We start from the raw sequence: 57,671 nt of genomic DNA, 5'->3' as shown, positions 1-57,671 counted from the left end.
CTGCCACCTGGTCCTTGGCCAGGACGCCCCGGTAATCTACGCTGGAAAATTCCGGCATCTTCCGGAGCTGGGCCTCATAGTCCGCCGGAGAGATCGGGCCAGCCAGCGCAAGTGTACACTTTGCCGACGCCGCAGCCCGGATCGCACTGGTGATGCCCCGGGCCTCCGTCAAAGAACCTGTCAGGCAGATCTGATCCTGGTTCCGTACGGCTTCCGGATCATACCGCTCATAAAAATCCTCCAGCTTGACGCTGTTGTCTACCAGCGCTGTGTGGGGACACCTTCCCGCAAAGGGGTCCTCTCCGTTCACGGTGCAGGGAAAGATGGCCCCGTCCAGGCGCCGGAGGACGTAACGCTCATACCGCGCATATCCAAACGCAATGATCCGCGTGCACCAGCCCGGCAGATAGGGTTTTTGCCGCAGCTGCACGGCATAGAGCTCGTGACTGTCGAAAATCACCTTTTTCCCCCGGCGCTTGAGCTTGATTCCGTAGGGAAGCAGCTCCGGATCATGAAGGTGATAAAGGTCTGCGTCTACGGCCAGTGCCGCCTCATACACTTTGCGGGCAAAGGAGGTCATCCGGGTAAGCCGCCCGCCGGAGGGCTGTCCCACACCGATGATCCGGACACCGGAGTTCTCCCCGCTCTCTCCCCGCTGCACCAGAAAAACCTGGTAACCGGCCTTTGCCAGAGAGACGCACTCCTTTTGAAAAATACGCGTGTCTCCCGGCTGATGGGCACTGGTCATATGGCATACTTTGATCATTCCTGAAACTCCTTCATACGGACGCGTTCCCAAAAGAGAAGCTGCCGGCTTTACAGAACCTCGATGTTCTCCCGGTTTTGAATGTGCTTGGTCACATTCTTGCAGTCAAAGACCGGCACGCCGCACTCGGCCACCATCTGGTAGTCCACCTTGGTGTGGGCCGTGGTGATGATGACCAGATCATAGGCTTTGACGGTCTCCGGCGTCAGCGCCTCCAGGCCCTGATACCACTGGCCTTCATGACGGTACTTGGGGATAAAGGGATCATAGAAATCCGTCATGGCCCCCGTTTTATGGAACTCCTCGATGACCCGGATGGCGGGGCTCTCCCGGTAGTCGTCGATATCCTGCTTGTAGGCCACGCCCAGCACCAGGACCTTGGCGCCGTTGAGCGCCTTCTTGTGGCGGTTGAGGATCTTTCCGGCCCGCTCCACCGTGTACTCAGGCATCCGGTCGTTGACCATCATGGACGCTTCGATCATGGAGGTGTGGAAGCCGTACTCCCGGGCCTTCCAGCTCAAGTAGTAGGGATCCAGGGGGATGCAGTGCCCGCCCAGGCCCGGACCGGGATAGAACCCCTGGAAGCCGTAGGGCTTGGTCTTGGCGGCGTCGATGACCTCCCAGATGTCGATGTTCATTTTGTTGCACAAAATGGCCAGCTCATTTACCAAGCCGATGTTGATGTTGCGGTAGGTATTCTCCAGGATCTTCTCCATCTCCGCCACGGCGGGAGAGGATACGGTGGTCACATCTCCCTCCAGGATGGAGCGGTACACCATGGCGATGACCTCCACGGCGTCGGCGCCGATGGCACCCACAACCTTGGGGGTATTGCTGGTCTTGTAGATGAGATTGCCCGGATCGATGCGCTCGGGAGAGAAGCCCAGATAGAAGTCCGTCCCGCACTTGAGGCCGCTGCCCTCCTCCAGAAGGGGCTTGAGCAGCTCCTCAGTGGTGCCGGGATAAGTGGTGGACTCCAGCACCACGATGGAGCCCCGGGTCAGATGCTTGGCAATGGCAATCGTGGAATCCCGGACATAACTGATGTCAGGCTGCTGGTGCTTGTCCAGCGGAGTAGGCACGCAGATGGCAATGAAATCCACATCGCACACCCTGGAAAAATCTGTGGTGGCGCTGAGCATTCCGCTGGACACTAGTTCCTCCAGATCGGAGTTGACCACATCGCCGATATAATTCTTTCCGGCGTTGACCATGTCCACCTTTTCCTGCTGCACGTCAAAGCCAATGGTGTGGAAGCCGTGCTTGGCCTTATCCACAGCCAGCGGCAGTCCCACATAGCCCAGGCCACACACCCCCATGGTCAGGGTCCTGTTTTTGATTTTTTCGATCAGTTCTTCTTTCATCGTCATATTTTCTCGAGCTCCTCTACTGCGGATTTATCATTCATGTGATACTGTTTGCCGCAAGCGGTACAGCAAGCCTTGCCCTCCGCGAAATGCAGCTTTTCCCCACACTGGCACACATACCCCTGCACCTTGGCGGGAGATCCATAGACCATAGCGTAGTCCGGGACGTTTTTCGTCACCACCGATCCGGCCCCCACGAAGGCATACCGGCCGATGTCATGTCCGCAGACGATGGTTGCATTGGCGCCGATGCTGGCGCCTTTTTTCACCACCGTCCGACGGTATTCGCTCTTGCGCTCGATAAAAGCCCGGGGATTGATGACGTTGGTAAAAACACAGGAGGGGCCAAGGAACACGCCGTCCTCACACTCCACACCGGTATAGACGGAGACATTGTTCTGGATCTTGCAGCCGTCCCCCAGCCTGACGCCCGGAGAGATGACCACGTTTTGCCCGATGTTGCAGCGCTCTCCGATGGTACAGCCGCTCATGATGTGGGAAAAATGCCAGATCTTCGTTCCCGCGCCGATGTCGCAGCCTTCATCCACATAGCTGGAGGGATGGACAAAATACGCTTTCTCTGCCATCACAGCGCCTCCAATACCGCGTCGATGATCTGCCGCTGCTCCGCCTGCTCCAGATACGGGTGCATAGGCAGGGAGAAGGTCCGGGCACAGTAATCATCTGCATTGCGGAAGGTCTCCCCGTAATGGGGCTCATCCCGGAACACCGGCAGGGCATGCTGGGGTGTGGGATAATAGATCATATTGGGAATGCCGGCCTCTTTCAAATGGGCCACGATCTTGTCCCGCTGCGCGGTATCTGCCGCCAGCAGTGCATACTGGGCCCAGGCGCTGACGCAGCCCTCTGCCACGAAGGGCGTAGTGAGCTTTCCAGCAAAGGCCCGGCCATACCGCTCTACCACCTGCTGGCGGGCGTCGATCTCATAGTCCCCCAGGGCCTTGAGCTTGGGCAGCAGCACGGCGGCCTGCATAGCATCCAGCCGGGAGTTCATGCCTACCCGCACATTGTCGTACTTGCCGCCGGGGCCCTTGCCGTGGACGCACAAAGACCGGCACAGCTGATCCACCGCGTCGTCATCCGTAAAGATAGCGCCGCCGTCACCATAGCAGCCCAAAGGCTTTGCCGGGAAGAAGGACGTGGTGGCGATATGGCCGAAGGCGCAGGCCTTTTTCCCATGGTAGGAGGCGCCGAAACTCTGGGCCGCGTCCTCGATGAGGAACAGACCGTATTTCTCGCAGATGGCCCCGATGGCATCATAGTCACAGGGATTTCCCAAAATATCCACTGCCACCGCAGCCTTGGGGGTCAGCTTTCCCTCCGTCAGCACGGCCTGGATCTGCCGCTCCAGGCCCGCCGGGCTCAGGCAGTAGGTGTCCGGCGTGATGTCACAGAATACAGCAGTGGCCCCAAACATTTTGGCCGGCTCCGTGGAGGAGATGAAGGTCATGTCCGGGCAAAACACCGCGTCCCCGGCACCCACACCTGCCACCATATAGGCGATCTGTAGGGCATCCGTACCGTTGGCGCAGGTGATGCAGTGCTTCCGGTCGGTGAAGGCCGCCAGCTGCGCCTCCAGCTCCTTCACATAAGGGCCGCCGATAAACTGGGCAGAGTCCAGCACGCCCCGGATATTGGCATCAATCTCATCTTTTAGTGCACGATACTGTGCTTTTAGATCAATAAATTGCATATTCTTCACGCTTTCTTTTTGATAAAGGGCTTTGCAGGGTTTCCCACCACGGTCTGACCGGGGGCAACATCTTTCACAACAACGGCACCCAAGCCTACAAACGCATTCTCTCCGATGGTGCACTGATTGCGGATAATATCGCCGGCGAGATAGGCATTCTCTCCCACATGCACGCTGCCGCTGACACTGCACGGAACTGGCATTGCCGCATTTCTTCCAAACCAGCAATTATGCGCGATATGCCCCAGCGCATCGATCTTGACTCCGTCCTCCAGAACGGTGTCATCAATGGTTCCACGGCTGATACAGACGTTTTCACCGATCAGAACATCGTTGCCGATACTGACGCCGCCAAAATGCTTCACCATGACCTTGTGATGCCCGGCATCCTCGGTATAGGCATATCCATCGTGACCAATCACAGCACCGGAGTGAATATCACACCGGCTTCCCACCGTCACCCGGTTCAACAGCACCACACTATTCCAGATGACCGTATCATCCCCGATGGTGATGTCCCCATCCAGCGTGCAGTTGTGGCCGATCCGGACGTTTCTTCCCAGCTTGACCCGCGGACCGATATAGGTAAACTGCCCCACGGCGGGCCGCTCCTCTGGTTGGGCATAAAAATGCTCAATCGAAGAAAAAAATGCGTGCTTGCTTTCCGGTGTCCGGATCACATTGGGAGCGTTACCGCCATCGACATCCTCCGCAACGAATACCAGAGCCAGACCCGTCAGATCCATTCCCAGCGGGATGTTCTCCTGCTTTTTGATCCAGGTGAAGGACCCCTCCCGGTAGTGGGAGAGAGAAGAAAATCGGTCCACTTCCCTCTCCGGGTCACCTGTAAAAGAAAACGGGATCCGGGCCGTCTGCAGAAAATCCAGAATTTCCTTAATTTTCATAAACACCGATCCCTCATCACAATGCTCGCCAAGTCTGTGATATTTTCCTGCATCTGTCCATAGCGTTCCGCATTTGCGGAACGGATAAACGCACTCACGGTTTCTGTGATGGATTCGTCTGCTTTGTGGTACCAGAAGGCATGGGTCAGAATGTGCAGGCGGTCATATGTTCCGGAACGGATGATTTCCTCCACTGGTTCCCGCCATCTCCGGCGGCTGTCCGAGAGGTATTTGAAATCATGGAAAAACGTCTGCCCATAGGAATTGATCATGCCGGGAATCTGAAGGTCCGACTCCAGCGTGGCTTGGGAAGGCCGGTGCATAGAGACGGTAGTCACCGGCGTCTCCAGAATGGAAGCCAGGATATCACGCTCATGGAGGATGCGGGACACTGTCTCCTCCGGTGTCCCTTCCAGATAGGCCTTTTCGTCAAAGTGCAGCCCAACTTCGTGCCCCATGGATTGGATGGACCGGAGCTTTTCCACGCTCCCTTTGGAGGCCGGGTTATAGAAATCGCTTGTAAGCAGCACGAAATAAGTACTGCTCACACCCAGCTCCCGCTCCACCCGGGCTAGTGCCATCGCTTGGCCCAAGCTGCTGTCAATATCATGCCGCAGGATCACACAGCGAGCTGTATCCTGCCAGTTGTGATAGGAACAGACCCGATATCCGCCCGTCTGAAGCAGGTGTATCAGGTTTTTGTATGCCGAATAGGTAAATTCCACACGGCTCATCCCCTTTTTTCCAAAATCTCCATCAGTTCCTGTGTTAAAACTCGGAAATCAAACCGTGCGGCAGCTTTCCTGGCATTGCCGCAAAGGCTCTCATAGGCCTGGGGCGAAAGCACCTGAATCTGCCGGATGGCGGCAGGAATCTCCGATACACTCGAAAGACAAATCCCGGCTTGAAATTGCTCCACTGGATTATATTTTGCAGGGAGATCCATCAGGATGGGCCGCCCGGCCGCAAAGCAGTCGAACATCTTGTTGGGGCTAATACCAAACCGGAACAATTCCTTTCCCTGATCTCCGCCATGGATCAAGTTGATATCGGCCCGGCTGACGATGCTGGGGATATACTTCTTCTCCACCTTTCCCTTGAACACCACATTTGAGATCTCTTCCTCCCGGACCCGCTGCTCCAGCGCTGCCCGCTGATCTCCGTCTCCCCAGATCAAAAATTTTACCCTGGGGTCTGTAACCTCTTTGGCGGCGTCCAGCAGCAGACCCAGATGATTTACCTTCCGGATGGAGCCGGTGTAGACGACCTTGAACACGGAGGGATCCTCCAGGTCCGGGTCCTGCACCGTATAGCGCGCCCGGTTCTCATCAAAGACTGCCAGATCCACGCCGTTATTGATATAGTGGATCTTGGCACGGGGGATCCTCCCCTCCCAGCCCTGCTCGACGATATAGTCATATCCGCCCTCGCAGGTGAACACCACGTCATCCGCCTTTTCATAGATCCACTTCTCCAGCCGCCGAAGGGCCAGCACCGCGGGATTCCGGGGTCCGGCGATCCCATAGGCCACAATGGACTCCGGCCAGAGATCTGCGATCTCCGCCACGCCCCGGCAGCCGTATTTCCGGGCCAGATGAATCCCCATGGCACAGGACGTGGGGGGCATAGAGGTGGCCACAATGGCATCGGGTCTGGGGAACTTCCGGCACACACCGGGCAGCTTCCAGGCGAACTCGCAGATGTTGTAAATCCGCTTGAGCCCGTTGCCCTGGTAATCCATGCACCGGATGTAGACATAGTGCACGCCGTCCACTACCTCATCCCGCCAGGGAGCTCCGTCGGTAATGAGATTCATGTTGGAGTTGTGAACGGTACTGGCGGCGAAGATCGTCACCGTGTGGCCCATGGCCATCAGATACCTGGCAAAGCAGGTCTGCCGGGCCAGGGGATAATATTTCGGAGGCACCGCGTAGTGGTTGATGAGCCAAATATCCATGGAGCAACGATTGTCCTTTCTTTTGCTTATCCCCGGATCACAACCGCCAATGTTTCAAAAATCAGGGCGATATCCTGAACAACACCGGCCCGAGGGATGTACGAGAGATCCAGACGCAGCTTTTCCGGCAGGATCTCCTGAATATACGTACGGTTGGGATCGTCGCTGGCGGCAAGCAGGTCGTTTTCATTACGATAGCGGATGGATGCCACCCCCGTGATCCCCGGACGGACCAGAAACACCTGCCTCTGCTCCTCTGTGTACAAATCGGTATACTCCTGTACCTCCGGCCGGGGGCCTACAAAACTCATATCCCCCCGCAGCACGTTGAACAGCTGGGGCAACTCGTCCAGCTTGGTCTTGCGCAGGATTCGGCCCACCGGTGTGATCCGGTCATCCCCGGAAGCCGTGATCTTCAATCCGGAATTTTCCTTCCGCATGGTACGGAACTTATAGATGATAAACGGTTTGCCTCCCAGCCCGATCCGTTCCTGACAGAACAGGATACCGCCCGGAGACGTCAGTCCTACAGCCAACGCCGTGATCAGGAACAACGGACTGAGGACCACCAGCCCGCAGGCCGCACAGACGATATCAAAGAGCCGCTTGGCGGCCATTGCACCCCGTCCGGGCGGGGCAAGGCGCTGGAACGTTTGGGTATTTGCCATGATTCCTCCTACAGGATCTCCCGCAGTGCCCCGCAGATCCGCTCTGCCTGGGCCTGGGTCAGTGTGGAATACAGCGGCAGCGTCAGCTCCCGCTCATACAAGCCATAGGCGTTGGGATAATCCTCCATCCGGAATCCCAGATCCCGGTATGCCGTCAGCAGAGGCAGTGGTTTATAGTGGACATTAGAGGCGATTCCCTGCTGGGCCAGAGCATCAATGACGGCATTGCGCTGGGAAAGGGTCTTCCCCTCCAGCTCCGTCAGATACAGGTGGCAGCTGGAGCGGCCATCCTCCGTCAGGTGCCGGGCGGGGCGAATGGCCGTACTCGCCAGCAGCTCATGATACTGCTCCACCAGGGCATACCGCTTGGCCAGCAGTTCCTCATACCGGTGCAGCTGGGCCAGGCCAATGGCGGCCATGATGTCCGTCATGTTGCACTTGTAAAGAGGCGCCACAATGTCATATTCCCACGCGCCGGCCTTGGTCTTAGCCAGGGCATCCTTGTCCTGGCCGTGAAGGCTCAGCAGCATATAGCGACGATAGAGCGCCGCATCATCCAGACCCAGATCCCTGCGCCAGGTCACTGCGCCGCCCTCTGCGGTGGTGAGATTCTTCACCGCATGGAAAGAAAAGGTGGTGAAATCCGCCCATGCACCGCTGCGGATGCCGCCGCGGACCGCACCGAAGCTGTGCGCGCCATCCGCGATCACCGCGATCCGCCCCAGCTGCGCCTGCAGAGGAGATGCCGGTGAAAAGTCTCCCCGGCGATCTTCCACGATGGAAAAAATACGGGTGTAATCACACAGGATCCCCCCCACATCCACCGGGATGATGGCCTTGGTGCGCGGCGTAATGGCTTTTTCAAGCTGTGCATAATCCATCTCATAACAGTCCGGCTGGCTGTCCACCATCACCAGCGTGGCGCCTACATGACATACCGGGCTGGCTGTGGCTGTATACGTATAAGCCGGTACGATCACCTCGTCCCCGGGGCCGATCCCCAGTACACGCAGCGTCAGCTCCAGGCTGGCGGTAGCGGAGTTGAGACACACCGCGGTATCCGTTCCGCAATAGGCCGCGATCTCCCGCTCAAACTGTTTGCTCTTGGGACCGGTGGTGATCCAGCCGGACCGCAAGGTATCCACCACTTCATCGATCTCCGCCTGGGTAATATCCGGCGGGGAAAACGGGATCTTTTCCATATAAACAACACATCCTGCTTTTGATTTGACCGGCTGGGTCCGTATCGCACGCCAGTCCGGCGGTACTTCCCAGATTCTAGATGCTACCCACAGATAAACTTCTGAATGAGAAAACATCTTCTCGTCATTTTTCCTAGTTAATCAGCTTATATTTTAGCACATTTTTCGACGCAGCTCAAGTTTTTGGGTAACTTTTGATAAGTTTTCCGGCTTATTCTTTTTCCTTTTTGCCATAATTCTGTAAAAGCAGGATAGTTCCGATGGATTCAGGACCATTCTGTTTTCTTTTCCACTTATTCCTGCTGCCCGGCAAATACCGCAGAGAGCAGCGCATACGCGGCAGAGGCATCCAGGTCCTCCGTCTCCACGGTGGTCACACTATCCGCGAGAGCCTGATTGGCCTCATCCAGCGCCACCGGAACCAGCAAATACTCGTTGGCCTGCTCCATCTGTTCCATGGTTGCCAAGACGCCTGCCACAAACGCATCCATCTGCGACTCGTCCAGTTGCGCAAAGGCCTGTCCGTACAGATCAAAGGCACTGTTCCACGCATCGGCATTAGACCGCTCCTGAGCCAGTCCCTCCTGCATGATCTCAAAGAAGCCGGAGAGATCCTGCAGGGGCAGATAATAGTAAGCGGCGACTTTATAACAAGCGTCAAAGTCCCCGGTCTCCCGCAGTTCCCGGGCACAGCGGGACGCCACACCCAGATTGAGGCTGCCCCCCTCCTGCAGTGCATTGACCATCCGGTTGACCTTATAATCCTGATCGGTATAGGCGTCCATCCGATCCAGCTTTTCCATGCTGTCCAGGAATTCCGACCGGGTCATATCCGTCGTATCGAAGTCCCTGAATTGCGCCTGTGCCATCTGGCTGCCCAAAAGCATCGCAAAGGAAACGACCAGCCAGAGTGCGGCGGCCAGGGTCCCTACGACCCGGAGGATCCGCACGCCGCTTCTCCCCTCCGCGGGCTCCCCACAGGAGACAACACTCATAAGGACCAGGAAAAACGCGGCACACTGGAACATCCGCACGGAGAAGGAGATCTCCATCAACCCGTGGAGATTCATCATCACCCAGCAGGCAAGCAATACCGCAGCCATACCATCCTGCTGTGTCCGCAGCCGCCGCACCAGCAGCCATGCCGCACCCAGCATCAGCGCCAGGAACGCCGCAAGACCCAGCAGACCCGTCTCGTCCATCACCTGCAGGATATGGTTATGCAGATAGAGGGACTGGTAGAAGAAGGGCTGCACCGAGGTCAGCAGACCCTCCGTAGCGCCCAGGCCGTGCCCCGTCAACGGTGATTGCGTAAACAGGGTCCAGCCGTCCTTGAGATACTGCACCCGCAGCAGGAAGCTGCGGTCCTGAAACAGATTCTTCTGGAACCGGCTCACCAGGTTTTCCGGCAGCAGCGTATAGGATGTGGGGATCTTCGTACCGTCGGAGAGGGACAGAGAGCGGATCTGAGTCCCCTCCGGTCCCCGGAACTGGAAGAGTACCCGGGTAATCCCCTCCGGCACGGTAAAGGAGGCCTCGGACAGCGGTCCGCTGTAATAAGTCTCCGTCCGGTTTTCCATCTCCTGCGCCTGGGTGGAGCCATAGGCCATCAGAGTGATCTCATCGCCGTTGTCCCAGTCGCCGGTGATGGTATAGGTCTCCCCGGAGGTGACGTCCGCGCCCCGGTAAAGAACATTTTCCTCCGTGCAGACGAAGGGCTCCGTCAGCGTAAAAGCGGCCACCGTTCCCGCAGCGCAGAGCACCACCAGACCGGTAGCAATCCCCGCGATCAGGCGGGGGTGTCCATTGAGAACCTCTGCCGCCTTCTGGCCCAAACCTTCATACAGGCCCCAGAGCACAAGTCCGCATGGCAACGCGGCCAATGTCCCAAGAACAGAGCCGGAGGAGAGCAGCGTCATAGACAGCAGACCGAATGCGCCCATGGATAACGCCGTGAAAAACAGGAGCAGGAACAGCTGGCCCCGCTGCCCTTTTCCCACAAACAACAGATAGCAGAGGACTGTCGCGCCAAAGCAGAGAATGGCACCACGGCTCATCGCGGTAAAAAAGGCCACTGCGGACAGTCCGGTCAGAAAGCAGGCCGCAAATCGCTCCCACGGTTTCCGTCCTGTACGGATCAGGTAGAGTCCCACCAAGACCGCCAGCGCCATCAGGCTGCCGGTCAGGTTTGCGTCGTTATAGATGCCGTCAAACCGGGCGCCCGTATAGGTCGCTTGATCCAGGCTCTGATAAGCTGCATCCCCAAGCCCCTCCATAAAAGAGGCAAAGCCGCGAAAGAGCGGTCCCCGGCACCCGGCATCGATACATAGAAGCCCAATCACTCCGCACACGGCAGAGAAGCTGAACAGGAGTCCGCCGGCGTTCTGTTCCCGTCCGCGTGCCAACAGCAGCAGGCCCAGGGCTCCGGACGCCAGCAGCTTGGCATATTCTCCGTAAGCGTAGGCGCCGAAGCTCGTATACAGGCTGGCGGCCCCGCAGAGGATCAAAAAGGCCAGAAACCCCAGGACCGGGATTCCCAGGCGGCCGCGAAACCGTGCATAGCCCCCCCTGCCAAAGGACAGCGCCAATGCCACAGCCGCCAGAATCAGGCTCATGGGAACCGTCTGCACCGTCATGGCAAAAAACAGCAGCACCGCAAATCCCACAACAAACAGGCGGTCATACAGCGGATGGTCTTTCTCCGGCACAGGCGCCGCATCATTCACCGGTTTTGGAACCACCTCTGCCGGCACGGTTTTTTTTCGCTTCATGAAATTGCTCCTCTCGCGAGAATAGTCTTTTACCGCGCAAAATTATATCAGATTTCTTGTTCATTGTCTATTCCAATGGTTTCATTTATGTATCAAATTAGCAGATTATATTTGTCACTCATTTTTAATCATCCTTCGCTTTTCAGTCCGCAGTCCGGACAAAGGGAATCCACCTCTGCGAGGGGCGGAATGCCTGTGTATTTTTATTTTTCAACGATGTGACATCCGTTTCAAGAAAGCGCGGGCCCGCCTTTCAGACCAAATCATTCAGAGAAAGAGCGGTACCGGAAAGCGCATTGGATGTCATCACAATCCTCGGCTGATCTGATGCATCAAAAAATTTCCATAATTGGCTGCTACCAAATCTTTAATTTTGCTACCAGACTTTCCAGGGTTTCCAAGCTTTGCAGCCGTTTGGTAGCATGAAAACTCAAAATGCTACCGAAGTTGTTCGGAAAACCGCTGGCCCACAAGGGCCGCAAGCCGTTGTGCGAGGAGTGTATCTCTCCAAACGAAAACGGGAGCGGAAGGCGGAAATTTAAAGGAGGTAAACACCCAATGAAGAAGTTCCTTTCTCTGGTACTGGCTCTGGTGATGACCATGTCTCTGGTCACCGTCAGCGCCGGCGCCAAGGACTTCAGTGATGACGGCAGCATCACCTACAAGGAAGCTGTCGACGTCATCAGCGGCATCGGCGTTGTCGACGGTTATTCCGGCGGCGACTTCAAGCCCACTGAAGTCCTGACCCGCGGTGCCGCCGCCAAGATCATCTGCAACCTGATCCTGGGGCCCACCACCGCTTCCTACCTGAGCGCTGACACCGCTCCCTTCAAGGATGTGCCCGTGACCAACGTGTTCGCAGGCTACATCACCTACTGCTCTCAGCAGGGCATCATCAACGGCTACGCCGACGGCACCTTCCGTCCCACCGCCACCCTGAGCGGCAATGCGTTCATGAAGATGCTGCTGGGCGCTCTGGGCTATGACAGCGCCATTGAGGGCTACACCGGTGCCAACTGGACCGTGGCCGTCATCAAGCAGGCTGCCGGTATCGGCCTGGACGACGGCAACGACGAGTTCGTCGGCTCCAAGGCCGTGACCCGTGAGGAGGCTGCCCTGTACGCCTTCAACATGCTGCAGGCCACCATGGTCGAGTACGACGCCAAGACCTCTGTTGACATCAACGGCGCTACCGTGACCATCGCCGGCGACAAGGCCAAGGAAGTTGCGCAGGGCTCCTACGACAACAACATGCACAAGCCCAACCTGCAGTTTGCCGAGCGCTACTTCGACAAGCTGGACAAGACTGAGACCACCGACGACTTCGCCCGTCCCGCCACCAAGTGGACTTTCAAGGGCGACAAGATCGGCACCTATGCGGACGCCGCTGATGTGACTTACACCAGCAACGTGAAGCTGGGTGATATCTACAGCGATCTCGACATGAGCGAGAAGGACAAGAACGCCGAGGTCTATTACAACGGCGTCGAGGCCGATGATGTTGCCGTGTCCAAGGGCAACACCGTCAAGGTCTCCAGCTCCAGCGCCAACAACAAGCTGGTGGCTGACGGCAGCACCGTTGAGGTCTTCTACGATGAGGACAACAACGATGTCACCATCTGCATCATCGACACCTATGTGGGCACCATCTCCTCCAAGGAAGAGAAGGTCTCCGATCCCTATGTTGTCGTGAACTCCGAGAGCCTCGTGACCAAGAAGGACGCTTCTACCTCTGTGTCCATCTCCGGCAGCAAGGCCCGCTTTGAGACCAATACCGACAACTTCGAGGAAGACGATGTGGTCCTGTTCACCTACTCCCAGAGCGCGGACGAGATCAAGTCCGTTGTGAAGGCCGAGTCCGTGGAGGGCACCCTCGACAAGTACACCCTGGGCAAGAACCTGACTCTGGCCGATACCGAGTACAAGTACTCCAAGAACATTGCGTTCTCCTTCGGCTCTGAGACCAGCATGACCACCAAGAGCGACTATGTCATCTATCTGGATACCAACGGCATGGTCATCTATGTGGATGAGCAGGAGTTCGACGCCTCTCAGTACGCGTATGTGCTCTACACCCAGAGCAGCAACAGCCGCTTCGGCAAGGATCAGGTTCAGCTGGTCATGTCCGACGGCTCCGTGAAGACGGTGGATACTGACGACGATTACACCTCTCTGGAGGGCACCATCGTCTACTACCGCGCTGACGACAAGGGCGAGTACGCTCTGCGTCAGGCCGCCAATGTTCATAAGAACGGTTCTATCACCACCACTGCCGATGCCAGCATTGCTACAAATGGCGTTCTGTCCGGCGGCGCTACCGACTTCGACATGAAGAACACCCGCGCGGCTATCACCACCAAAACCGGCACTACGGTGTATGGCAACAGCGAGACCGTGTTCGTGGTGGCTGAGAGCAATGCCCGCGGCAAGACTGACTATTCCGTCTACAAGGGCATCAAGAACGCTCCCACCATCATGTCTGATGATCCGACCACCTCTCCCACTGTGGAGACCAAGGCTGTTGAGATGGTCTACACCACCAGCGGCTCCAGCGATGTGGTGACCTTCGCCTTCATCGACGCCACCGGCGCCTATGTCACCAACGGCAAGCGCGATGTGGTGTTCCTGGCTGCTGAGTCCGCCACCAAGATGATCACCGATGGCGACAACAACCAGTACTACCTGTACAACGCGGTTGTGGACGACGAGATCACCACCGTGAAGGTCAAGGCCGCTCAGGATGCTGGCTCTGTGGTCGTGGCTGGCAACGACACGGTCAACCAGGTTGTGACCAATGCTGACTACAACAACAAGGGTCTGCTGACCTCCGCTGATGCGATCTCCACATCTGATTACACCACCCTCACCGGCACCGGCGTGTGGAAGCTCTCCGGCTCCTACAGCATCGGCCTGGGCGGCACGACGGCTTCCGCCAGCGTCCGCTACACGGTTGCCTCTGACGCCAAGATGTACTACATCGATACCGATGGTGTTATCACCAAGATCGACGATGTGAAGAACATCAGCTCCGACTCCACTGCTACCTACATCGGCCTCCTCGATGTGACTGACGGCGACATCGCCTACCTGTTCATCCAGGAAGTTGACAACGGCAAGCAGGAGGGCGCCGGTAGCAGCGGCGTGGTCCTGAGCGGGATCAGCGCAAGCTACAGCAGCGGCACCGTCACTGTCACTCTGACCGGCACGAACGCCGGACAGGTCTACCCCGTGACCATCTCCCTGGTCAACGGCGGCACCCTGGTGAAGCTGACGACCGCCAACGTGACTGGCGCCGCGACAACGACGACCGCCACCATCTCTGCCGCTCTGTCTGCGGGCTCCACCTACATGGTGACCTGCGGCGACCAGAGCTTTGTGTTGGGTGTCTGATTACCCGCCAGAAGGGTGATTGTACCCGCGGTTGAAAATTCCCCCGGACTTCGGTCCGGGGGAATTTTTTGTTGCACGAAATTCTGCAATTTCTTCCGGTCAGGGGGGATTGGATAGCGGGAGTTTTCCCGCCACGATTTTCGGGAAAGGGTGAAGAATTTGCAGCAGACCAGTCAATTTCATCTCAACCAGTGGGAGCTGACGGACCGCATCCGGATGGAGGATTTCAACGGGGACAATCAGAAGCTGGAGACAGCTCTGGCCTCCCTGGCAGCCGCGGACGCGGCGGAGCAGCAGGCGAGAACGGCTCAGGATGCCGCCATCCGCCGGGAGGCAGCCGCAGCCGCCGAGGCCGTCCCACTGGTAAAACTTCTGGAAGTGCCTGTCACGCAGGAAGCGGCGCAGGTGGATGTGGATGTATCACAGATCGACTTCACGCAGTACACGGAGGTGTGGATCGTCCCCATCCTCTCCACAGCCTATCACTATATCTATCTGCGCTGCAACAATATTGCGACAGACAGCTATTTCCATCCGGGCACGCACCAAAACTATCTGTGCCGCCTGGAGGCGAACGGCCGTCTGGGTCAAAGCAAAGCAAAAATCCGTCTGGCGGCTTATCTCTCCCCCGTTGCCTGCATCTGCGAGAATATCTACGATACATCGAACCCGCCCTATTACAGCACCATCCCCTCCATCGCGCCGAAGGACCTGAAGACGCTGAATTTTGTGGCGGACGCCGGAACCATCAACGGGGAAGGGAAAATCATCCTCTGGGGCTGGAAACTGTAACCCAAAGGAACGCCCCCGGACAAAAGTCCGGGGGACCTTCGACTCTTCCGGTGCTGGCGGCGAAGGAACGGCTCATTCACCAGTTCGTTTCCTCTGCCAGCTGGGCCAAAGCCTGTGCAAATCCTCGCAAGCCGTGTGTCCGTGCAGGGAGAAGCTATCAGAGGGTGTGCCGACCGGCTTTGACTATGCCTGACACATAAAAAGGATTCCCGGACAGAAGTCCGGGAATCCTTTTTGTCTTAGTGCATCAGCACGTTAACACAGTTCCTTAGGCAGTGAACGTTGCGTTCTGACCGCCGCAGGAGACCATGTAGATACCGCCGCTGGCAGCGATGCTGGCCAGAGTGCCCACGGACAGGACAGCGGTGGTGCTGGTAGCGCCGGTGGCGCCGGTGACCGTGTAGGTGCCCAGCTCAGTGGTCACACCGGCAACGATCATCTTCAGGGTGACCTTGTAGTTCTGGCCGGCGTTGGTGCCGTTCAGAGTCAGGGTCAGGTCGGGAGCACGATAGCTCACGCCAGTGATGCTGGTCAGCTCCTGTCTGCCGCCGGAAGAGGACTGGTCGTTATCCTCGAAGTACTGCTGGACGAACAGATAGCTGATCTGGCCATCCTCCAGGACGTAGGTCACGACATCCTCGTCGGAGCGGCGGATGTTGCTCACCGCACCCTCGGTAATGGTGCCGTCATCGTCGATGAAGAAGATCTTCGCATCGTCGGCGACCACATAGGTGGACTCAGAGCCGTTGCCGTAGCCGAGCACGACGTTCTCATTGTTCACCTTGTTGATGCCGGTGACGGTGCCGGAGTTGCTCAGAGAATCCAGGCCGGTGATCACACCGTCGTCATAATCGGCGCCAGTGAAGACCACGTTGCTGCTGAAGGAGCCGTTGGAAGTTCTGTTGTTGATCTTCACGCTGGCATCGACCTTGACGCCCTCAACGATCTTGCCATCCACAACTGCGTTGTAGGTGTAGTACTCGTTGTCGGAGTCCTCGATCTTCTTGCTGCCGGACTCGAAGGCGAAGAAGATCACGTCGTTGTTGCCGCCGGTGACCTTGTAGTCAGCCTCGTCCACGCTCAGGTACACGATGGTGGCAACGCCGTTGTTGCGGCAGTAGTAGCTCATGCCGATGGCATTGGTAGCCGGGCTGCTGTCGTTGTCGTCCACGATGGTGGGAGCGTTGTTGATGCCGGTGTAGGCGCGATAGGTAGCATTCTTCCAATTCTCGCGAGCACCGCTGTCATAGGTGCCCACCACGAACACCGTCTTGCTGTCGGCATAGATGTAGTCGGTGCCCTGCTTGGCATCGGAGGCGTTGGTCACGCCCTTGTTAGTCAGGTTGATCCGGGCCACGCCGTTCCGCAGCTCGAAGGAGTCCTCGGCCTTAGCAATGCTGGGATTCTTGGTGTCGAGATCCTTCAGGCGATACTCGCCGTTGGAGGTCTCCTTCACCAGGACAATCTCAGAGTTGGCATTACCAATCTGCAGCTCAGAACCATAGCCAGCGAAGTCGTTGGTGTAGTCCTCCTTGGTGTCGACGGTCTTCATCTTGCCGTCATAGGTGATCAGAGCAGCCTTGTCAGAGGCGAAAGCAACGCTGGAACCCTGCAGAGCGCGCAGATAGGCGTAGTCAGCGATGTTGTACTCAGTCTCCTCGACGTAGATGGCATAGCCGTTGGCATCCAGGTACACGACATACTCGCTGTCGATGCCCAGGCTGCTCTCGCCGCCGTCCACAGAATACATCTTGGAGAAGTCATACTTGGTCTCACCCAGGTTGATGGACTTGCCGGAAACCTTTCTGGTCAGAGTGCCCTCAGCGGACTCAGCAGCCTTGACAGACTGGATCTCGTTGTTGGCATAGGTGAAGAGGACGATCTGGTCGTTCTCGAAACCAGTGGTCTCGAACTCGTCGTTGGCACGCAGGCCGGAGGTGGCGCCGTTCTCAGCAGCCAGCTCGGACAGGGTGATGTAAGCATCCTTGGAGTTGGTCTTGGCCACAACCTTGTTGACCTCAGCCACGTAGGTGTTGATAGCCACGATGGTGACATCGTTGGTATCCTCATCCAGATAGGCCTCGACCAGAGTGCCGTTGCCGACGTTGCACTTCGCAGCGGGAGAGTTGGTGAACTTCAGCTCGCTGACCTTCAGGTCGTTGCCCTTGGAGACCTTGGCGGACTCGCTGGCCTCAACGCCGTCCACGAAGACGGGAGCAGCCTCGTCCTTGTCGGACATGCCCAGGTCAGAGTAGATCTGGCCCAGCTTCACGTCGGCGGTGTAGGTGGCGTCAGCGGTCTTGGCGAAGGTGCCAACCTCAACGCCCTTGAAGCGCCAGGTGTTGGCGGGACGGCCGAAGTCATCGGTGGTGTCGGTGGTCAGGCGCAGGTCGGTGAAGTATCTCTCAGCGAACTGCATCTTGTTGTCGTCGTCGATGTAGCCGTCGGTACGAGAGGTGTTCTCGATCTCCTTGGCCTTGTCGCCGGCGATGGTCACGGTAGCGCCGTTGATGTCGACAGAAGTCTTGGCGTCGTACTCGACCATGGTGGCCTGCAGCATGTTGAAGGCGTACAGGGCAGCCTCCTCACGGGTCACGGCCTTGGAGCCGACGAACTCGTCGTTGCCGTCGTCCAGGCCGATACCGGCGGCCTGCTTGATGACGGCCACGGACCAGTTGGGACCAGTGTAGCTCTCGACAGCGCTGTCATAGCCCAGGGCGCCCAGCAGCATCTTCATGAACGCGTTGCCGGTCAGGGTGCCGGTGGGACGGAAGGTGCCGTCGGGATAGCCGTTGATGATCTTCTCCTGGGCGCAGTAGGTGATGTAGCCTGCGAAGGTGTTGCTCACGGGCACATCCTTAAAGGGAGCGCTGCTGGCGCTCAGAGCGGAAGCGGTGGTGGGCCCCAGGATCAGGTTGCAGATGATCTTGGCGGCGGCACCGCGGGTCAGGACATCAGTGGGCTTGAAGTCGCCGCCGGTGTAACCGTCGACAACACCAATCTCGGAGATGACGTCAACAGCTTCCTGATAGGTGATGCTGTCGTCATCACTGAAGTCCTTAGCACCGGCGCTGACGGTGACCAGAGACATGGTCATCACCAGAGCCAGTACCAGAGAAAGGAACTTCTTCATTGGGTGTTTACCTCCTTTAAATTTCCGCCGTTCCCTCATTTTGGCAAATTGGAGAGATACACTCCGCAAACGCGGCCCCCCCCAAACTACCTCGGTGAGCGTTCGGCTTTAGAAGTTCAGAACGCCTGAGTGAAGCCTCTTTTTTACACGGTACACATACCGTGGCTAGCCATTCCTGTATCTGTACCGGGCAGCCAAGAGCGATTCCTCATTTGTTCTAGACGCATCATATCAGATCAATTTTCTGTTTGCAATAGATTTGCAGCTCTTGTAATATAACCGTAACATTCCGACAGATCGTCTGCGATCCATGCACTTTGATACGCTCTGTCCCAATATATATAATGTATGGCTTGCCAGATGTTCCTCCCGACCCCCCTCCCGGTTTGGGCCGTTCTTCTTTTAGGGTAAGGCTGTACCGTCTGCCCTCTATTGCTTACCGCCCACATACATGTTTCGATTTCGTACAGATAAAAATAAACATTGCTGCATCTGGCGCTCTATGGTAGAATGCAATCGTTACATTTGTTATACAAAAGGTGTAGTCTATGGATTTGTTTGATACTTTTTTCGGTGAGCTCCTCATGACATTCCTCATTGCCATGGTGCCTGTGCTGGAGCTGCGCGGTGCAATTCCGGCCGGTATAGCCGCCGGCCTGCCGCCAGCCGCAGCGGCGGCTGCCGCCATCCTCGGCAATCTCGTTCCAATCCCCTTTCTCATTCTTTTGCTCCGCCGTATTTTTGACTGGCTGCGCAAATCCAGCTGGGTTGGACCGAAAATCGACTGGCTGGAGCGCCGGGCACACCTCAAGGGCCGAATCGTGAAAAAGTATCGCACCATCGGCCTGATCATCCTCGTGGCAATCCCGCTGCCGGGGACCGGGGCCTGGACCGGCGCCCTGGTGGCCGATGTGCTGGACCTCCGGCTCCGGACAGCCCTCCCCGCCATCGCGCTTGGCGTCCTCATCGCCGGAATCATTACCACCACCGTGACCTGCGGTGTCATTCGAGTCTTTTGGTGAGTTTCGCTGTACGTGTGTAATCAGCCGCCTGCGGCGGCTGATACTCCTTTCTATACAGGAACTTCCCCATGTTCGATGGGGCAGTGACCGGAATGACCCTGCGCCGCATTCGCCCGGAAATGTACAACTGGTGGAAATGGCTTCCGGCAGGTATTCATGCAGCAGGAAAATAAGGTCCTGCCGTTTTTCAGGAGATGCGCAGAACTATCCTCTATTTGAAAAGCAGTCGTAACTTCAAGCAGCCTGCCAGCGTCGGTTTTCTGCCGCTTTAAGAGGAAGGTCCCGGCAGATCAAACATTTTTTAAAAGAGTGGGCCGGAGCTGGCCTGTACTCCATGGCTGATGCGTTGCTGCGAAGGATGTCCGGTGCGAGGGAGCGACAGTCCGGCCGCCGCATCCGTTTCATATTTTGCGCTTTCATTTTGCTCCGTTTGTATTTAGCAGGCAACATAGGACTCCTATTCAGAAAAGTCCAAAGCCATTGCGCAGAAATGGCTTTGGACACAAAACGCCCCTGCCGATCAGAACAACGACAACTCTCTGTTCTAATCAGGCAGGGGCATTCAGACGGACCGGATGAAGCTGAAGCTGTAAGTACCCTGTCCCGCTCCCTTGCACCCACGCCGTTGACAGTGACTCCCCAAATTTTCTGATTTGTTCCGGCTAAGGGAAGGCGCCGCCTGTTTTCATCAATTCGGATCGGCTTTAACAGTCCCAATGGCCGGAACTGTTTACAGTTTTTTTACAAAGGCTACGTTCTTGATTTCCCCGCCGGATATGATAGGATTATGCTCTGAGAAAGGAAGGTCCAGATGAACTTTTATCAGGCGATGCAATTAGATGTCTCTGTATGTAAGGGGAAAATCAGAAACGCAGCGAATCCGTCTGAACGGCACAAATTGATTGCGGCCTTGATTGTGAAGGATATCCTCTGTGTTCTCTTTGCAGTCGTTTTTATTTCTATTCTAAACTTTCTGTTTGGAGATGAAAACAGCTCTGCCGCCGTGGTAATCTTCTGCATTCTGCTGACGGTCCGGTTTGTCGACTTCGGCTACTGCCTCAAAAGCTCCCTGATAAACTTCTTTATTGTCTTTGTGCTGCTGACCTTCAGCCCTTGCATTGCGCAGTCCGTAAATCCGGCGTGGGGGTTTCTGATCAACTTCTTGAGCATCGGCTTTATCGTGATCTCCGCCTGCCACGAGCCGTTATACGGAGGGGCGGGCCTGTACCTGTTTGCCTATATGTTCCTATACGGGAATCCGGTTGGCGGACATCTGCTCGTGCTCCGGGTATTCGAAATGCTGCTGGGATGCCTGCTGTGCGGAATCATTTTCTACATCAATCACAGGAAGAAAGATTACGGCAAAACGTTCTCGCAGATCGTGAAAGACTTTTCCCTCTTTGATCCCCTCGGAAAATGGCAGTTTCAGGTGACGCTTGGATTATCGCTTGGAATCCTTGTCGGAGAACTACTTCAGGTAGACCGGATCATGTGGGTGGGCTGTGCCTGCCTGACGGTCCTATCGCAATATGGCGAGCGCCCAAACAAACGGGCATTTCAACGCCTGGGCGGCGTCGTGGCTGGGAGTGTTTTATTTGGGATCGTATACCAACTGCTTCCGGCTTCCGCCCACTCGTATCTGGGAATCTATTCAGGATTGCTGCTCGGCCTCTGCGCCGCCTATCATTGGAAAACCCTTCTGAACTGTTTTGGCGCGCTTCTTATGGCTACAAATATCTTTGGGGTAAAATCAGCAATTATCCTCCGTATTATAAACAACATCATCGGGTGTTGTTTCGGCGTCCTTTTCTATTATGTATATAACTTTATAGTCGACCGGTTTGCCAATGCCAGAACGGGACGGAGTTGACAATCATAACGAACAGCCGCTGTGGGAACCTCCACAGCGGCTGTCTTGAATTGTTGACCAGAGGATGAAAATATATAGAAACCTGCCCTGTCCCATACTTAGTTACTCATTTTGGTCTAGGATTTTTTCCACCTCTCTTTTGATCAAGTCACGTCGGCGCTAACAGCGCAGGCACCTCAGCCGTATTCTATCTTCCAGATATGGAACGCTTGGCCTCATTTGACGGAGTCCACTCCAGGGTCATGTCCTCAAACTGCTTTTCGTGGAAAATCATCCGCTATTCCACATTCTCCGCCGAAGCGAAGCAAGGAACAGGCCATCCGAAGTTTTCCCTGCTCCTCTCCAACAAAAGCGGATGCCGGGCCATCCGCACCGCCGATAAACCCGATCCCTGCTACATACGAAGTAGTCTTCGGCTGATCCGGGGCGCAGGGCGCCTGTCTGGGGCGATCCCCGTCGCCGCGGTCCGCAAGGGTCATAGCGCCGTCCGGCAGTTCCAGCGTAACGGTATAACTCATGGCGGCACAGTGCTCCGGGTACTCCGTCCCTGCCTATGATCCCGGCTTTTCTGGGTGTGCAGAAATAGGCACGGTCATCCGCCCATTTCTCGATCCCCAGCAGCGCAAGGTCAATTTCCTTTTTGAAAAAGCTTGGTATGCAATATGCCGCAACCGTACAACCTCCTGCCGGTGGATTTTCGAGGCATTGTATCCTGGCACAATACCGAAAATCAGCCTGCGGACAGTCACTCCAGTCCGTCAACTCCCTGCGCCTGCCGGTGTGTATAACGGCGCAGGATCACCACAAACCAGGTGAACACGACGATGCCTTTTGCAATGCTGGAGATGCTGATGCTCCACCAGACCCCATCCAGCCCCAGTACCGTGGCGCTGAGGAATACAGCCAGAGGGATGCGGGCGGCGTTCCCGATGATACCGGCCAGCGTGGGCGGCATTGGGCGGCCCAGTCCCTGGAACGCGCCGGAGGAGGTGATCTCCAGGCACATCAAGATCTGGGAGTAACCCATGATCCGCAGATAGCTCACGCCGGTCTGCAGCACGTGGTCATCCGGAATGAATATCCGGAACAGCGGAACAGGAAAGACCACCAGCATAAGTGTGGTGAAGCCGCTCCAGACAACGATCATACCGATGGCTGTCCAATACCCCTTACGGATGCGCTCCATCCGGCCCGCGCCGAAGTTTTGTGCGATAAATGCGTTGACCGCCGTGGCAAATCCCTCCGCCGTGGTATAGGAGATGGACTCGATCTGCGAACCGACCTTCTGAGCCGCGATAGCGGCGTCCCCCCAGCCCGCGACGAGCCTGGCGAGGATCATGGAGAGGCCGGAGAAAAACATGCTCTGGATGGAGACAGGCAAACCGATTTTCAAAATCTCCGCCCAGGCCCTCCACTGACTGGCCTGGAATATATGGATTTGCGGAAAAACGGTCATCTCGCGGCGGGCTGCCAGAAGGAACATGGCTGTTACGATGGCCTGGGCCAGAACGGTGGCTGTGGCGGCTCCGGCCACGCCCATCTGCGGGAATGGGCCGATCCCAAAGATCATAAGCGGGTCCAGAATGATGTTCCCCACCAGCCCGATGGCCGTGGAGCGCAGAACCACCACGCTTCCCCCCATAGCGGTGAACATCCCCGTAAAAATCTGATTGAAGAATGAGAAGAAAAATCCGGCCGCCACAATTACCAGATAGGTGCGTGCGTCCGCGATCACAGAGGGCGTGTTCAGCCTGAAAAATGCGATCAGCGGCCCGTTGAGTGTGATACAAAGCGTTGTAAACAGAACCACCAGCAAGGCCCCGAGATGGAATGCCGCCTGCCCATAAGAGGCCGCACGTTCTATATTTTGCGCGCCCAGCTCATGCGCCACTTTGACCTGCCCGCCCAGGCGCGGGATCATGGCAAGGCCGTTGGCGAGCCACAGATACATTCCCGCGGCGCCCACCGCCGCCACCGCATTGGCTGATACGCGGCCGATCCATATCATATCCGTCATATTGTAGGCCATCTGGATCAAAGACGTGGCCATGATGGGCAGGGCTAAACTGGTCAGGCTCCGAACAATGGAGCCCTCCAGCAAATCAACTTTCTGCATAGCGGGGGATCACCTGCCTTTGTGGAAGTAGTCTGAAAAAATGATATTCCGGCCCTTAGAAATAGTCGGATATATAGGGCGGCTGCTGCTCAATCGCGTCCTCCAGCATGTCAATCGTCTCCCCGCCGGCGTGGACTCTCCCGATTTTGGCGAGGTAGTCCGGGCGCTTATAGCCCATCAGCATGGTCGTCATGGTCTGGATGCTGATGCTGTCGGCGCACGGCTCGGAGATCTTCACAGCCGTCCCCCTGCCGTCCTTTGATATCTTCAGCAGGAACGAGCCCTGGTTGCACTCCATGATTGGGTCCGTCATGGAGAAGCGCCACTCCCGCTCCGTACCGTCCGCCTTGAAGGGATAGTCCGCGACGAACGCGGGGAAATCCACAATCCTCGCCATATAGTAGGGAGAGATGGACTCCTTGATGCTGGCGTCCTCCAGCAGGAAGGCCAGCGGCTCGTCCGTATAGGTGCTGCCCTCCACCCGGTCGATCATGGAGAAGTGGGCGGAAACAAAGTTCCACAGCCCCGTGCGGGCCTCCTCATGATTGAAAATCATGTCCTTGATATAGAACACTTCATTTTCGATCCAGTAGATGATATACCCGTCCGGCTCCTCATTCTCGTTATAGTAGATTGCCGCCATGATATCGTCCCGGTCCCAGAGCCAGTATTCGTTCCAGGCCAGCTCATCCCGGAGGATGGCTCCGTGGGTATGCTCGGCAAAGCGGGCGTAGGTCTCCTTCAGTTCCTCGCCGTCCGCCTTCACCCGGCGCACGCTGCCGGCGACCTGGTGGTTTTTCGGAAGCTGATAGTCCTTGATCTCATACGAGATCTTGTCCGAGATCAGTTCCCAGCCCTTTCGCCGGTAATAGGGGATCGAATAGGGGTAGAGATAGCAGATATACTGCTTTTTCTCCCTCATGTTTTTCAGGGCCTGCTCCAGCAGCTTGTGCATCAGGCCCATATTGGAGTATTCCGGGTAGGTCCCCACTCCCGTCAGGCCGCCCATGGAATAGGTCTTCCCAAAAACCTTGACGCGCATCGGATAGACCGCCACCTGGGAAACCAGGGTGTCGCCGTCAAACCAGCCGATCACGTCCGCTTTCTGCATGGTTGGAAATTTCGCCCGGATGATCTCCTTCTCCTGCCAGCCCACGGAACTGAGCTCCTGATCCGTCACCTGGAATACATAGCGCAGCAGGGCGTTATATTGTTCCAGATACTCATTGCCTACCGGCCGCATTTTCAAATCTTTTTTATTCATCAAGAATCACCAAATTCTCCGTTTCATACAAAATATATCCATCGTTATAGTATAGGGGAAGTTCAAATAAAAGGCAAGCCGCCCCGCGGCCCAACACAATCCCAGTTGTCTCAAAGCAGGATTACGCCCCAACAAGACAGCGCCGCCAGAAATCCGGAAGCGGCCGCCTTGTTGGGGCTGTCCACAGTCGCTATTCTCATTGAGCCAAAGAGGCCGGAACCTCTGCCGCAATCAGCAGGCCGCATCATTGCCTTTCCGCCGGGACAGGCGCTTCAGGATGGCCGCTTCGATCTGATCCCCATATTTCATCCCCAGAAGAAACAGGACTAACCCCGCTACACCGATCAAAACCATCGCCCACGGAGAGACATGAAAGGCGGCGCCGCCCAGGGCGCTGGCAAAGAGCAGTCCCCAGGGGCGGGCAAGCAGGACGATCACCGCAAAGCGGCGGAATGAGAGCGAGGACAGGCCGGCCAGGATGCACAGAAGATCGTCTGGGAAAAAGGGGAAAAGGAACGCCAGAGTGAGGAACACCGGAGCCTTGGTCTGGAGGATCTGCTGATATTTTTCAGACAGCCTCCGGCTGACAAAACGCCCGGCAAAGTCCCGGCCCAGCACCCGGGCCAACCAGAACAACAGCAGGGAACCGGCGACTACTGCGGCGAAGGTGAGGAAAAAGGAAGGCCATGTTCCAAAGAGAACACCGCCCGCGGCAGCGGTAATATTGCTGGGGATCGGAGCCAGCACGACAGAGAGAAATTGGAGCAGGAAAAAACACAGGTGGGAGTATGGCGCAAAGTCGTCAATGTAGGCCCGCAGGGATTCCTGAGAGGACGCCGCCTGGAAAAAGCCGGTGGAGTATAGGAACCATCCACCTCCGACAATCAGAAGCCCCGCTGCGGTCAGGAAGAGAATACGCTGTCTGGATTTCGTAAAAGACACCTCTTTATCGTTGAGCCGTGAAAGGCATTTTATCACACGTGAAGGGGAAAACGACAGAAACTGTCTTAACATTCTATGAAGGAATCGTAAATAAACATGGTCAGGGTCCCGGATTTTCCCTTTGCCGCAAAGGTGTGGACGCGCTCCCCGCGGCGCTCCATGCCCCGGCGCTCATAAAACGGGTAATTGCAGGTGGTGTCTGTGAACAGGAAGAAATTGCTGATCCGCCGGTTCCTCATGTAATCCCGCGCGGCATCAAACAGCTTCTTCCCCAGGCCGATGCCCCGGTATCTGGAATTGACCGCAAAGAAGGCAATCTCTCCCTGGTACTCGGTCTGGGTGTCCTGGAGGAGCTGCCGGTCGATCTCTTCCACGCCGGAAAAGAACCTGGTGACCATACGCCCCTCTTTGGACAGGAACAGCGACGCCACGGAGAGGAGCATCCGCAGTCTGAGGCGGAACGGGCATCTCTTCTCCCTGCGGTCTTTGACCATGATAATCCCCACCGGGACTTCATCCACCAGCGCGACCTGGGTAAAGGTCTGATTGGTGAGGCAGCTGTCCAGATAGGCCCGCGCCAGCTTCTGCGCCGCCTTGGGGGAGGCAAACTTGTCATACTGCCACGTCTCCCGGATGATCCCGATCAAAGCCGGGCGGTCTGATGTCTGGTATTCTCTCAATACGATCTGTCCATCCATTTTGTTTTCTCCATTTCTTCTTTCCAAAATCGTCTGCGGGATCTCCTGATACCGCTTCAGCACATAGTCCCGCTTTTTTGTGAACCACCGGTACTCTGTAATCAAGGCTCCGACCACAAACAGCGCACCTGCGATCAAAAGACTGTGCTGGAAGCCCGCCCATTTCAGGACACAATAGCTGATGCCGGACGAGAGCAGCGCGGCGGCCAGATAAATACCAATCGCGTACTGCTCCACCTTTTGCGGCGGCAGGGTGAGAAAGAAATCGTCCCATTTTTCGCTATTACCCCTGAACTGCTTCCCTTTCAGCCAAAAGAGCAGGAAAACCAGGCCCAGGCCGCTCCACAGGCACAGAAGCCATTTTCCTGCGATTACGGCCAGCAAAATCACCAGCTTCAAAATACTCCCCCCTGGAATCAATAGCAGTAGCGCCGCCGGTATTTCAGGAGCATGACGGCGGACAGGATGATCGCCGCCAGCTCTGCGGCCGGTGTCGCCAGCCAGATCCCGGTGACGCCCAGAAGGGCCGGGAGGGCCAGCATGGCGATCACCGTAAAGACAAAGGTGCGGGAAAACGCCAGCACTGCCGAAATGAGCCCATTGGAAAGCGCGGTGAACATCCCGCTTGCAAAAATGTTGAAGCCCACAAAGAGCAGGGCCAGGGAACAGATCCGATTTCCTGCCACAGCCAGGTCATAGACAGGTGTTCCGGGCCGGGCGAAGATGGACACCAGCGGCTCTGTGACAGCCAGAGAGACGAGCACGGTGGCCGCGGCGATCACGCCGATGATTTTCAGGCTGGTGCGGACCAGCTTCCTGAGCTTCTCATGGTTCTGTTCCCCGTAATAAAAGCTGAGCATGGGGGCCACCCCGTAGGCATAACCGGCATACAGGGACCCGGCAAAGGCCAGCACATAGGAGATGATGGTGATTGCGGCAACGCCGTCCTCCCCTACATATTTGAGCATCGTCCAGTTGAACATCAGCGTGATGATGCCGTTGACCAGCGCGGTGGCCATTTCAGAGCAGCCGTTCGTGACGGCTCTCCCGAGCGTTTGGGGCCGGCAGACCGGCCTGACAAAATGGAGCAGGCTGTTCCGGTTGGAGAACACCAGCAGGCCCACGATGGCTGTGATGGAGTACCCCAGGCCGGTGGCAACCGCCGCCCCGCCGATCCCCCAGCGGAAAACGGCGATAAACAGGTAGTCCAGCACGATATTGGTCACGCCGCCGGCGACGGAGCAGAGCAGGGAAAGGGACGCCTTGCCTGCTGCGATCATATAGAGGGTGAAGTTATTCATCAGAAGAATAGGGACGGTGAACAGCAGGTAACGGCTCAGATATTCCCAGCAATAGGCGGAGACCTCCGGGGACAGGGACATGGAGCCGAAGATCTTCCCCATGAACAGATAGCCCAGCCCGCACATCACAAGGCCGGTCAGGACATTGACCAGGATCAGAAACGTAAAGTCCTGCTTTGCTTCATCGGGCTTTCCCTCTCCCATCTTTCTCATGATAGCCGCGCTGCCGCCGGTTGCGAGCATGGTGGAGATGGCCGTCACCAGCGCGATGACGGGATAGACCAGATTGAGGGCAGACAGGGCGCTGGTCCCGATCAGGTTTGAGACGAACAGCCCGTCCACCATCGTATAGAAGGACATGAATACGCTCATGGCGATGGTGGGGACTGCAAATCTAAGAATGTTTGTCAGGGTGACGGGTCTGCTGTATGCAATTTCATTCTGCACGGAAATTCCTCCTGCTTCTTGTGGTAGTTACCGGCATGGAGTATCATAATCCCTACAGTTACTGTACGGTCAAGGGGGTTTTTGAAAATGCTGCGGGAAAAACCGAAGCTGTTTACCATCGGCCAGTTTGCCGCTCTGCATGGGATCAACAAAAAGACACTCATGTGGTATGATGAGATCGGTCTGTTCAAGCCTGCGTTTATCCACGAAGAAAATGGGTACCGGCTATACAGCTATTACCAGAGTACGGAGCTGGAGGTGATCCTGCTGCTCCGGGACATGAACGTGCCCATCCGGGATATTCAGGAATTTATGAAAAACAGGTCCGCTGGGAGCATGGCGGACCTGCTTCGGGATAAAATCTCAGAACTGGACCGGACGATCCAGGGGCTGAAGGCCGTCCGGTCAAAACTGTGCAGCCGCCGCCAGGAGATGACCGAACTTTTGGACCTGGACCTCTCCGAGATCTCCCTCATTGAGCGGGAACCGCAGTATCTGGCGACGGTGCAAACATCACCGGAAAAGTCCCTGGAGGATGAGATTGAGCTGATTCTTGAGCAGACCAAGAAATATCAGCTTCCGCGTATGTACCAGACTCCCTACGGCTCCATGCTCCCGGTGGAAAACCTCCTGGCCCGGAGGTTTGAGGACTACTCCAAGCTGTTTATCGAACTGCCGGACACGCAGAACAGGATGGGACTCCACAGGTGCCCCGGCGGGGTCTATTTGCGGGCATTCTGCATTGGGAATTGGGACAGGCTGCCTGCCCGCTATGAAGCGATCCTCCGCTACGCAGAGCAGCACCATTTACAGTTCTCCGGCTATGCCTATGAGATTGGGATCAATGAACTGGTGATCGACAGAATCGAGGACTATATTACAAAAATTGAAATCCCGGTTTTGAATTTCAATTGACAACAAAAAGCCAGGGTGCAGCAATCTGAAAAGATCACCGTTCCCTGGCCTCTTCATACTCTATTCGCTGGACTATGCGTTTTAATGCCGCAATTTCATACCCGGTTTTAAACAGAATGAGGCCGCAAGCACTCTGCGGCCCATAGGGTTCAATCGTAAACCAGGATTTGATTGAGGGCTACGCTACGTCGTCAGTAACATGAAATGTAACTTTACATGCCGTCGCATCAATCTCGCAAATCATCGCATAATAAGTTCTTTCTGTGCAAATATTCCCGTCAGGAGTAAGACTGACAAGCACCAGAGCGGTTCGCTCATCATCAATGTCAACAGCTGTAACGGCATCCTGAACAATTCCTGTATTTTTTCGTAAATTCCGATCTCCACGGACCAAGGTTATAGGAAAGCAAAGGCGCTGTCTTCACAAATTCTGTTCTATCTTGCGCGTATATATGCAGCCCCTTTATCACTGCGTCTTAAAAATTATTTTATCGCAAACGCTGAACTGCCCAGCGGCGGCAATGTCCCTTACTAAAACAGAGCAACGGCAGCGGATAACCTGATCTTCCAGCTGTTCCTGGGCGTGTTCGATCGTCTCCCGCGCAGTCACCCCCTGACCCGTCAAATGACAGCAAATAGAATGGGCCACTGTTTTGACGGAATCCACATACAATATCTCAGAAACCGGCAGCCGTACCGTTTCATCGATCCCGATGGGCAGTTCGGCGGTGTCCCCGTCCGCGCTGTTTTGCTGCTCCGGCACCGCCATTTTCAAATATCGAATATACTCCACTCCCGAACCATCTCATTCTGATCCACACATTTTCAATAAACCCAAAGGGCCGCACGCCGCTGCGCAGAATATCCATGCCCTTCTCCCCATGGCCGGTAACAAAGACGATTTTCCCGCCGGGGTCCGTGTGGTAGATCTGCCGGACAAGGTCCACGCCGTTGGGGGGAATCCCTTCCCAGGTCATAATCGAGAAAATAGAGATAGCTTCCACCGCTGCGGATAAACTGGAGCGGCTCCTGACCAGCAGAGGCCAGACAGACAAGTTGGCCTCTGCTTTGCTTTGCCGGATTGCCCGTTCCAGCAGCTCGGACAGAAGCTGCAATGTGAAGGGATCGTCATCGCAAAGAACGATCGCTACCATAGGCGGAATTTTTTCTTGTCCATCTTTTCCCGCAGTATATCAGATTGAAAGGTTTTGTCCTGAATAAATGCAATTTGTCCTGAACGCATAGGACTAACTCGCATTTAAAGCCGAGGACGCACATCTGGGGCCAAAATCCAGCCTATCGCTCTTCATTCATGCTACAATGCCGCCGATAACAAGAGGGGATAAAAACCAAGGATGTCCCCATGAATCAAAAGGCAACACGAAAAATTACCCCCGCGGCTGTCAGGCTGCTGGCATTGGATGCCGTCCGGGGGGCCGTGATTGGAATGCTGATCGGGACAGGCGGGAGCAAGGTCCTGCTGGCGGCGGCGCTGCCGGAAAGGAAGCTGAACTTGTTGTATCGCCCTTTTGCAAAGGTCGGAAAAGCTGCGCTGATGCTATACAGCGTTCCATTTGTATTGGCATGGATTTTGATGCTGTTTGGACTGACACCTTCTTCCCTCACACAATTTCCCAGCGGGGATGTTGTGGTCATCCTCATCACACTGGCTGCTGGCTGGACAGGATATTTGATAAGGCCTATCTAATGTGAAGCGAGATGGTAGATATAAGAATCAGAAACAAACGCATATAGCATCTTGTTGGCATTTTTAACAATAATTTCTTGTAACCCCTTGTGAATTTATCATGAATTTTCGCCGCCTAATAAATGACACTTCTATTCCCTATTGTTTTTTTCTCTGTTCTCGATTACACTTATTTTAACTGGAGGAAGAATTCCATGAAAGTAAAGAATAGCCTGGACGAAATTTTGTATGAGCATATTGTTGAGAGCCTCATTAATGGTGATTATGAGATGGGACAAAACCTGACCTTGGACGAACTGGCTCATCGCTTCGAGGTCAGCCGAACGCCGGTGGTTCAGGCCGTTAAATTACTGGCCAATGACGGGATCCTTCAGATCATGGGTAATGGCCGCATCTATGTGCCGGAGTATGACCAGGAGCATGTGCGCCAGATGTGTGAAGTCCGTCAAATGGTAGAGGGACATGCGCTGGAGCGGTTTATGTCCGGCCTTGGGCTGTCGGCAGAAAGCGTATTAGCCCAGTTGAATCGTTACAGTGAAGAGGGTGTCCGCCTCACCGGCAGTTCTTTTTCTCCAAAAGAATTCGCCATGTTGGACCGCCGCTTTCATCGGTTGCTTGTAGAAGCGTCAGGGAACAGGATTCTGCTGGAGACGTATGACCGGGTACAGGGGCGCTTTCTAGTGTCCAACTATCTGCTTTGCCCTTTGCGGCTCCGGGACTTTAGCGGCACAGCCAGAGATCACGTTCGCCTAGTAGAGTCCATCCGTTCCGGAGATATCACGAGGGCCCAGCACTGTTTACAGCAGCATATCGAAGGTGTGCTTCGCCGGTTGTAAGGATGGGGCCATTTTTTAATTATTTATTTTTAATTAAAAATAAATAATTAAAATCAGGATGCTATTTCCAGTTTCCAGACGCCGCCTCTCCCGGCAGCAGGACACATCTGCGGTGCCGCTGGTACAGGATGAAATTTGTAGTCAATGACGAAATGGAGTGAATATGATGGAGCCTATGATCTGCGAAACATTCCTGCAATTCCGATATCTCAGCGACCTGGGTCTCTCGCCGGACGGTCGGTACACTGCCTATATCCGCCAGCAGGCGAATTTGGCCTCCAATGGCTATGACGCCCGGCTGTGGGTCTATGACCACAGTACGGGGGCGGACCGCCCCCTCAGCTCCCTGAGTCCGGTGCGGGCTTTTTCTTGGATGGATAACCGGACCATCCTCTTTTCCGGGATGCGAGGCACAGCCGGTTCCGCTTCTCAGGATACCACTACATATTACGCGCTGCCGGTGGATGGCGGCGAGGCGCAGCCCCTGTTCACCGTCCCCATGCGGGCGGGCAGGGCCCGGCGCTTAACGGACGGGCGGTTCGTTTTCACCGCCACCGTGGACATGAACCGCCCAAATCTGGACAGTCTGAGTCCCCCGGAGGAAGCTTCGGCCCTGGAGGAATACAAAAACCGCACCTATGATGTGCTGGAGGACATTCCCTTCTGGGCCAACGGCCTGGGCCTCACCAGCGGGCAGCGGTCCCAGTTGTATATCCACGACCCTGCGTCCGGCGTAACCACCCCCCTCACCGCGCCGCCCTTCAAGGTTACAGGCTTTACCGTGGAAGATGGCCGGATCCTCTATACCGGTCATCGCTTCACGGATGTCCAGACTCTGCGCCACGGTGTTTTTATCTGGGACGCGGCCAGTGGAGAGACCCGGTGCCTCCTGGAACAGGACCGGTATCTGGTGAAGCTCTTTGCCCTTTGGCGGGACCAGGCGGTTCTCTGTCTTACCGACGGGCTTGGCTATGGAAATGGGGAAAATGGCGATTTCTACACCATCCCTCTCTCCGGAGGAGAACCAGAGCTGCTCCTCCGCCACAGCCATCATTGTGTGGGCAACACCGTGGCCACCGACAGCCGCCTTGGTGCCGGAGAGACCTGGCGCGTCTGCGGAGACACGCTCTATTTCCTCTCCACCGTGGACCGGGACAGCCGGATTGAGGCTTTGGATCTGACCTCCGGCGAGGCCCGCCCCCTCACCGGGCCGGGCAGTGTGGAGTATTTGGATGCCGCGGCAGACCGGCTGGTGTACCTGGCGTTTCGGGAAAACCGGATCGGAGAGATCTACACTCTGGAGCATGGCCAGGAGATCCGTCTGACCCACGCCAACGACGGGATCTATGACCGCTGCGCCGTCTCCACGCCCCAGCCGCTGGAGGTGGATACCGGAGGTCCGCTGCCGGTCCAGGGGTGGGTACTCCCGCCGGTGGCCTACGTTCCCGGCAAAAAATACCCAGCCATTTTGACCATCCATGGCGGGCCCCGCCTGAGCTACGGCTCGGTGTTCTTTCACGAGATGCAGGTCCTGGCGGGAGCCGGATACTTCGTTCTGTTCTGCAACCCCCGGGGAAGCGAGGGCCGTGGAAATGACTTTGCCGATATCCGGGGCCGGTTCGGGACCATCGACTATCAGGATATCATGGCTTTCTTGGACGGAGCCCTGGCCCGCTGGCCGGACATCGATCCCACCCGTTTGGGCGTTGGCGGCGGGTCCTATGGCGGTTTCATGACCAACTGGATCATCGGCCACACGGACCGGTTCCAGGCAGCCTGCTCCCAGCGGTCCATCGCAAACTGGACCGGGATGGAGGGCACGGCGGACATCGGCTACTACTTCGCCAAGGGGCAAACCGGCGCTTCCCACCGGGAGGATCGGGATCTCCAGTGGCAGCAGTCCCCTCTTCGCTATGCCGATCATGTGACCACGCCCACATTGTTCCTCCACGGTGAGGAGGACTATCGCTGCTGGAAACTGGAAGCGATCCAGATGTTCACCGCTCTCCAGCTGCGGGGAGTTCCCTCCCGGCTGTGTCTTTTCCCAGGGGAAAACCACGAACTCTCCCGCTCCGGCCGGCCCCGTCAGCGGCTCCGGCGACTGGAGGAAATGCTCCGCTGGTACCAGCGGTATCTCAATAAACAGGAGGCATAATTATGGAACGCATCAAAGCAGATGACTTGTACGCATACCGATTCCTCTCCGAGGTGGCGGTCGCACCCGACGGGGCTCACGCAGCTTTTGTGTCCCGCCGGGCCAGAGATGATGGAAAAGGCTATTACGCCTGCATCCATCTGCTGGACACCACAACCGGCGCCGTTCGCCCCCTGACCGGCAACGGCGACGAGGCCGCTTTTCGCTGGCTGGATTCAAATACGCTGATTTTCCCCTCCTGCCGGACCGGGGATCAGCCTGGTAAAACCGCCTTTTACCGGCTGGACATCCGGGGAAGCGAAGCAGAACGGGCTTTCACCATTCCCCTGTCGGTAAAGCAGTTTCACCCCCTGCCCGACGGAAGATGGTTCGTCCTTACCCGGCGGCCCATGACCCCTCCGGAGGACCTGCCTGCGGACCAGCCTCAGCCCGGCCGTGACTATACGGTTTTTGACGAACTGCCCTTCTGGGCCGACGGTCTGGGGATGATTAACGGCACCCGGATGAGCGGATGGATTTTCGATCCTGCCGACGGCTCCGTAAACCAGATCACCCCTCCCACCTATGACATGGAAGGAGCGGCAGTCTCTCCGGAAGGCTCTCGGATCCTCTATTGGGGTGTGAGCTTTGAGGGAATCCGGCCCGACTACCGGCAGCTGATGCTCTACGATCTGGCCACCGGCCAAACCCGGTCACTGGTCCCCGATGGGAAATATCGGATCACCCAGGTGGGCTGGTGGGGCACGGATATCTGGTTCGAGGGCGGCGACCCGCACACCAGCGTCTCCCGAAGCCCCAAGCTCTATCTGCTGAATCCGGCCACCGGGGACTGCCGGACCTTCTGCGCCCCGGACGGCTTTTTGGGTACCTCCGCCATCGGGGATATGTCTTTGGGCGGCGGCAAGGTCTGTGCCGTCCAGGGAGACAGTCTCTATGCCGTCCGTCTCCAGCGCGACGTCACCGCCCTGCTGCGCTTCGACAAGGCGGGGAACTTTGCCCCTGTGGCCTCCTATGAGGGGATTGCCTGCTTTGATATCATTGGAGAGAACGCCTATCTGGCAGCTTTCCGGGATCACCGGCCTCAGGAGCTGTACCGCCAGCCCCTCTCCGGCGGGGAACCGGAGAGGCTCACCCAATTCCACGACGCCTTTCTGGAGACCCGCCAGATCTCACGTCCGGAGCACATCACGTTCCGCAGCCGGGACGGTCAGGAGGTGGATGGCTGGGTCATCCGCCCCTCCGGATACGAGCCGGGGAAGAAGTATCCCGGCGTATTGAACATTCACGGCGGCCCCAAGGCGGCCTACGGTTCCCAGTACTACCATGAGATGCAGCTGCTGGCCGCCGGCGGTCGGTTCGTGTTCTATACCAATCCCCACGGCAGCGACGGTCGGGGGCAGGATTACTTCGATCTGGTAGGTCGGTGGGGCACCATCGATTACCAGGATCTGATGGACTTCACCGATGAGGTGCTTCGCCGTTATCCGGACGTGGACGCGGATCGGCTGGGCGTGTGCGGCGGGTCCTATGGCGGCTACATGACCAACTGGATCATCGGCCACACCCAGCGGTTCAAGGCTGCCTGTGCCATGCGGAGCATTTCCAACTTTGTCACCTCCATCTCCACCTGTGACAAGGGGTATCTGTTCCTGCTGGAGCACATGGGCCTCAATGCCCTGGAGCGGAAAGGCGTCATCTGGGACGAGAGCCAGATCCTCTGGGACAAGTCTCCCCTGAAGTACGTCCGCAATGTCACTACTCCCACCCTGTTTATCCACTCCAACACCGACTACCGCTGCTGGATGGACGAGCCCCTGCAGATGTTCACCAGTCTGCGTCAGCAGGGTGTTCCTTCCAAGGTGGTCCTGATTCATCAGGAGGGCCACGAGCTCAACCGGTCCGGGCGGCCGGTCAACCGTCTGATCCGGCTCAACGCTCTGTGCGACTGGTTCGACCAGTATCTCTAAAAGGCTGCGCCGGGCGGCCCTTTCAACAAACAGATAGAGAAAGGATGAATGACAAGTGTTTGATATGTTGCTGTGGTTCGCAGTGGTGATGGTTCTCTTCGCTGTCGGCGACGTAGTGGCCAAGCTGACCAAAGCCCGGATCTCCTCGGTGTTCGCCACGCTGATGCTGTTCCTGGTCCTGTTCGTCGCCGGCGTATTGCCCGCCGACATCATCGAAAAGGCCGGTCTCAGCGCCGCTTCCAGCTGGAGCGTGCCAATGCTGCTCTTCGCCATGGGGTCCATGATTAACCTGCGCCAGTTCATGGATGAGTGGCGGACTGTGGTCACTTGCTGGTTCGGTATGCTGGCGGTAATCATCGGCGTCTCACTGACCATCCCTATCATCGGCAAGGAGATGGCCCTCAGCGCCATCCCGGTAGTCAACGGCGCTCTGCCCGCAACGCAGATCATGACGGAGGCTGCCACCAAGGCTGGCTATCCTCTGGCCGCCGCGCTGGCTGCCATTACCTTCGCCGTGCAGAAGTTCGTGGGTACGCCCTTTGCCTCCAGCGCCAGTCTCCGCTATGCCCAGGGCCTGATCGGCGAATACCGGAAGGCCAAATCCAGCGGCACCCTGGACGAGTTTATGGCCGCCGCGGGCAAATCCGAGAATCGGAACAGCGAGGCAAAGACAGCGTCCAAGAGGATAACATTGGCCGAGAAATTTGACGGCTTTTATTCCAGCAATGTGTGCATTTTGCTGGCAGTAGTCGGCGGCCTGCTCTCTGTATGGCTGGGTGAGCTGACCCACATCAACTACGCCATCCTGGGGCTGGTGCTGGGCGTGATCTTCACCCAGCTGGGTGTGGTGCCCAAGAACCTCCTCCAGAAAGCCCAAGCCAGCGGTTTTATCAACATGGTGGTGTTCGCTGCCATCATTCCCGCCCTGGCCAACATCTCCATATCCGACCTCATCGACCTGATCCTCCCGCTGGTGGTTGTGTTCGCGGTGTCGGTACTTTCCATCTTTGTTATGATGAAAGTCCTGCCGGTGTGGAAGATTCTGGGGGATAAGTCCATGGCCTTCGGCGTAGGCTTCTGCCAGATGCTGGGGTTCCCCTCCACTTACCTAATCTCTGTGGAGGTATGCAATGCTGTGGCGGAGGATGAGGATGAAAAGGCCTTTCTGATGAGCCGGGTCATGCCTCGCCTGGTAGTGGGCGGTATGGCCGCAATGGTCTCTATTTTGGTGGCCGGTGTGATGGCCGGTATGCTGTAAATTGCAGCCGATCAGATCCTAAAAACTCGGATTCCCTTTAAGATGTTTTCGGGTGAGGACATGGCGGATCACTTCTAAACTCGAAAAGCGACTCATTCCCGCTTGATTGAAGTCCTCAAAATTCGTGACACCTCCCTGAAATTTGTTATAGCAATATAAGCGTCAAACAGGAAACCGCCAAGCATCAAAAGAGGCTTGACGGTTTCTTGTTTGCTGCTCACTCTAAAGGGCTGGAAAGCCAAAAACTTCTAAAGCCCCGCCCGGCAGAGCCGAAAAGCAAATCACAGCAGAAATCTTTTAAGAGAATAAACAGAAGATCTGCCAGCGTGCCGGTCAGGAGACGTTCCAATCGGCTCTTGCGAAATGCAGTCTGTTTTATGGGGGAGATGACACCTTCTCGACGCCATGCATTTACATAAAGGAACAGGAAAGATTGCTTCATGCAAGCTTTAGCGCAACTGCTTAAAAAACCGAAGAAGATGTCTTTGAGCCAATTCGCCGTAGTTCTCCCCCAGCTATGCACTACGGGTCAGCTTTGGTTTATTCATTGTCAGTCAAAACAAGATATCCACCATCATGCGGTTTATCAATAGAATATTCACTGTGGAGAAAGGGAACGGATCACAGCCCGTTCCCTTTCCTCACATAACGATATCGTCAAATATTAGTTTACGATTGCAGGAATCCAATCATTTGTTGCCAAAGAGCTGCCCAAAACCGCGTTCCGCTCTGTAGCGGATAAAGTTAGCGTACCATCGTCTGCAACATATACATTTGCGCCATAACGGAAATGAACTCCCATCATACCAGCCATTCCTCCAACACTGACCATGTGAATCTGCTGAAGTGCTTCTCCAATGGTCCATGTTTCCGTATTCAACTGGTACAGGTACGCATAATCCGCAAATATCACACCCTCGCTTGGCGACCAAAGCCCTATCATATAAATATCATTTGTCCCATCCTCAGTAATCAAGCCAAAACCTTGAAAGTCCTTATCAGATTCAAAACTTCCAACTTCGGAGAACCGGGCGTTTTCAATGCCATTTGATGCCAATGCACGATAGACATGGTACACAGTATTCTCGCCATCTAAATGGGCAACTATCATCACGTAATACTCAATGCCGTTTTTATCCTCATAAGAAGTAATCCCCAAAGCACCAGCCTTATGGCTTACAGCTAAGTCAAATGTCTCAACTCTTCTTAGTTCTTTTACGGCCAATGAACGCAAATCATATAAAGCTATATGCGCGGAAGCATCTTGTTCAGAGGGAACCAACAGATAATCTCCCATTACTTGAACGCCACCAGGATGTCTCCAATTCTGAAGGTATGTTTTGAACCCCCACTTGTCACTGCCCGTTTTGGGGCCGGCGACAATATGCGCATAGGGCGCAGTTCCTACACTATGCGTCAGAATAGAATATCGAGTATGATCGCAACTATCATACTGCGCATATCCCTGGATATGATTTACGGTAGGGTCATAGCTGCCGGGGAAACCTTCCAAATTGCTTTGAACGCCGTCAATCGGAAGCGCAGCAAATTTATTTTTAACATCGACAACTTTATTCGCACTATCCGCAGCAGCTTCTACCACGTGAATGGCTTCCAGAGAAATCTCATTAACCTCGTTGCCGCCTCTCAAAAACGATGCATAAACTGTTCTTCCCTCTGTCGTACTTCCAATTGCCAATACAGTGTCGGGGCCGTCACTATCTCTTGTATGCTGGCCAGAGCGTTGACCAAACCACCAATTATTTCTAAACAAGGTGCTCCCCTGAGCAATAACAACATCAGGAAATGTAACACTTAGACCCTGCGGATCATCGGCAGTATCCACAACCAAATTCAAATCACCGACAAAGGCAAAATTCAAATCATCAGCAGTCTGGTCAAATGTTGTTCTATCTCCGTTCACAGAAGGATCATTATATCCTGAGATCTTTGAATTGAACCATGATGCAACGCTTTCAGAGGCACTGCGCCCAACGCTGAATGTAAATTCCCCATTTTCAAGTGTATGCACCTGTCCAACATAGTTGCGACCATCAGGATCTTGCCCGTTTGTAATACTGAGATCCTTTATTACGAATGTTCCACTTACGATGCCAAGTCCGTCAGCTGCTGATATTGTAACGGCATTTGACCGGTAAGCCATATAAGTGGAGGTTCCTTCTGCCCCCGCAGTACTCATTAACATCACAACAGCGATAGCCAAGCAGAAAAGCCTTTTCAAAATTTTCTTCATCTCAAACACCGTCGCTCTTCAAATTGTATGAATTTGGCAATGCTCAAATAAGGAGATGTCTCAGTACTTGCGCAGATCTGTATTATTTCTGTGTGGTTTTTACCTTTGCCTTGTGATTTTTCCAGGCAAACAGCAAAATAGAACCTACAGCAATCAAGATAAAGGCACAGCTGATAGGACGGGTAAAGAAAATGTCTAGACTCCCGTCAGACAGCACCAGTGCCCGGCGGAAGTTTTTCTCAGCCAAAGGCCCCAGCACAATGCCGAGCAGAATGGGAACCAACTGAAAATCCATCCGGCGCAGGAAATACGCTACAATGCCGAAGATCAGGATGATGTAGATATCATACATCCGGTTATTGGTGGAATACGCACCCGCAATGCAAAAGGTCAATACAATAGCCGCCAAAATCTCGTAGGGAATACGGGTGATATGCGCGTAAAAACGGGTAAAGCCACTGCCCAGAATATACATAAACACATTGACCACGATCAGGCCCAGCATAATGGCATATAGAATATTGCCCTGCTCTTCGAACAGCGTGGGGCCGGGGATCATGCCGTGGATCATGAATGCACCCATCAAGATAGCGGTGGCGCCGTCCCCTGGGACCCCCAGCGTCAGCATGGGGATCATCGTTGCGCCGCAGGCGCCATTGTTGGCGGACTCGGAGGCGGCCACACCCTCGATCTCGCCGTGGCCAAAAGTCTCGGGATGGCTGGAGGACTGCTTCACCTGGTTATAAGAGATGAACGCCGCCAAACCACCGCCAGTTCCAGGGGTTGCGCCGATAATGACGCCGATCAGGGAGCCAATGCCGATTGGTTTGCGGCATCGCCGATACTCGTCCTTCGTGATTTTATCTCTGGTGATGGCTGAAGAACTGATAGTCTTGTGGTCGGTCCTTGGATCATACTGGGACTTCATCATAATCTCAGAGATAGCAAACAGTCCAATGAGGGCGATGATCAGGTCGATACCACTCATGAGCCGATTGCTTCCAAAGGTAAAGCGGGCGGTGCCGCTGATATTGTCCATGCCGATGGTAGCCATGAACAAGCCGATGCAAGCGCCGATCAGTCCCTTGAAAATACTGTTGTTAGAGACGCCCGCAATCACGGATAGTCCAAAAACTGCCAAAGCAAAATATTCGGCAGGGCCAAACAGCAGTGTGATTTTTGCGATCTGGGGAGCCAGAAACAGTAGGGCAAATGCGCTTATAAGGCCACCGATGGTTGATGCGTACAGTGCCATTTGCAGTGCCTTGAACGCTTGTCCTCTTTGGGTCATGGGATAACCGTCAAACAGCGTTGCCGCATTGGCCGAGGTACCCGGGGTGTTGATGAGAATCGCAGTGATGGAACCGCCGTAGGTACCGCCGCAGTAGATGGCCAGCAGCATTAAAATAGCCATCGTGGGATCCATGCCATAGGTCAAGGGTATACAAAGGATGAGACCTAAATCGGAGGTCAGTCCGGGGATAGCACCCACAATAATGCCGATTGCCAGCCCCACCGGAATAATCAAAAAGTTCTGCCACTGCAGCAGAACTTGCAGTCCGCCTAAAAATTGTTCCATAAGTATTCTCCTTTTCGATCAGGGCAGGGAAATATGAAGAAGCACCTTGAATACGTAGTACACGATGCCCACCATCCCCAGAGGAATCGCATAGTAGTACCACTTTCTGGCTTTATAGAACATCATGACCGCCAGTACCAGCAGGATTGTGGAGACAATATAGCCCAGATGTCCAATCAGGAAACAGTAGGCGATCAAAAGCAATGCGAACACTACGGAACGCATTTCTTTTTTAAAGGCATTGGAGCGAAAACTCTCTTTCGTCACATACAACTCCTGCTTCTCCCGGACGAAGATCCCCTCCAGCAGCAGACCGACAGAGCAGAGGAACATACCACCAATGGCGATACGGGGGAAGGTCTGTGCGTTGATTGGCGTTTTCTCCAGCGTCTGGACCTGTACGGGAATCAGGAACCACAGCACTGCGCTCAGAACCACAAAAATAGCGCCCGATATTATTTCTCTGTTATATCTGATTTTCATAATTCAATACCTCTTTTTAAAATGGGTGCCCCATATCTCGGCGATATGGGGCACCGCAGAGTGTCACTGCACCAGAGGAATATACTCGGTCATCGCCTCGGTCTGAGCTTCTACCATATCAACGATCTCGCTCTCAGTGGCCTCCCAGGCTTCCATGCCCATGCCTTTCATAAATTCCTGGAACTCGGGATCAGCATAAACCTCCGCGATGAAGTTGGTCAAAACTTCCTTCTTGCTATCATCCACAGAGGAGCGGACCGCAAAGTAGTCCATGCCGGTGAAGTCCACGTCGACTCCCTGATCCCTAAAGGAACTGATGTGGCCAATGCCTTCCACCTCCAGCCCCTCGGGAATGAAGGTTCCCAGGCAGTTCAATTCGCCGTTGATCACATAATCGCGGTAAGTCGGGGGAGAACCGATAGCCACGTCAACATGGCCGCCCACCAACGCATTGATGGCCTCCTGGCCGCCGTCGTAGGGAACAGGCTCAGCGGGGATGTCCAATAACTTGAACAGGACGGAAATCATAGTATAGCTGTCGTTGCCAGGGCCGCCTGTGGTAGCGTACTTGATTGTGTTCCCCTCTGCGGCATAGGCTTTCAGCTCGTCGATATTGGTGATGCCGCTCTTAGAGTTAGTCAGAACAACGAACTCCGTGATACGCATACCAATCAGAGGCGTAATATCATCCAGTGTGTAGTTGACATTAATGAAGCTGGGAGTCAGTGAGAACAGGGGGCCGTTGGCAACCACCATGGTATAACCGTCATCCTCCGCCTGCAATGCATCGTTCATGGCGATAGTTCCGGAACCACCGGTATGGTTTTCCACAATCACAGGCACACCCAGATACTTCTCACCATAGGAGGCAACCTGGCGGGCAATGGTATCGGGTCCGCCGCCAAGGCTCCAGGGCATAATAATAGTGATCTGCTTTTCAGGGAAAGCGCCGTCCGAAGTCGCGGGAGTTTCCTGCTGGGAATCGCCTGCGCTGTCAGGTGACGTTCCCGTGGTTTTGCCGCCGCAGGCAGCCAAACTCAGAATCATAGCGAGTGCGAGGACCAGCGACATGAGTTTTTTCATTGTTTTCTCTCCTCTTTTCATTGAATTCTAATAAACTCCGGTATAACCATCCCGGAATCCATTACAAGTTTGATAGCCTGAAAGCCTTCGGGCTGTGAGAAATAAGGCGGATACTCTCGCTCATCCGAAAACAAAAAGTGTGGTGGATGCTCCGCCGGAAAGATTGCGGCCAGCTTCTGATATACCGCCTGATTCGCGCTATGATACCGTCTATCAGATGCCGAGGTCGTAATAATATACTCCAACGGCATATTTTTCATAAAAGATTCCGAAATTGAATCTATTTGTCCATGATGTGGCAATTTGAGAACGTTTACATTTTTGAAAAAAATTTCAGGCACCTCATCCCATTCAGATGGACAGCTATCCGCCGCGCTGAGAAAAACGATGTCTCCCAGTTCGAAGCGCAACAGCATACTGGTGTGATTGGATGTAGCGTCCAACCGGATCAGGCACTCAGTCACGGCATTTGTATCCGCCTCAAGACTGTATGCCCGTTCCACGATCTCCATATATGCATCTACAACACAGCTTTTGGGTGCCAGTATCCGCATCTTCGTGTCTATTCCAAATTTCAGTACCTGTCCTGCTTTCAACACGGTAACAGGAATGCCTTTTTCCTTCGCATGAAGCAAAATCCTCCGATACGCATTCAAGGCCGCAACATATAGCGGTACACTGCGGGGAGCGTTACTGGCTGGAGTCAGTTCACAGCCTTTTAAGAAAGGCTCTACCGGGTACGGAACATAGAGATGATCTACCACTGTCTGCTGTAATACCGCCTCCAGCCCGCATACATGATCTTCATGGATATGCGAAATAATCACAGCATTCAAATGCTCAATCTGCTGTCTGGCAAGATAATCTGCTGACCGAATGCGATAAGAATCGCCTTCAAATTCTGACTCCAGGGCACTTCCTCCATCCAGCAGTGCAGTATACCCATTCTTTAACTGAAAGAGGATTGCGTCTCCGTAACCGACATTGATGACTGTAACACACATGGCATCACATCCTTCCGCACTTTGACTTCACCATTTAAAACGCTCTATCAGGAGCGTGTCAAATTTCTACATAGCATCAAGCAGTTCCCCGCACTATAAGCTCCGTAGGAATTTGAATATGCGCCTTTTCTACCGGCATCCCCGCAATTAAGTCAAATAACGTTTGCATGGCAAGGCATCCCATCTTAGCAGCATCAATTCGAACAGTGGTCAACTCGGGTTCCACCACACGGCTGATATAGCTGTCATCAAACCCTATGATCGCTATATCTTCCGGCACTCTCAGCCCTGCCCGGGTAACTGCCTTCATGGCGCCTGCGGCAATGGTGTCATTGGTGCAGAAAAAAGCTGTGGGGCGATCCACCTCCCGCAGCATCCGGGTCATGATTTCCTCGCCATCTTCCAGCGCCGGCTCAATATCAGCAATAAAACGATCATCAACGGGAATATCATACTTAGCAAGAGTTTTAACGAAGCCCTCTATACGAGCTTCACTAACTTGTGGTGAAAACCGGCCGGACAACAGGCCGATTTTACAATGTCCCAGCTTGCAAAGATATTCCGTAGCCTGCACAGCACCGCCATAGTGATCTGCCGAAATGCACACTAAGCCATCCATATCCAAATAGTTGTTTACCAACACTACCGGAATGCTCTGTTTACGAAACTCTTCAATGACCCGGATATCAACCTCGCCAGCAAAAATCACTCCATCCATGTGCTTTTTGATATAAATATCTCCATTGGGCAGGTGGATATCCTGACTGGTCGTTACGAACAGGCTGTAATTCCTTCGGGTTCCCTCCTGCATGGCTGCTTCCAGCATCGGAGAATAAAAAGGATTCAAAATAGCGGGATACTGCTTTTCGTGGATAATAAATGCAATATTTTCTGTCTGTTGCCGAACCATCGCCCTTGCGATGGCATTAGGCGCATAGTTCAACTGCTTCGCTGCCGCATATATCTTTTCACGCGCCTTCTCACTGACTGCTTCCGGAGACGCATATGCTCTGGAAACTGTTGCCTTTGAGTAACCACATAACCGTGCGACGTCAATGATTGTTGCTGCCATGTATGTATCCCACGCCCTCTTGAAAACGTTCTCATTTTTAAGGTCAAAAAAACACTGGCACTCTATTGTGAAAAATAAACAACCAGTATCGCCGCGTCCTCTTTTCTTAACATGTTTTTAACATAAAGCCGCCATCAAAAAAGTCAACACTTTTTTTGACAAACCACACTATTTTGGAATCATTCCCAAATTTTGCATGTCTTTTTTTGCAATTTTGACTTAAGCAGTAGGCCCCTGTTATTGCTGCACAAACAAACTCATTCCCAAATAGCATTATATGGATTTGGCGCGCTTTAGCGGCAGTATCAGGAGCTGACACAGGATCTCCGAAGAAAACGAGCCGTACATATTACGGGCTCTCTTCCCTGCCCCGCACAGATGAACCACGGGAATGCTTTACAGAGTTCTCATTCGTCTGCCTGTGGAATGATGGGACATTTGTACGCTCTGGGGGCAGCTACGGCGTGCAGACGAGCCAACATCACATTCGATAATATCCAGTCCCTTCACTTTCATGTCCTTCGCCACACCTCCACAAGCAACATAATTTATGGCGGAGCGTCTTTAAAGATGTCCGAGAGCTGCTGGGCCTTTCCAGCGTGAACACCACCATGAACATCTACGCCCATGCAAAGAAAGAAACCACAGGTTCTTCCGCCCGGTTTCTGGATAAGGGGGCGTGTGAAAGCTGAGAGCTTTCCCTTACAGACATCTCGTAAGGAAAAAAGCAAGGGAAATGGCCAAGAAAATATCCCCGGAAACCTTGAAAACACAAGGATTTCCGGGGAGCGCGGCCCAAATGTATTAGAAAAATGACAGGAGGAATTCAAAATGCGCAGAACCCAAAAAGGTGGTCATCCTGAAAATCCGTTCGAGCAAGCCGGGAGAAAGCCGGATACACCCAAGCGGCCGCAGCAAAGCACGTACACTTGTTGTATGAGGCAGGGACTTCTGCCCCTCCATTTGGCATCGTGTGCCGCATGGCCGATCTGTACCATTGCAGTCCAGCTGACTTCCGTCTTATGGAATACAGGCCGAAGTGATGGATGGAGTCTGTACCGATGTGACATTGATTTCAGCCGTTTCCTGCGACAGGGACTTCGTTGATTCACTTGCCAGCGTTATGACAGAGGGCAGCTTAACCCTATGCATCTGTTCGATGTGGTGTTGGATGCGCTGTCCTGATATTTTCCGCCGCTGGAGGGCGTGGCAGAGCCACGCCCTCCTCTTGGCTTCTCAATCCGCCATTTTCAGGCTCGGTTTATTCCTCTTCATCAAAAAGTCTGAAGTTCGGATCAACGGTACCGATTCCCAGATAACGAGCCTTGTAGTCCTTAAGCAATTGGAAGAACTTTCCGCTCAGTATGACAATGACAATCAGGTTTACAAAGGCAGGTATTCCCGTTGTCAAATTGGCGATTTCCCAAATATCCGCACCAGAAATATCGTTTCCCACCGCAGCCAGAAGCACTACAAGGAACCCGGGAATGGGGTAGATTACCTTAAATACGTTAATCAAGGTCCGCTTGAGCTTTTCATTCGTGCCGCACAAATGGCGCAACAGCACTTCGAAATAAGCCCACCATCCGGTAGTAGTAGAAAGAGCAAAGAGGAAAATGGCCACCGTGATGATGATAGTTCCAACAGGCCCAAGCACTGTTTCGAAAGCCGCCAAGGTCAATGGAGCACCATCCAGGCCGGAATCCCACAGGCCGGTAACGACGATAACCAAGGAGGTAACCGTGCAGATACACATCGTACCGACAAAAACCTCAAATGCCCCCCACAATCCCTGCTTCACCGGATGCTCCGTTTTGGCGGAGGCGTGAATCATAGGCGATGTACCCCAGCCAGCCTCGCTGGAGAACATGGCGCGGGATAAGCCGGTTCGGATAATCAAAGCCACGCCCGCTCCCATGAAAGCGCCGGTGGCTGCGGTCCCGGTAAATGCATCGCTGATAATCAGTCCAAGTGCTGCGGGCAATTGTGTGATATTTACTATGATAATCACGATTCCGCCTACCAGGTAAAAGACGCACATGGGGGGAACTACTTTCGCCGCCAGCTTGCCCAGCCAAGGAATTTCACGGACAGTAGCCAAATAGGTGAGACCAACATAGACTAAACCTACCGCCAGCATGGGAATGCCAAAAGTGGCGTTGACGGACTGTGCGACCGTGAAGTTTTGCATGGAAAAGACATTTCCAAAAATGCCGATCCCGAAGATAACCGCCAGCACGCCCCAGAATTTGAAGCCCTTATCCCGTCCCAACCCTTTCTCCATATAGTATGTAGGCCCGCCATAATAGCCGCCCTTTTCATCCTTTGAACGGTAGTATACCGCCAGGGAAACTTCGGCCATTTTCATCATCATGCCCAAAAAGGCCGCAACCCAAATCCAAAAGGCTGCACCCGGTCCGCCCACCGCGATAGCGGTCGCTACGCCGCCGATATTGCCAACACCCACTGCTCCGCCAACGGCAATGCTGATTACTTCCAAGGGTTTCATCATGCCCTTACCGTTGTCCTTTTTTGAAAAAAGTGTTCCAATGGTGTTTTTCAGAATATGCTTTAAGTGTGCGATTTGAAAGAATTTGGAGCCGACCGTAAAGATAATGCCAGCCAACAGAATAAGTACGATGAGAGGCATTCCCCACAGAAGGTCCGAGATCGTCTTAATAATGGCCATAACAAGTTTTCTCCTTTTTCTATATGTCTGTCATCACACTCGTGTATAGTGCAGGCTCACTGTCCGGATTACCTGCTCAAAGGCCGGTACATCAGTTTCATTGGATACAAATACCAGAACACAGGGTTCTCTCCCATATAGAATCCCCACATCATTCGTAATCCCCTCATCCTCGCCGGTCTTGTGCTCCACCCGCACGGTGGGCGGAAGCAGGCTGGGGATTTTATGGTTAATCTGCTGTTGCGATAGCATCGCCCGCATTCGCTCAGACGCATTGGCACTCACGCAGCGTCCGTGGTAGATTTCCTCCAGAAGGCTACCGATCTCCTTCGGTTGACATAAATTCTCCTTTCCCTGACGTGCGGCCTCCGTGTCAAACAGAAAGCGAAAAATCTTGGTTTCCTGAAGGCCGAGCGCCCGGAATCGCTCATTCAGGAACTCAATGCCAAAGCGGCGGATTAACACATTCGTAGCCGTATTATCACTGATAGTAATCATCAGCTTACAGAGGCTTTCTATGTCATACGCCTGCGTACCGGAGATATGCTGCAATGCGCCGCATCCGGGCACTTTGTCGCCGTCCCGGACCAAAAGCCGCTCCTGCAGCACACCGGGATGCTCCCGCTCCTCCAGCAGGATGGCCGCCAAAATTGGCAGTTTAATTACGCTGGCCGCTTGGAACAACTCCGTTTGGCGGCTTCCGTCCGTTTCTCCCGTGACCAGGTTTTTGTAGTAAAATCCGATATGCCCCGGAACTGAGGAAAGCTGCCGCTTCACATATTCGTCCATGCCGTCTCTCCCTCCTGCTCCATTGCTAAGCGCGAATGGCTCGTCCTAGACTTGACTGCTTGATTGTTCCGTGTTCCACAGCGATTTTTCCCCCAATCAAGACCCATTCTATCCCTTCCGGAGGACGGTCGGGATGCTCAAACGTAGCACAGTCCCGGATCCGATCCATATCAAAAATTACGATGTCTGCATCTGCGCCCTTGCGTAAGGTCCCCTTTCTCGTCAGCCCCAGTTTTTGGGCCGGCATGGCACTCATCTTGGCGACCGCATCATCCAAGTTCATCTTCCCGGCTGCAACATACCGGCACAGCAGGCGTGGAAACGCCCCTGCACCTCTCGGGTGTCCTTGCCCCCGATCCATCAGCCCATCACTGGCCAGCATAATGGCCGGATGAGACAGAGCCAAAGCTACATCCTCCGCCTTCATAACATGGCAGACCGTCAATGTGTCCGGTGCTGTCTGACGCAGTTCATGAAACAATCTCTCCGTGCATCGTTGTCCCTTGTACATACCCTCGCAGATTTCTATCGCAGAATACTGTGTGCAGTAACGCTCCAAAAATCCCTCATCGTAGGTTGTTTCCCCTATTCGCGTGCTGAAAGCGTCATACGGATAGCAATCTCCGCTCAGTTCCATACCGGAGGCGCGATATCTATCTATGAGGGCCAGCAGTCGTTCCATCTGCCCAAATCCCCCCATGCTTCCCACATGGGAAACTTGAACCGGAAGATCCAGCTGCCGCCCTATGGAAACCAACTCCTCCACCGCGCCGAATACATTATCCGCGTCATCTCGCACATGGGCGGCCACAAGACGGCCATGGCTTTGGCAGAAGCAGGCGGTTTTCACCATCTCATCCCGTGTCACACCGGGTACATAGCGAATACCGAAGGACACCCCAAAGCAACCCGCTTCCAGAGCCTCTTTGGCCAGCCTTGACAACCGTTGTTGTTCATCGGGCCGAATTGCACTGTACTTGTCCCGGTGCCCGGCCTGCTCCCGCAGGAAGGTATGGCCGGCTAGTAGTCCCATATTGATCGGGCCGCCATCACGGTCCATCAATTCTAAATACCGCAGAGGCGAGACCGTATTGATACCGCAGTTTCCACCAATCGCTGTAGTGACTCCCATGCGAAGCATGGAGGTCATAATGCTGGGAATCAGTCGCCCCTCCTCTGGGTCATAAGGATCCTCGTGCATGTGGATATCCACAAAACCAGGTGAAACCACCATCCCTTCGGCATCCAAAATCACATCAGCTTCCGGCTCTTCAGCAGTCAGCCCCTGAATACGCCCGTCTTCCACTAGCAGATTATTTTTGGAGTGAACATGACTGGCCGGGTCTACAATCAGTCCGTGTTTAATCAGTGTGCGCATCACTTTGCCCCCTTTCTCCGTCCGTCAGCCATTCAGGCAGGCCCGTATTTTGCGGCACGCCTTCATATCCTTGGCGGCGGACAACCAGCGCATCCTCTCCGAGGTTCAACAGCACAACCATCGGCATACAATGCATATTGTAATTCTTCTTCATCCGTGCTTCTACATCCGCCCAGACAAAAAGATAGCGCCCATCGGCGCCGAACAGTACCACTTTGCGGTGATTCACTCACATTACAGAGCGGATTCATTCTAGAAATTATGCTCTGGACAGCGTAAGGGTATCATACCATAAGATCACGAAAAAGCCAATTATATAATGAAGTTATTTTCCATCTCCTGACTCCAGCATTCTGAGCACTTCCTTGTTAGAGTCGGAGACCATTTTTCGGGTCTTGTTGAACGCATCATGCTCCTTGTCTGCCTTGACGACGGTCGCTTGTCTGGAGGCGCGCCCTTATCCCAAAATATCCTATCGGCGGAAAACCAGAAGCTCACTGACACAGGCGGCAGATTTCCACATGGCGAAGGTGCTCTGGCGCTCGATCAGATACTCAATACAGTTTGGAATACCCGCTCATCGTACGCCCATCCAGCACGCGTTTCCAGGCGATCAGGTCCATTGGTCTTGCTGCGGTCCGCACTGGCACAAATGATCTCTGCCCGGCTGTGCCCTGTGACGGCGTAAAAGCCCGCAGAACTGTTTTATACCATGGTGTATAGAAGTCCCGCGCGGTGGGCGGCCCGCAATGACGGATACGGGTTGTAAAAGCGTGCCTCCCTTGTTTTGGTCTTTCTCCCCATCGCTCCGCAGGGCGTGCTTGTTGTATTTTTGCAATGACTTCTTCCTGCAATTCGCCTTTCTGAACGATATTAGTTTCCTTTCTGAGAATGGCTTGGAATGGCGAGAAGGAAGATGTCGCTCTGCTGACAAATCCGCATGGGATATGTCGCGTCACACGGCAGGATATCGGTCTGCTGAAGCTGTGCTCCGGACAAATCAGGATCACTTCTCAGCCTTTGCCATCGTCCGGTTCCGCAGCAGAAATCCAGTAACCTTTGTTGTTGCAAAGATGGTCCATGACCAGGCGCACAAGCGCAGTCCACCGTCCCGCCATGTAGTTGATGCGTGCAGGACAGGATTTTGGGATGCAGAAGATGAAGAACTGCCATACGCTGTCGGAAGCTCTGAGGACGGAGCGCTGACCGCCGCATTGGTGACGCGATCTGAAAAAGCGGTGTGTGTGCCATTGGCATTGGGGCAAAGACAGCAGTGGCGAGGTCTGCTGTCTGACCGGAGACTTTTTATCTATCAGTAATACGCCAAAACAAAGCCAGCCGGGGATCTTCAAAATTTCCGGCTGGCTCTTATAATGTTCACTCCATTGCTTTCCGATATGGGGATGCAGCAGCTCCCTATCAGCTCTGCTTTTCAGCTTTCAGGAATACGGACGGTGCGCGCTTATAAGTCGCAAGGCTCACAACGACCAGTGCGATACCGCAGGCAACCGTGCCCGGCACCGCCGCCCCAAGGCCGAAGGGCTGGCCTGCCAGCTTCCAGCCAACGCAGACAACAAACCCGCCCAGCAACCCGGCCATGACGCCGGTCTTGGTTGCCTTCTTCCAGAACAGCGCTGCAAATGCGGGAATCCCAGCCGATGCGGCATAGAAGCTCCAGGCGAACATGAGGATGTTGTATGCATTGTGGATGTACAACGCGATCACCAGCGCGCCCAGGGGCAGGACAATGGAGAAGATGCGGGAGAGGGAGATCTCGGTCCGCTCCGGCATTTGGGGACGGATGGTCTTTCCGATGTCGTGGACGCAGGTCTGCACAGATACCAGCAGATAGCTGTCCGCCGTGGACATGATGACCGAGAGCATACCGGCCAACGCAAGTCCCGTCAGACCGGCGGGAAGGATCCGGATCGCCAGGGCCGGAACGACAGCGTCCGTCGAGCCATACTGCGCCAGGATGTCGCCGCCGAGGATCTGACGGCCCACAACACCCATGAAGTAGACCAGCACAATGGTCACGCCGTATACGGCCGTACCCAGGAACATCCCGCGCTTTGCCGCCCTTCGGCTCTTGGCGGCAAATGCGCGCTGCCACATTTCCGCACCTGCCATGGTGAAAACCAGATAGGTGATGATGTCTCCCAAAATGCTGCCGTCAATATGCGGCTCCACCAGCGCCGGGTCCAGGTTGGCCGCAAAGTTCGCAAAGCCGCCCACGTTGAACAGGGCCGCCACCGGGATCAGGATATACACGAAGACGATCAGCATATAAAATTGCAGCACGTCGGTGTATACCACGCCGAACAGGCCGGAGGTGGCTGTGTAGACCATAAAGACCACTGTTGCGATCAGCGCGCCCATCTCATAGGAGAGGCCGAACTCTCCCCCCAGCATCCGGATGATCGTGGCCGTGGCGGTGACCTGGGAGGCCACCGTCCCCATCATGGCGAACGCGATCAGCACAGAGAGGGTGATCTTGGCTGCCCGGCCAAACCGCCGTTCAAACAGCTCCGGGATAGAGGTGATCCCGTACTGCATCCCGATATCCGAGATCTTCCCGGCGATGCCGGAGAAAATGAACATTCCCAGAAGGTATGGAATTGCGGTAAGGACCGCCTTGAAGCCGTCGGTATAGGCCACACCTGCCCGGCCCATCAGACCGCTGCCGCCGATGATCGTCGCGCAGACGGTGGCCATCAGCACCATCGGCCCAAAGGACCGGCCCGCTACATAATAATCCTTTGTGTTCTGGATCCGCCTGACGGAATAGACCCCCACCAGGACCATGATGACAAGGTATGCCGTAATGATTCCCAGATCCAAAATCGTCAATACGCTGTGATCCATCAAAAATGCCCTCCTTTTCTTTGTTTGCTCCAGAGGGCCGCACCTGCATACCTTTGTCCGGCAAGATCTTCAGCAGCTGTCTGCTTCCATTCACACCCACATTATATATGTTTCGGCGCAGCCCTCTACCCATAAGGGCAGATCCTGATCCATATTCTTCACCCCTTCTAACCACGTCCTCTTGTGGCAGTGAATATATGAACATTATAATGTTACTTGAAAAAAATGTCAATTTGTCCGATATGTATCAGAAATTCTTTATTCAAAAAGTATATATGCCATCCCGCCAGTTTTGCCAACCATGATACCTGGACCAAGGGACGCTGTATACTGCACAAAGAAAAACTGCGCATCCATACAAGCCCCTGCCTGCTGGATGCGCAATTTCCTGTATCATCTACCATCATTCATGCGTCAGCAAATACTCTTTCAGTCCGCTGAGAGACGCCCTGCCGGCCTCTGCCCCGAGGTCATAAACAGCCTGCAGCTTGGCGGGGTCCTTTTCCACACGCCTGATTGGGAGTGGGCCATTGGGCCGAACCACGAAGAGCTCCCCGCGCTGCTCCATCCCTATGATCTCCTCCACCTGCCGGTTATAGACTTCCCACCGCCGGTTCAGACTCTCCACAAAGGCCGGATAGCGATGGTAATAGAGGCGGTTGAATCGCTGAAGCCATGCTGCGGGCCGCTCTTTCCGATACTCCAAGGGACGTGTGAGCACGAGAACGGTCTTGTCGTAGCCCAGACTCTTGCAGAAATGGACTGGAATACTGTCGCTGACCCCGCCATCCAGGTAGAACCTCCCATCCAACTCCACAGGCCGGGAGACATAGGGCATGGCAGAGGTGGCCCGCAGGACCTCCATCTGACGGAACGGCTCTGTGATCCGGATATACTCCGGGGCGCCTGTGTGCAGATCGGTGACCGCGGCATAGAAGTCAACGCCCGATCTCTGAAAGGCCGCTTCATCAAATACGTCCAGCTTGGAGGACACCTCATAGAAGGCGAAGTCGGCGTTGATCAGATTGCCCGTGGTCAGCAGCGAGCGCAGCCCCATGTACCGCTTATCCCGGATATACTTCAAATTATACCGTATGGCGCGTCCCTTCTGACCGGCGGGAGCATTGATCCCAAACAGCGCACCGGCCGACACACCGACGATTCCATCAAAGGATATCTGTTCATCCATCCAGGAGTCCAGAACGCCTGCGGTAAACATTCCGCGCATGGCGCCGCCCTCCAAGACCAAGCCCGTTTTCATCCCTGTCCTGCCTCCTGTGATTTTGTCGATTTTGATATTTTACCACAGGAAAAGCCAAAATGGAATGCCTTGTACGAGACACAGGATATCGATCAGAAAGCGCAGAAGTTGATACGGCGGGAAGGACATTTTCCTTGACGGTTCTTTTATTTAATGATACATTTAGGTATGTAAGTTTTCTTCGGAAACGAGATATTTCTCTACTGGCGGTAACAGTCCGCGAGCGATCAGCTAATCCGGTGGAATTCCGGAGCCAACAGGTTCGGTCTGGAGGGGAGAAGAAGGCTTTCTGGTGCCGTGCCGGATGCCCATCCTCCTCAAGCAAAAGTGTATACTCTAAGCACCCGGTACAGCCATCTCTCTGCGTCAGGGAAATGGCGCCGGGATTTTTTATTTCCGGCGGCTTCTCCCTCGGAAGCGTCCAGTATGAATACGGAAGGAGCCTTGCTATGGAGCCAAACCTGCAGCCAAACCCATTGGAAACGGATCCCATACCCAAACTGATCGTTCGATACGCCGTTCCCACCTCACTGACACTGATGGTCAACTACCTCTATAACATCGTGGATCAGATCTTTGTCGGACAGGGCGTGGGCATTACAGGAATGGCAGCCACTAATATCGCGTTCCCGCTGACCATTCTGGTCAATGCTGTGGCATTGATGCTGGGAGACGGATGTGCCGCCAATATCAGTCTGTGCCTGGGTCGGAAAGCGCAGCGGGAGGCGGACAGCACCATCAGTCACGCCCTCACCCTGATCTTGGCCAGCGGTCTGCTGGCCGCTCTGGCCTGCGGCATCTTCGCCCCGCAGATCGTAGTCCTTTTCGGCGCGACGCCGACTGCCTATGCAGAGTCTCTGTCCTATATGCGCGCCATCGCATGGGGGATCCCGTTCCAGCTCCTTTGTCCCGCCTTCACCGCCATTATCCGGGCGGACGGCTCCCCGCAGTACATGATGAAGTGCATGATGACAGGGGCGGTCATCAACCTGATCCTGGACCCTATCTTTATCTTTCCGCTGAAGATGGGCGTTGTGGGCGCCGGGATCGCCACGGTGATCGGGCAGGTGGCTGCTGGATGCCTGGCCCTGCTCTACCTGCGCCGCCTCAAAACCGTTCATATCCGGCGGGAGGACCTACGCCCTACACGGAAGCTGACCTGTCGTATTCTGGCACTGGGCTTCCCCAGCTTGCTTACGCAGATGCTCTCCGCTCTGGTGCAGATTACCCTGAACAATCTGATGCGGGCCTATGGAGCCGCCACAGTCTATGGCAGTGACATTGCCTTATCCGTCTACGGCATGATGATGAAGGTCTACCAGATCGCTCACTCCATGTTCGTCGGGGTGTCCTCTGCCATCCAGCCCATCAACGGCTATAATTTCGGCGCCAACCACTATGCGCGGGTCCAAAAGACATTCCATATAGCTTCTCTTATTGCAGTAGGCATTTCAGTGGTGTGGTTTCTCATTTTCATGGTGTTCCCGCGGCAGATCGCAAGCTGCTTTGTATCGGACAATGCGCTCTATCTGGATTGCGCACAGCACTGCTTCCGGCTCTATATGCTGGCCTTTTTCCTGTATGGCCTTCACATGACCTCAGCCTCCTTCTTCCAGGGGATCGGCCGGCCTGGTAAGTCCCTGCTGATTCCTCTGGCCCGGCAGGGCTGCTTCCTGATCCCTCTGGCGCTTCTGCTATCCCGCTCCTTCGGGCTGGACGGCGCACTTCTGGCCGCACCGATAGCCGATGCTCTTGCGTTCCTGCTCTGCCTGCTGCTGGCCCGCTGGGAATTTCGGAGTTGGAGAAGAAAGGGCTGGCTGTGCAAAGGAGAGCGCAAATATCGCGCATCATAAGCGCACATGTTCCGAAGCCCCTGGATCGAGCATTTATAAATGAAAATCTATCATTGGGAGGACGATTCCCATGACAACGCGGACCCTTTCATTGCAGTTGGAGGAAGATTTCACCACACATACAGCCGCACTGTTTGTAAGCCATGTCAATGTCTTTCAGAGCACCATCCGCATAATCGCCGGTGAGCGAAGCATCAATGCGAAAAGTCTTCTCGGGGTCGTCTCCTTCGGCTTTCGTCAGGGACAGCAGGTACAGGTCGCTGCAGACGGCCCTGACGAAGCCGAAGCTGTAAACGCGTTGTCGCAATTTTTCCAGTCTTCTGCTTCCGCATGACTTGTCTGCATATAGGAGATGGAGAAGAACCTCAATGAAGCCATTCAACACAAAAGAGAGATTCTCTATTCCGAACCTGATGGGATATTTTCGGCTCCTCCTCATTCCGGTATTCTGTTACCTCTATCTGGCAAAAGAAGCGTACCATTGGGCCGCAGGTGTTGTCCTCCTCTCCAGTCTCACGGATCTGTTTGATGGGATGATCGCAAGAAAGTTCAACATGATCACAAATTTGGGCAAGGCGCTTGACCCGATCGCGGACAAACTGACACACGGTGCATTGGCTCTTTGTCTGGCCTTCCGCTATCCCCAGATGTGGGTCCTGTTTGGTCTTATGGTGCTCAAGGAGGGCTACATGGTGGTTATGGGCCTGCTCTTTTTCAGAAAAGGGAAAATGCTCAATCTGAAAATATCTTAGGCATACGAATTCCTCCACACCCGTGTGACTTTTCTATCAAATGATCCATTTGAAGATGTGAACGGTTTTCCCTTTTGGGAGAAACAAAAATGTAACACGAGCGCATACTTACTTTTGCAGGCCGGCTCCGTATGGAGCGAATACACATGCATTAAGACAACCATTTTATTTATTTGGTCATTTTTGATGGACATTTTATGTAAGGAGATCCGGTAGAATTTCCGGTCCTGATGGCTGCGTTCTACGGCCTGCGTAGAAGTGGGGTTATGGGACCGCGGTGGAGCGCAATCGACTTTGAGGGAAATACTCTCACGGTCGACCATACTGTGGTCCAGTATCGTTCCGATGGCAAGAACCGGATGAAAAACAAATCCAGCTGCAGAACGATGCCGCCGGTTCCCCAGTACCGGGAACTTCTGTTGCGGATGCAGGAACGGAAAGCCGCTTGTAAAGAGTTCTGCGGAAACTGCTACACGGAGTCGGAGTACATCTATGTCAACGAGCTGGGTATCCCATATAAGCCTAATTTTGTGTCCGACCATTTCAAACGGGTCCTGAAGCAGCACGGCCTTCGTCCGATTCGTTTCCACGATTTCAGATATACGTGCGCATCCCTGCTTCTGAAAAACGGAGTCGCGGTGAAGGATATTCAGGATTGGCTGGGACACTGCAGCTACGCTACAACCGCCAATATCTACGCGCACCTGGACACGGATTCCAAGAAACAGCCTGCAACGAAAATGAACCAGACAGTCAGCATCACCCCTGGCATCTCAGCCGCGATTTAAGCCGGAGGAGAGAACTCGGGGAGAGAACCGGGCTTCAAAAAGAAAATACTCAGGTTTTCAATTCATGAAAAACCTGAGTATTTTCAACTGGTGCCAGTGGTGGGACTCGAACCCACACGGTGTCGCCACCAACGGATTTTGAGTCCGTCACGTCTACCAATTCCATCACACTGGCCGGTGGATACTGGTTTATTATACAGGAGGTCGGAGCGAAATTCAAGTCCTTTTTCTCACGCCCTGACGCCGTACCGCTCCGCACGCAGGACGATCCGCCGGGCCCAGCGGCTATGGGTGTTGTACTCGTTCATCCGGCCGCCGTCCTCACTGGCAGAGACCAGACTGCCGCTGCCGGTATCCCAGTTCAGGATAGCCCGGGCGTCCGCGTAATCCCGCTGGGAGACGCGGAGCATTTCGTTCACCACGGGGATCTGATTGGGATGGATGACGGTCTTGCCGGTGAAGCCATTCAGCAGATCCAGCTCCATCTCCCGGCGCAGCCCCTCTTCCCATCCCTCGCCGGAGTAATACTCCCATACCGGGCCGGACACCACGTATTGAGTGCCGAAAGCCGCCACGATGTCGATGAGGATATCCGCCACCGGGCGCAGGTCGTAGATGGTCCGATTTGCCGGACGGCGCAGGCCGAAGGCGTGGGAG

At 54.8% G+C, this 57,671-nt stretch carries 46 protein-coding genes, 1 tRNA gene and 1 riboswitch (2 of these 48 cut by a window edge); of the genes, 15 read left to right on the top strand and 32 right to left on the bottom strand.

From position 1 onward, the window contains the following. From DN611_RS03550 to DN611_RS03505, 10 genes are all read right to left on the bottom strand, one after another. Nucleotides 1-766: the 5' portion of a glycosyltransferase family 4 protein gene (locus DN611_RS03550; RefSeq protein WP_119310668.1), read on the bottom strand. Its footprint begins 350 nt before the window's first position; the window shows 766 of its 1,116 coding nt (coding positions 1-766); the start codon lies at nucleotides 764-766; the stop codon falls past the left edge of the window. A gap of 50 nt (nucleotides 767-816) precedes the next feature. Then, entirely contained in the window at nucleotides 817-2,136 is a 1,320-nt protein-coding gene (locus DN611_RS03545) for a nucleotide sugar dehydrogenase (RefSeq protein WP_442950789.1), read from the bottom strand. Beyond that, the gene (locus DN611_RS03540; protein WP_119310666.1) at nucleotides 2,133-2,720 is read right to left on the bottom strand and encodes an acyltransferase; all 588 of its coding nucleotides are present in this window, start codon (nucleotides 2,718-2,720) and stop codon (nucleotides 2,133-2,135) included. Before DN611_RS03540 ends, DN611_RS03545 begins: the two co-directional genes overlap by 4 nt. Then, nucleotides 2,720-3,847 carry a DegT/DnrJ/EryC1/StrS family aminotransferase gene (locus DN611_RS03535; protein ID WP_119310665.1) on the bottom strand — a complete coding sequence of 376 codons (1,128 nt, stop codon included), beginning with the start codon at nucleotides 3,845-3,847 and terminating at the stop codon, nucleotides 2,720-2,722. The genes DN611_RS03540 and DN611_RS03535 overlap by 1 nt, the downstream gene beginning before the upstream one ends. Nucleotides 3,848-3,852: 5 nt before the next feature. Continuing rightward, nucleotides 3,853-4,752, bottom strand: a complete 900-nt coding sequence (locus DN611_RS03530) for a UDP-3-O-(3-hydroxymyristoyl)glucosamine N-acyltransferase (protein ID WP_025543520.1) — start codon at nucleotides 4,750-4,752, stop codon at nucleotides 3,853-3,855. Continuing rightward, nucleotides 4,749-5,477 carry a hypothetical protein gene (locus tag DN611_RS03525; protein WP_036626761.1) on the bottom strand — a complete coding sequence of 243 codons (729 nt, stop codon included), beginning with the start codon at nucleotides 5,475-5,477 and terminating at the stop codon, nucleotides 4,749-4,751. The genes DN611_RS03530 and DN611_RS03525 overlap by 4 nt, the downstream gene beginning before the upstream one ends. Before the next feature lie 5 nt (nucleotides 5,478-5,482). Then, nucleotides 5,483-6,709, bottom strand: coding sequence for a glycosyltransferase family 4 protein (locus DN611_RS03520; RefSeq protein ID WP_025543522.1), 1,227 nt, complete (start codon nucleotides 6,707-6,709; stop codon nucleotides 5,483-5,485). Between the two features lie 26 nt (nucleotides 6,710-6,735). Further along, nucleotides 6,736-7,377, bottom strand: a complete 642-nt coding sequence (locus DN611_RS03515) for a sugar transferase (RefSeq protein WP_256264374.1) — start codon at nucleotides 7,375-7,377, stop codon at nucleotides 6,736-6,738. A gap of 8 nt (nucleotides 7,378-7,385) precedes the next feature. Beyond that, complete coding sequence (locus tag DN611_RS03510; protein ID WP_119310664.1) at nucleotides 7,386-8,579, bottom strand: DegT/DnrJ/EryC1/StrS family aminotransferase; 1,194 nt, start codon at nucleotides 8,577-8,579, stop codon at nucleotides 7,386-7,388. 293 nt (nucleotides 8,580-8,872) lie between these two features. Continuing rightward, nucleotides 8,873-11,350 (bottom strand): O-antigen ligase family protein, encoded by a 2,478-nt coding sequence (locus DN611_RS03505; protein WP_119310663.1) that lies wholly within the window; start codon nucleotides 11,348-11,350, stop codon nucleotides 8,873-8,875. A gap of 558 nt (nucleotides 11,351-11,908) precedes the next feature. Here DN611_RS03505 and DN611_RS03500 point away from each other — a divergent pair. Both DN611_RS03500 and DN611_RS03495 read left to right on the top strand, forming a co-directional pair. Next, a complete protein-coding gene (locus DN611_RS03500) occupies nucleotides 11,909-14,740 on the top strand; it encodes an S-layer homology domain-containing protein (protein ID WP_160117401.1) in 2,832 nt (943 codons plus the stop codon). Nucleotides 14,741-14,899: 159 nt separating this feature from the next. Then, complete coding sequence (locus DN611_RS03495; RefSeq protein WP_119310661.1) at nucleotides 14,900-15,532, top strand: hypothetical protein; 633 nt, start codon at nucleotides 14,900-14,902, stop codon at nucleotides 15,530-15,532. 268 nt (nucleotides 15,533-15,800) lie between these two features. On the opposite strand, the gene DN611_RS03490 is transcribed toward DN611_RS03495, so the two are convergent. Next, nucleotides 15,801-18,665 carry an S-layer homology domain-containing protein gene (locus DN611_RS03490; protein WP_160117400.1) on the bottom strand — a complete coding sequence of 955 codons (2,865 nt, stop codon included), beginning with the start codon at nucleotides 18,663-18,665 and terminating at the stop codon, nucleotides 15,801-15,803. A gap of 548 nt (nucleotides 18,666-19,213) precedes the next feature. Here DN611_RS03490 and DN611_RS03485 point away from each other — a divergent pair. Together DN611_RS03485 and DN611_RS03480 are read left to right on the top strand one after the other, a co-directional pair. Next, nucleotides 19,214-19,687 (top strand): COG2426 family protein, encoded by a 474-nt coding sequence (locus DN611_RS03485; protein WP_119310659.1) that lies wholly within the window; start codon nucleotides 19,214-19,216, stop codon nucleotides 19,685-19,687. Between the two features lie 811 nt (nucleotides 19,688-20,498). After that, nucleotides 20,499-21,557, top strand: coding sequence for an FUSC family protein (locus tag DN611_RS03480; RefSeq protein WP_119310658.1), 1,059 nt, complete (start codon nucleotides 20,499-20,501; stop codon nucleotides 21,555-21,557). Between the two features lie 745 nt (nucleotides 21,558-22,302). Here DN611_RS03480 and DN611_RS03475 read toward each other — a convergent pair. From DN611_RS03475 to DN611_RS03455, 5 genes are all read right to left on the bottom strand, one after another. Then, the gene (locus DN611_RS03475) at nucleotides 22,303-23,673 is read right to left on the bottom strand and encodes an MATE family efflux transporter (RefSeq protein WP_119310657.1); all 1,371 of its coding nucleotides are present in this window, start codon (nucleotides 23,671-23,673) and stop codon (nucleotides 22,303-22,305) included. Between the two features lie 55 nt (nucleotides 23,674-23,728). Then, nucleotides 23,729-24,937 carry a GNAT family N-acetyltransferase gene (locus tag DN611_RS03470; RefSeq protein ID WP_174232993.1) on the bottom strand — a complete coding sequence of 403 codons (1,209 nt, stop codon included), beginning with the start codon at nucleotides 24,935-24,937 and terminating at the stop codon, nucleotides 23,729-23,731. A 231-nt stretch (nucleotides 24,938-25,168) separates the two neighbouring features. Beyond that, nucleotides 25,169-25,879 carry a TVP38/TMEM64 family protein gene (locus DN611_RS03465; RefSeq protein ID WP_025543536.1) on the bottom strand — a complete coding sequence of 237 codons (711 nt, stop codon included), beginning with the start codon at nucleotides 25,877-25,879 and terminating at the stop codon, nucleotides 25,169-25,171. 65 nt (nucleotides 25,880-25,944) lie between these two features. Then, on the bottom strand, nucleotides 25,945-26,967 hold the full coding sequence (locus DN611_RS16930; protein ID WP_256264420.1) for a GNAT family N-acetyltransferase: 1,023 nt from the start codon (nucleotides 26,965-26,967) through the stop codon (nucleotides 25,945-25,947). Nucleotides 26,968-26,993: 26 nt separating this feature from the next. After that, nucleotides 26,994-28,325 carry an MATE family efflux transporter gene (locus DN611_RS03455; protein WP_119310655.1) on the bottom strand — a complete coding sequence of 444 codons (1,332 nt, stop codon included), beginning with the start codon at nucleotides 28,323-28,325 and terminating at the stop codon, nucleotides 26,994-26,996. Nucleotides 28,326-28,412: 87 nt separating this feature from the next. On the opposite strand from DN611_RS03455, the gene DN611_RS03450 reads away from it, so the two are divergent. Next, nucleotides 28,413-29,240: a MerR family transcriptional regulator gene (locus DN611_RS03450; protein WP_119310654.1), complete on the top strand. Its 828-nt coding sequence runs from the start codon at nucleotides 28,413-28,415 to the stop codon at nucleotides 29,238-29,240. A 466-nt stretch (nucleotides 29,241-29,706) separates the two neighbouring features. Here DN611_RS03450 and DN611_RS17230 read toward each other — a convergent pair whose 3' ends face one another. Next, nucleotides 29,707-30,009, bottom strand: a complete 303-nt coding sequence (locus tag DN611_RS17230) for a LytTR family transcriptional regulator DNA-binding domain-containing protein (protein ID WP_309469552.1) — start codon at nucleotides 30,007-30,009, stop codon at nucleotides 29,707-29,709. After that, nucleotides 29,942-30,394: a hypothetical protein gene (locus DN611_RS16770; protein WP_145985055.1), complete on the bottom strand. Its 453-nt coding sequence runs from the start codon at nucleotides 30,392-30,394 to the stop codon at nucleotides 29,942-29,944. Before DN611_RS16770 ends, DN611_RS17230 begins: the two co-directional genes overlap by 68 nt. 209 nt (nucleotides 30,395-30,603) lie before the next feature. Between DN611_RS16770 and DN611_RS03440 the strand changes: the two genes are divergently transcribed. The 5 genes from DN611_RS03440 (at nucleotide 30,604) to DN611_RS03420 (ending at nucleotide 37,164) form a co-directional block, all read left to right on the top strand. Then, the gene (locus DN611_RS03440; RefSeq protein ID WP_119310652.1) at nucleotides 30,604-30,948 is read left to right on the top strand and encodes a hypothetical protein; all 345 of its coding nucleotides are present in this window, start codon (nucleotides 30,604-30,606) and stop codon (nucleotides 30,946-30,948) included. 194 nt (nucleotides 30,949-31,142) lie between these two features. Next, nucleotides 31,143-31,784: a GntR family transcriptional regulator gene (locus DN611_RS03435; RefSeq protein ID WP_160117399.1), complete on the top strand. Its 642-nt coding sequence runs from the start codon at nucleotides 31,143-31,145 to the stop codon at nucleotides 31,782-31,784. A 163-nt stretch (nucleotides 31,785-31,947) separates the two neighbouring features. Continuing rightward, complete coding sequence (locus DN611_RS03430; protein ID WP_119310650.1) at nucleotides 31,948-33,939, top strand: prolyl oligopeptidase family serine peptidase; 1,992 nt, start codon at nucleotides 31,948-31,950, stop codon at nucleotides 33,937-33,939. Nucleotides 33,940-33,941: 2 nt separating this feature from the next. After that, nucleotides 33,942-35,906 (top strand): alpha/beta hydrolase family protein, encoded by a 1,965-nt coding sequence (locus tag DN611_RS03425; protein ID WP_119310649.1) that lies wholly within the window; start codon nucleotides 33,942-33,944, stop codon nucleotides 35,904-35,906. Between the two features lie 55 nt (nucleotides 35,907-35,961). Further along, nucleotides 35,962-37,164 carry a hypothetical protein gene (locus tag DN611_RS03420; protein WP_051319936.1) on the top strand — a complete coding sequence of 401 codons (1,203 nt, stop codon included), beginning with the start codon at nucleotides 35,962-35,964 and terminating at the stop codon, nucleotides 37,162-37,164. Between the two features lie 664 nt (nucleotides 37,165-37,828). Here the strand turns inward: DN611_RS03420 and DN611_RS16415 are convergent. The 10 genes from DN611_RS16415 to DN611_RS16410 all read right to left on the bottom strand — a co-directional run bounded on the left by DN611_RS16415 (nucleotide 37,829) and on the right by DN611_RS16410 (nucleotide 49,649). Next, the gene (locus tag DN611_RS16415; protein WP_155979227.1) at nucleotides 37,829-39,427 is read right to left on the bottom strand and encodes a hypothetical protein; all 1,599 of its coding nucleotides are present in this window, start codon (nucleotides 39,425-39,427) and stop codon (nucleotides 37,829-37,831) included. Nucleotides 39,428-39,500: 73 nt separating this feature from the next. Next, a complete protein-coding gene (locus tag DN611_RS03410) occupies nucleotides 39,501-40,997 on the bottom strand; it encodes a tripartite tricarboxylate transporter permease (RefSeq protein WP_119310648.1) in 1,497 nt (498 codons plus the stop codon). 18 nt (nucleotides 40,998-41,015) lie between these two features. Then, entirely contained in the window at nucleotides 41,016-41,480 is a 465-nt protein-coding gene (locus DN611_RS03405) for a tripartite tricarboxylate transporter TctB family protein (RefSeq protein WP_021749390.1), read from the bottom strand. 63 nt (nucleotides 41,481-41,543) lie between these two features. Then, complete coding sequence (locus tag DN611_RS03400) at nucleotides 41,544-42,398, bottom strand: Bug family tripartite tricarboxylate transporter substrate binding protein (RefSeq protein ID WP_287826631.1); 855 nt, start codon at nucleotides 42,396-42,398, stop codon at nucleotides 41,544-41,546. Nucleotides 42,399-42,580: 182 nt separating this feature from the next. Continuing rightward, the gene (locus tag DN611_RS03395) at nucleotides 42,581-43,567 is read right to left on the bottom strand and encodes a ComEC/Rec2 family competence protein (RefSeq protein WP_119310647.1); all 987 of its coding nucleotides are present in this window, start codon (nucleotides 43,565-43,567) and stop codon (nucleotides 42,581-42,583) included. A 76-nt stretch (nucleotides 43,568-43,643) separates the two neighbouring features. After that, nucleotides 43,644-44,639 (bottom strand): LacI family DNA-binding transcriptional regulator, encoded by a 996-nt coding sequence (locus DN611_RS03390; protein WP_021749393.1) that lies wholly within the window; start codon nucleotides 44,637-44,639, stop codon nucleotides 43,644-43,646. 1,261 nt (nucleotides 44,640-45,900) lie between these two features. Next, on the bottom strand, nucleotides 45,901-47,328 hold the full coding sequence (locus tag DN611_RS03380; protein ID WP_021749396.1) for an alanine/glycine:cation symporter family protein: 1,428 nt from the start codon (nucleotides 47,326-47,328) through the stop codon (nucleotides 45,901-45,903). Nucleotides 47,329-47,361: 33 nt separating this feature from the next. Continuing rightward, a complete protein-coding gene (locus tag DN611_RS03375; RefSeq protein ID WP_160117398.1) occupies nucleotides 47,362-48,105 on the bottom strand; it encodes a serine hydrolase in 744 nt (247 codons plus the stop codon). A 37-nt stretch (nucleotides 48,106-48,142) separates the two neighbouring features. After that, entirely contained in the window at nucleotides 48,143-49,495 is a 1,353-nt protein-coding gene (locus tag DN611_RS03370) for an amidohydrolase family protein (protein WP_025543554.1), read from the bottom strand. After that, complete coding sequence (locus tag DN611_RS16410; protein ID WP_160117397.1) at nucleotides 49,479-49,649, bottom strand: hypothetical protein; 171 nt, start codon at nucleotides 49,647-49,649, stop codon at nucleotides 49,479-49,481. Before DN611_RS16410 ends, DN611_RS03370 begins: the two co-directional genes overlap by 17 nt. A 667-nt stretch (nucleotides 49,650-50,316) precedes the next feature. Between DN611_RS16410 and DN611_RS16405 the strand changes: the two genes are divergently transcribed. After that, complete coding sequence (locus DN611_RS16405) at nucleotides 50,317-50,814, top strand: hypothetical protein (protein ID WP_145985051.1); 498 nt, start codon at nucleotides 50,317-50,319, stop codon at nucleotides 50,812-50,814. Nucleotides 50,815-50,914: 100 nt separating this feature from the next. Here DN611_RS16405 and DN611_RS03365 read toward each other — a convergent pair whose 3' ends face one another. Continuing rightward, nucleotides 50,915-52,360 carry a sodium:solute symporter family protein gene (locus DN611_RS03365; RefSeq protein ID WP_119310646.1) on the bottom strand — a complete coding sequence of 482 codons (1,446 nt, stop codon included), beginning with the start codon at nucleotides 52,358-52,360 and terminating at the stop codon, nucleotides 50,915-50,917. 403 nt (nucleotides 52,361-52,763) lie between these two features. After that, the gene (locus DN611_RS03360) at nucleotides 52,764-53,621 is read right to left on the bottom strand and encodes a patatin-like phospholipase family protein (protein ID WP_119310645.1); all 858 of its coding nucleotides are present in this window, start codon (nucleotides 53,619-53,621) and stop codon (nucleotides 52,764-52,766) included. Nucleotides 53,622-53,794: 173 nt separating this feature from the next. Continuing rightward, nucleotides 53,795-53,908: riboswitch (FMN riboswitch) on the top strand. Nucleotides 53,909-54,070: 162 nt separating this feature from the next. On the opposite strand from DN611_RS03360, the gene DN611_RS03355 reads away from it, so the two are divergent. The 4 genes from DN611_RS03355 to DN611_RS03340 all read left to right on the top strand — a co-directional run bounded on the left by DN611_RS03355 (nucleotide 54,071) and on the right by DN611_RS03340 (nucleotide 57,014). Further along, nucleotides 54,071-55,474 carry an MATE family efflux transporter gene (locus DN611_RS03355; RefSeq protein WP_119310644.1) on the top strand — a complete coding sequence of 468 codons (1,404 nt, stop codon included), beginning with the start codon at nucleotides 54,071-54,073 and terminating at the stop codon, nucleotides 55,472-55,474. A 70-nt stretch (nucleotides 55,475-55,544) separates the two neighbouring features. Continuing rightward, nucleotides 55,545-55,808, top strand: a complete 264-nt coding sequence (locus DN611_RS03350; protein WP_119310643.1) for an HPr family phosphocarrier protein — start codon at nucleotides 55,545-55,547, stop codon at nucleotides 55,806-55,808. Nucleotides 55,809-55,842: 34 nt separating this feature from the next. Next, entirely contained in the window at nucleotides 55,843-56,226 is a 384-nt protein-coding gene (locus DN611_RS03345) for a CDP-alcohol phosphatidyltransferase family protein (protein ID WP_119310642.1), read from the top strand. Nucleotides 56,227-56,456: 230 nt separating this feature from the next. Then, nucleotides 56,457-57,014 carry a site-specific integrase gene (locus tag DN611_RS03340; protein WP_119310641.1) on the top strand — a complete coding sequence of 186 codons (558 nt, stop codon included), beginning with the start codon at nucleotides 56,457-56,459 and terminating at the stop codon, nucleotides 57,012-57,014. A gap of 88 nt (nucleotides 57,015-57,102) precedes the next feature. On the opposite strand, the gene DN611_RS03335 is transcribed toward DN611_RS03340, so the two are convergent. Further along, nucleotides 57,103-57,189, bottom strand: a tRNA-Leu gene (locus DN611_RS03335). 55 nt (nucleotides 57,190-57,244) lie between these two features. Beyond that, nucleotides 57,245-57,671, bottom strand: partial view of an HpcH/HpaI aldolase/citrate lyase family protein gene (locus DN611_RS03330; RefSeq protein WP_036629861.1) — the 3' end only. It continues 533 nt past the right edge of the window; 427 of the gene's 960 nt are visible here — the last part of the coding sequence; the start codon falls outside the window, past its right edge; its stop codon occupies nucleotides 57,245-57,247.

The sequence above is a fragment of the Oscillibacter sp. PEA192 genome, from assembly GCF_003574015.1.
Taxonomy (GTDB): domain Bacteria; phylum Bacillota; class Clostridia; order Oscillospirales; family Oscillospiraceae; genus Oscillibacter; species Oscillibacter welbionis.
Note: the sequence above shows the minus strand (reverse complement) of the source record. Positions and strands in the feature narration are given on the sequence as shown.

Bases quoted from the DNA above. Each gene is read 5' to 3' on its own strand.
- DN611_RS03510 (WP_119310664.1), bottom strand. From the start codon at position 8,579: ATGGAAAAGATCCCGTTTTCCCCGCCGGATATTACCCAGGCGGAGATC.
- DN611_RS16770 (WP_145985055.1), bottom strand. From the start codon at position 30,394: ATGGTAGCGATCGTTCTTTGCGATGACGATCCCTTCACATTGCAGCTT.
- DN611_RS03370 (WP_025543554.1), bottom strand. From the start codon at position 49,495: ATGCGCACACTGATTAAACACGGACTGATTGTAGACCCGGCCAGTCAT.
- DN611_RS03530 (WP_025543520.1), bottom strand. From the start codon at position 4,752: ATGAAAATTAAGGAAATTCTGGATTTTCTGCAGACGGCCCGGATCCCG.
- DN611_RS03440 (WP_119310652.1), top strand. From the start codon at position 30,604: ATGAATCAAAAGGCAACACGAAAAATTACCCCCGCGGCTGTCAGGCTG.
- DN611_RS03480 (WP_119310658.1), top strand. From the start codon at position 20,499: ATGAACTTTTATCAGGCGATGCAATTAGATGTCTCTGTATGTAAGGGG.
- DN611_RS03520 (WP_025543522.1), bottom strand. From the start codon at position 6,709: ATGGATATTTGGCTCATCAACCACTACGCGGTGCCTCCGAAATATTAT.
- DN611_RS03405 (WP_021749390.1), bottom strand. From the start codon at position 41,480: ATGAAAATCAGATATAACAGAGAAATAATATCGGGCGCTATTTTTGTG.
- DN611_RS03450 (WP_119310654.1), top strand. From the start codon at position 28,413: ATGCTGCGGGAAAAACCGAAGCTGTTTACCATCGGCCAGTTTGCCGCT.
- DN611_RS03500 (WP_160117401.1), top strand. From the start codon at position 11,909: ATGAAGAAGTTCCTTTCTCTGGTACTGGCTCTGGTGATGACCATGTCT.
- DN611_RS17230 (WP_309469552.1), bottom strand. From the start codon at position 30,009: ATGGCGGTGCCGGAGCAGCAAAACAGCGCGGACGGGGACACCGCCGAA.
- DN611_RS03350 (WP_119310643.1), top strand. From the start codon at position 55,545: ATGACAACGCGGACCCTTTCATTGCAGTTGGAGGAAGATTTCACCACA.
- DN611_RS03430 (WP_119310650.1), top strand. From the start codon at position 31,948: ATGATGGAGCCTATGATCTGCGAAACATTCCTGCAATTCCGATATCTC.
- DN611_RS03435 (WP_160117399.1), top strand. From the start codon at position 31,143: ATGAAAGTAAAGAATAGCCTGGACGAAATTTTGTATGAGCATATTGTT.
- DN611_RS03545 (WP_442950789.1), bottom strand. From the start codon at position 2,136: ATGACGATGAAAGAAGAACTGATCGAAAAAATCAAAAACAGGACCCTG.
- DN611_RS03390 (WP_021749393.1), bottom strand. From the start codon at position 44,639: ATGGCAGCAACAATCATTGACGTCGCACGGTTATGTGGTTACTCAAAG.
- DN611_RS03515 (WP_256264374.1), bottom strand. From the start codon at position 7,377: ATGGCAAATACCCAAACGTTCCAGCGCCTTGCCCCGCCCGGACGGGGT.
- DN611_RS03380 (WP_021749396.1), bottom strand. From the start codon at position 47,328: ATGGCCATTATTAAGACGATCTCGGACCTTCTGTGGGGAATGCCTCTC.
- DN611_RS03475 (WP_119310657.1), bottom strand. From the start codon at position 23,673: ATGCAGAAAGTTGATTTGCTGGAGGGCTCCATTGTTCGGAGCCTGACC.
- DN611_RS16410 (WP_160117397.1), bottom strand. From the start codon at position 49,649: ATGAAGAAGAATTACAATATGCATTGTATGCCGATGGTTGTGCTGTTG.
- DN611_RS03505 (WP_119310663.1), bottom strand. From the start codon at position 11,350: ATGAAGCGAAAAAAAACCGTGCCGGCAGAGGTGGTTCCAAAACCGGTG.
- DN611_RS03355 (WP_119310644.1), top strand. From the start codon at position 54,071: ATGGAGCCAAACCTGCAGCCAAACCCATTGGAAACGGATCCCATACCC.
- DN611_RS03535 (WP_119310665.1), bottom strand. From the start codon at position 3,847: ATGCAATTTATTGATCTAAAAGCACAGTATCGTGCACTAAAAGATGAG.
- DN611_RS03395 (WP_119310647.1), bottom strand. From the start codon at position 43,567: ATGTGTGTTACAGTCATCAATGTCGGTTACGGAGACGCAATCCTCTTT.
- DN611_RS03425 (WP_119310649.1), top strand. From the start codon at position 33,942: ATGGAACGCATCAAAGCAGATGACTTGTACGCATACCGATTCCTCTCC.
- DN611_RS03540 (WP_119310666.1), bottom strand. From the start codon at position 2,720: ATGGCAGAGAAAGCGTATTTTGTCCATCCCTCCAGCTATGTGGATGAA.
- DN611_RS03345 (WP_119310642.1), top strand. From the start codon at position 55,843: ATGAAGCCATTCAACACAAAAGAGAGATTCTCTATTCCGAACCTGATG.
- DN611_RS03410 (WP_119310648.1), bottom strand. From the start codon at position 40,997: ATGGAACAATTTTTAGGCGGACTGCAAGTTCTGCTGCAGTGGCAGAAC.
- DN611_RS03400 (WP_287826631.1), bottom strand. From the start codon at position 42,398: ATGCCCTGGAGCCTTGGCGGCGGACCCGATACCATTGCCCGCCAGGTT.
- DN611_RS03365 (WP_119310646.1), bottom strand. From the start codon at position 52,360: ATGGATCACAGCGTATTGACGATTTTGGATCTGGGAATCATTACGGCA.
- DN611_RS03470 (WP_174232993.1), bottom strand. From the start codon at position 24,937: ATGAATAAAAAAGATTTGAAAATGCGGCCGGTAGGCAATGAGTATCTG.
- DN611_RS03485 (WP_119310659.1), top strand. From the start codon at position 19,214: ATGGATTTGTTTGATACTTTTTTCGGTGAGCTCCTCATGACATTCCTC.
- DN611_RS03360 (WP_119310645.1), bottom strand. From the start codon at position 53,621: ATGAAAACGGGCTTGGTCTTGGAGGGCGGCGCCATGCGCGGAATGTTT.
- DN611_RS03490 (WP_160117400.1), bottom strand. From the start codon at position 18,665: ATGAAGAAGTTCCTTTCTCTGGTACTGGCTCTGGTGATGACCATGTCT.
- DN611_RS03340 (WP_119310641.1), top strand. From the start codon at position 56,457: ATGGCTGCGTTCTACGGCCTGCGTAGAAGTGGGGTTATGGGACCGCGG.